Source organism: Alishewanella sp. SMS8, from assembly GCF_030737935.1.
GTDB classification, from domain to species: Bacteria; Pseudomonadota; Gammaproteobacteria; order Enterobacterales; family Alteromonadaceae; genus Alishewanella; species Alishewanella maricola.
In genome coordinates this window covers 288,358-346,028 of record NZ_JAPJEA010000001.1, presented here as the reverse complement: position 1 = coordinate 346,028, position 57,671 = coordinate 288,358, and the positions used below count along the sequence as shown (strand labels likewise).

Here is a 57,671-nt window from a genome sequence, read left to right as displayed (position 1 = left end):
AAGGCAGAGTAATGCAACCTGCCGTTTCGGTCAGTTGCCCGGCAACTATGGCAAGATAGCGTTTTTTTACCAAACGTTCGGCAAATTGCCGTTTTAATTCTCGCTCGGCTTTGCGCCTTAAAGCAAAAGCCACCACACCGGATGTACTGAGATCTAATCGATGAACTAATTGCGCTAGTGGGTAGAGCGCACAAACTCGGCTAAGCAAACAATCTGCTAAGTCAGGTCCTTTGCCGGGGTTGGTTAGTAGGCCACTGGGTTTATTAACCACTAACAAATCTTTATCTTCGTATATGATTTCTAGTGCAGTTTGCGGAGGGTTATACCGCAGCGGAGCAATCATCATGCTGTTCCTGTGTCAGTGTTTTTGCGCAGCTTAACGGATTTATGGCTGCTGGCTAGGTTTTTTTACGGCATAATGCCTGAGTTTTTTAGTATTTGAGCGCAAGTATGTCTGTTGAACCGCAATCGTTAGCCATATTACCGGCAACCCAAGACACTTACCGCATTATTTATCAAGATGATGTGCTGCTGGTAGTGGATAAACCGAGCCATCTCCTCACTGTGCCTGGTCGACATCCGGCGAATCATGACTGTTTAATTAGTCGGGTACAGCAGGATTTTCCAACTGCGCAGGTGGTGCATCGTTTGGATTATGATACCTCAGGCTTGGTCATTTTACCTTTGAACAAAGCGACACTGTCGGCCATTAGTAAGCAATTTCAGGCTCGAACCATAGAAAAGGATTATTTGGCTGTGGTTGCAGGGGACTTACAAGAGAGTGGCGAGATTAACTTGCCGATAGCAGCGGATGCTGACAATCGTCCGCTATATAAAATTTGTGCGCAAAGCGGTAAACCAGCTTTGACACATTTCACGCGCTTGGCTGATCCTGCTTTAATCGACAGCTCCCGGGTTTTGTTAAAGCCGGTGACCGGTCGCTCGCACCAATTGCGTTTGCATTTGCTCAGTATTGGCCATGCCATCTTAGGAGATACCTTATATGGCACAAAAGCGATTGCAAAAAGAGCGCCGCGTTTGCTGTTACATGCTTACCAAATTCGTTTTCAACATCCGATTAATGGTGAGTCGGTGCAACTGACAGCGGCCCCGCCTTTTTAGCAAGAGTTGATCGTAACTGGATAAGCACGCTAACCCCATGGCTGGCAGGATAAATACTGATTAAACTTGGCTCGGTGTGTGAGAGCAGGGTGAACCACAGCTGACTATTTTGTTTTTCAGCAAAGGCACGTTGGATCGCGCTGATCAGCGGGCTGAAATCGACTTCTGATTGATAGAATACTTCAGTCATGTGTTTACCCGGTGATAAGGCTCTATTACCGGCTATCCATTCCAGGGCTTGCTGGTTGATATAGCTAAAGTGAAAATGGGCATCTAGCATAAATAAACCATCGGTCACACTTTCTAAAATTTGATAAAGCGAGCGTTTAAGCTCTTCAGTTTGTAGCCACAGGTTTTTTTGTTTACTGATATCCATGGCTGAACCAAACCAGTAACTTAACTGCCCCGGGGCCTGATAAATGGGCACGGCATGCATTAAGTGCCAGCTATAGTTCCCATCCGCACCTAATAACCGAAATTCAATTTTGTATGATGTTTCATGCTGTAAAGCCTGTTGCCAGGCTGACATGGTTGCCAGTTGGTCTTCAGGATGGATGATGTTAAGCCAGTCGGCGACAATACGTTCGGCGCTCCAACCACAAAACACTGCAAAACTTTGTGAAACAAAGTTGATTAAGCCATCCGCATCGGCTATCCATACCTTAACGGGCAAGGTATCGGCTAGATATTTAAACTGCTGAATTTGCTCACCGAGCGTATCGTTTGGCGATAATAATGGCTGAAGGTTTTGTAATAATCCTCGCACAATGTCACGATTATCTGGATCCGGATAAGCAACCAGTTTGATCCGTTGCAGTGGTAAGCTTTGGCTGGCTAATTGCAATTCAAGCTTAATCATTTTACCTTCAAATAAACAGGCTTGAACTCGATTTGTTAATTCAGTTTGTGAGGCATCATCAAAACAGGCATAAAACTGCTCAATGGTTAGCTCAAGCTTGTTAAGTTTGAATAACTGGCTACTGGCTTTATCTAACATCACCATTTTACGGTAGTCATTTAAGTGCCAATGACTTAAACCGGCCACTTCTTGAGCTAAATTTAACTCTAGTCGGGCTCGTTTTTCTTGTTGCAGTTGAGTTTGCTGTAATTTTAGCTGGGTGATGATTTTAAAACTTAGCCACCAGAGGATGACAATAACCAAGCAGGCTAAACCGCGATTGGCCAAAACATAGGCTTCAGAGAAATTATCTGGCGCTGGCGGAGCAATGAAATAACCTATCCAGATAGCCATGATACTTAAACTGGCGGTCAGGTTCAGTAAGCGATAACGGTAGGTGAAACCCGCCAGTAAGATTAACGGCGAATATAGCATGCCGTGAGCAAAACCAAGTTGGGTTACACTATCGGCTAATAAAATGACAAAAATAGTTAAAATGAAGCAGGGGAGCACAAAGCGAGAAGACTGAAAAAAAGCCAAGTTTTTGTGCATGAGGTTCCTTTTCTATGCTCAATGGTGTTCTCGCAGCTTTGCCAGACCACAAGGTGTGACCTATTAAATCACTGTATTAATAAGGCTACCGCTTTTTTCGCCAGAGGAGCCATTGACTAAATTATTGATCTCGATTGTTAAGGCATTAGCTTTGTTATCAGGCTCTGCCGTAGAGTTTTGGGTAAATTGTCGGTTGATGCTTTGCTGAAAACGCACACTGTTTTGCTGGCTGCTTTGACTCAGTTGTTCTGCCGCATTTAAATTTTGCTGTAAGGTGTTCGCTTCATTTTTGGCAACGTTAGCCTCGGTATCTAAACGTTTTGCGGCTGCCTCGGCTTGTCGGGCTTCACGCCTTTTCGCCGCAGCCTGGGTTTCTAAAGCACGCGCCTGCTGCTCAGCGAGTTCGGCCTGTCGAACCGTCTGTTGGCGTAATAGCGTGTTAACTGGAAAATTACCCGTGCTTAAGGAACTCATTGTAGCTGCTCCATCTGTTTGGCCCAGCTTTAACTATGCCTAGCTAAACTATAGTGCATTTTCTGTAAGATGCAAATAGCATTAAAACAGTGAATGTTAAAAAAAATCAAATAAAACAAATCATTGCGGTGCTTTTCTATTTTTTCTTTTTCTCGTTTTTCTCTATTGGTTTAGTCTATCTGCCCATTTAGCTTTAATGGCCAACAGCTTCGGTAAATTGTCGATCAATAAAGGCACCAGTTGGGGATCAAAATGCTTTCCTGATTGGCTGGTTATAAACGCTAAAGCCGCGTCTACTGTCCATGCTTGCTTGTAAGGACGTTCACTGGTAAGCGCATCAAAAACGTCAGCAAGCGCAACGATCCTTGCGGCGATAGGGATCTCAGCGCCTGCTAAGCCATCGGGATAACCACTACCATCCCATTTTTCATGGTGCCAACGTGCCACCTGAGACGCTGTTGCCATCAGGCTTGAATCACACTCGCCGAGAATATCAGCACCAATACAGGTATGTTGGCGCATAATGACCATTTCGTCTTCAGTCAGCTTACCCGGTTTCAATAAAATATGATCGGGCGTACCAATCTTACCGATGTCATGCATTGGCGCGGCATGTAACAGCTCTTCTGCCCATTCAGTCGAGTAACCGGCCGCTAATGCCAAAATTTGCGCATAATGACTCATGCGTTTTACATGCAGGCCGGTTTCATTATCTTTATATTCAGCGGCGCGGCCTAGTCGCTCAACAACTTGTAAGCGAGTACGTTTTAATTCGTCTACTTTAACCAATGACAAGTGGGTTTTAACCCTCGCGCGCACAATAGCCGGGCTAACAGGTTTAGTTATGTAATCAACGGCACCTAATTCAAGGCCATTGCTCTCGTCTATTTCATCCTTTAATGCGGTAACAAAGATCACCGGAATGTCGGCGAGATCCGATCTTGCTTTTAAGTTAGCACACAACTCAAAACCGGTAATATCAGGCATCATCACATCTAACAAAATAAGATCGGGTTTATCGTGTTGTAATAACTCAAAGGCTTGCTGAGCACTGGTGGCAAACATCAGTTTATAGCTATCTTGCAAAATCTGCTTTAACACGCGTAAGTTCAGCGGTTCATCATCGACAATCAAAATACGGCTGAAGGCTGGGGCTGAATGTTCGTTAAGCATGTTGCTGTTCCAAAGCACTTAGCAGTGCAGTCAAGGTTGTTTTAGCCTGATCAAATTTAAAATTTTCTACCAGCAAAAGCAGTTCATTTATTTCATCGCTATAGGATGTGTTTTGATAGGCTTTAATTTTGGATAATAAACGGTCGTTATAATCGTGTTGCTGTAACTGTTCCGCCAGTTCCTTCAACAAAAGGGGTAACTCGCTAAGATCAAGCTTTGTTCCTGGGGTATTAGCTTTGTTACTATACTGCTCGATCGCCAGCATAGTTTGCTTGGCCACTTCAAAAATGTGCTGCATAACGTCGGTTAATTCACTAAGCTGCTGCTGTCTTAGCGTTTGTTCCAGAGTTGAAAATACGTTAGCTAAAGGTTTTAATGACAAATTCCCAGCTAATCCTTTGCCATTGTGGGCTTGCTGCTGCAATAGCGGATAATTGCCCGTTTGCATCGCTTGTTGTAACTGATCCAGTAAAACCGTCAGTGGCTTTGTTGCAAAACGTTTAAGCTCACTACAATAACGTTCTTTACTTCCCCATAAGGCAATGCCGTGATGCGGATCGAATAGCTGATCTTCATCTGTGGCTGGCAAAGGTGGGATAACGGAATCTTGGGGCTCAAGCTTTAACACACGGGCTATTTCAGCAAATAGTTGATCTGGTTCAATCGGTTTTGAACTGAAACCATCCATGCCGGCTTGCTGTGCAGCGAGTTTATCTTCGGTTAAGGCGCTGGCCGTTAGGGCAATAATGGGTACCCGTGGTAACTGTTGCTTTTGTTCGCGTTGTCGTTGCTGTTGTGCCGCGGTAAGTCCATCCATCACGGGCATTTGTATATCCATCAACACAACATCAGGCCTTTGTTCGGCTAATAGCGTTAACGCTTCAGCACCATTGCATGCGGTAAATACCTTATGATGCTGGCGTGCTAACAGTGTGCTGAGTAAATCTAAATTTTGCGTAATGTCATCGACAACTAAAATAGACAATGGCGGTAATACCAACGCGTTGCTTGTTTGCGCTATAGGTTTGCCTGGTTGCAACGGAATACTGATGTTAAACGTTGAGCCTTGGCCAACTTGGCTTTGAACGTGGATCTGCCCCCCCATTAATTCGACCAGTTGTTTACTGATGGTGGTTCCAAGGCCTGTTCCCCCAAAACGACGACTCATGCTGGCATCGGCTTGAGTAAAGGGTTCGAAAATAGCCTGTAGCCGTGTCGAGTCCATGCCAATCCCCGTATCGATAACCTGAAATAGCAGGCCATTTGTCGAGGTGTGGATTTTTAAATGTACAGAGCCTTGCTCGGTAAATTTAATCGCGTTGCCCACAATATTAAGTAAAACCTGACGGATGCGATCGGCAGCACCATAGTAAAATGTGGCCACATTGGGATCGATTTGCAGCAGTAATTGCACGTTTTTTTGTTTAGCACTCATCCAAAGCGTAGAGATAACCTGATCAGCTAACTGGGTTAAGTTAAAATCCAGCTGCTCTAACTCCATTTTTCCACGCTCTAGTTTCGCACTGTCCAATATATCGTTTAGTAAACTGAGTAATGCTTTAGCCGATTGGTGTGTGGTTGTCAGATAACGCTGCGCATCGGGGGTATCTGGTGTTTCCAATAGTAAACCGCTAAAGCCAATAATGGCATTTAAGGGTGTCCGAATTTCATGGCTCATATTAGCTAAAAAGGTACTTTTTACTTCTGCGGCCTGCTCGGCTTGTAATTTAGCAAAGCGAAGCTGCTCTTCCATTTGCCGCCGCTCGGTAATATCCATGATAAAACCGTCACGGATTAAGCCTTGATGTTGCGGTAAGCTATCTGCATGCTCTAGCATCCAGCGTATGCTGCCATCGGCGTGCACAATGCGATATTCTAAAACAAAATCCTGACTAAAATCGGTGGCCTTAACCCTAGCTTTATCCTCTGCTGCGATGATCGAAAACCAAGAACGTTTGGCTTGTGGTGGCATAAAGTCTTCAGCAGGATAGCCGCTAATCAGCTCGACCCGTTCGCTGATATACTCTATTTGCCAGCTCTGCTGCCGAGTTGCCCGATAGGCTGCGCCCGGGATATTTTGAATTAACGAGCGTAATTTTTGTTCGCTTTGTTGCAGTGATTCCTCAAATGCTAATTTTGCAGAAATATCACTTAAACAAGCCACATACAGCAACTGATTTTCAAGTTGGGTTATGCTTAAGGCGAGTCTAGCGGTAATTTTGCTGCCATCTGCTTTAATGATGGGGATAGCTCGCTCTGTTCCCTGCAAGTTAAACGCTTGTGTTAATTCATTTGTGTTTAACTTTTGCTGGTACATCTCAGCATCTTTTGGCGTAAGAAACATCTTAAAATGTTTGCCTAATAAGGCTGTGGTGCCAAACAAGACGGGCGCTGCTTGATTGTACTCGACAATGACGCCGCGACTGTCCAGGGTGACGATGGCATCTAATACGGTATTCATAATGGCGCCAAGCCGTTTTGCATAATTATCGCTCGAGCTTTTAGCTGCGTAAAAGTTGAGTAGTACTTGTAGCAATAACACCAATAAGGTAACAACCAAGGTGACTGAGGTCACGATCAACGCCATAGAACCACTATTGGCGGTATTCTCAGCGGCAGTAAAGCCTGGCGGTGCCACAAAACGGGCTGCTAACATGCCCATGTAATGCATTGCGCTAATCGCTAAGCCCATCACTGTGCCGCTTAACAAATTCAGCTGCCAACGTGGTAACTTTAGTTGTAATCGGTTGATACCAAAGCGGATCCACAAGGCTAAAAAAGCCATAAATACGGCAATTAAAATAGAAAGGCTAAATAGCAGAGGATCGTAACGTAATTGCGGCGCCATACTCATCGCAGCCATGCCGGTATAATGCATGGCGCCAATACCGGCGCCCACCAGCACACCACCGATTAACAGTTTTGGTAAGGTCAACCGTTCTTGGATCAATAAATTCAGGGCAGTATACGAGGCTAACAAACTGGGCAATAAAGAGAAGAGGGTGAGATTGGTGGTGTAGTCGACTGGGGTACATAAGCTAAAAGCCAACATGCCAATAAAATGCATGGACCAAATGCCAATGCCAAGACTGATGGTGCCGGCTAATATGGCCAATTGGCGTTGCCATGGTAAGAAATGTTGTCGACTAATATCTACCGAAAATAATGCCGCCCAAGAGGACAATATAGCCACCAGAATAGACAGCAAAACGAACTCAAGCTGATAAGCACCCTCTAACAACACTGGCTGTGCAGGCAACTGGAACAACTCAAACAACATCGCAGTATTTCCTTCACGATAGACGTCAATATGTCTGTCATAATATACCAAGGCGCGAATTGCAACTAGCTTTTACTTTAGGTTGCTTGATGAGCAGTATGCATGTTGCTTGCTCAAGAAGAAGGTAAACGAGTTGGCAATAGCGTTTTTTCTAAGCCAAAATCTTGGTAAAACCTAGCCACATTACTGCAAAAGCAAACCATTCGATTTAGTTGATTACAGTGGTTAGCGCTACTCATGAGACAATTTTAGTTTAAAGAAATTGCCTGGTACGTGGCTATACGAAGCGATAGCAATGCGTTCAGCGTCGCAAGCGGCCGCTAAAATATTATCGACATGAACAAAGCTATTTTGACTGTACTAAGCCTTTGCAACTTCTGGAAAGCGATTCACTGACCACTTTGGCGATAATATTCATTATGAGATCGCCAGGCTTAGCGGCGCGGATCCCTGAACTTACTTTGCTTAGTTTCATGACTACCCTTGGATTTTGTTTTTTATATGGCGCTATGTATCGCACAACTCATATTGCTAGCTATTATACGTGAATGGAATCCAACCAATGAGTGAAAATTTGTCAATTACTTGGCATTACCAATCTCGACTTTTATGGCTTTATGTTATTACCAGTTTTAGCGTAACCTGCTATGCTTAAAATATAGCTTGGCCCGTAATAGTAAAACCGCGATTTTGTTTTTGCTTAGGGCTTTTGAAGTCGCTAATATGCACGTTAATTAGTGCACAGAATATTGGTTAGAAAAATATGAGAGAGCCTTTATGAAAAGCAGACGAATGTTTTGGGGCATCGTAGATAAAATTGAAGCGTTAATTGATAGCGGTGAATTTGCGCCGGGTAGTCGTTTACCTGCTGAACGCGAACTGGCAGAAAAATTTAATGTCAGTCGGCCGACTATTCGCGAAGCGATCATTGCTTTAGAAGTGCGAGAGAAGGTTGAAGTGAAAACCGGCTCGGGGGTTTATGTACTTGAAGGTGCGGTTAAAAATAATAAAGAAGCGGTAGTGAATGCTTTTGAATTAACCCAAGCTCGGGCACTGGTTGAAGGCGAGGTGGCGGCATTAGCGGCGGTGAGCATTACTGATGAAGAGCTGGCCCGTTTACATGATACGCTTGTTATGATGAAAGAACGTGGTGAAACAGAAGAGGCCGATCGCTTATTTCACAGTATTATTGCTGGCGCGACTCGAAATGGCGCGATGATTTTATTGGTCAATAAGTTATGGTCTTTGCGTGAATCTACCGCCGCCATCATTGATGATTATGCTAGCGTTTGTAGTAAGGATAGCCATTTAACGTTGCAGGAGCACACGGCCATTTATAATGCGCTTAAAGCGAAAGATCCGTCAAAAGCACGGGTGGCCATGCATAATCACTTCAACCGTTTGATCAATACCTTGTTTGATGCCACGGAAGCCAGTGCCTTAGAAGAAGTACGCCGTAAGAACAACGAGAAACGCGGTTTATATTCCATTTCGAATTTGGTTAAACATAAAGTGGTTTAGCTCTTATTGCTTTGCACCACGGTGTGTTTCGGCTGCTACACACGGCTTAACGAAAAATAGCTGTCGCCAATATCAAAAAACCTATTAAGAAAATGCAGCGATCATCGCTGCATTTTTATTTCTGCAAAATAGAAGAGGCGCTTGATAAGAAGGGACTCTTGCTGTGTGTAGGGTAAAGCGTTCTTAAAACGTTGAGCCTTTAGAGCATTGTTTATTTATGTTTATTATGTCAGCTTGACAGGGTGTCGCCCGTTGAGGTTTCAGGTTTATGTCTGTTGTAGCTAACCGCTTTTCAAACTTTTAGGCTTGTGTAGCTAAAGCAGGTTATTGGCAAACTTAAAAAAGGACTAAACAGCAAGGCATCATAGGGTGAGATATAGGGTAGCCGCTAGTTGCCCCCTATTAACCAATTCATTTTAATTGGCATGACACTTTTAGTGGTTCGGTAACGGTTTTATCTATAAAAAGCGAAGCGATGATCCAACTTATCGATGTGATGTTATAAGATGAAGGTGTTGCTGAAGGCTAGGCAGGCTTTTGGTTACATCAGTTAGTTAAGCGAGTTTTTTTATCGTTATACTCTGGTTTCGTCTTGGTATTTCTGCCTTTTGCTGCGTTTGTTTTGTCGTTAGATGTATTTTGGTTCAATCATCTGCTAAACCTTACTAGGCATTTGTTTTTTCAAATACAATCGTCAATACTAATTAAGTTACCTTGCGGCTATAAGCTTGAGTATTGCTTAATAAAAGCATTAGGCTTTAAGTACCTCTAGCGATATCGCAAATCCATAAAATCAGGTAATGTGCTACACAACCTAAGACAACGCTATGCGTTGTTATCCGCAGTACCCACGTCTTGATTGCTTTTGAGGCTATAAAATATGTCTATTCAACGAAAGTTTGTATTATCGGTGAGCGTATTAATCGTCTGTTTAATGCTGATCGCGGTCGGATTAACCTATGTTCGTACTAACTCAGCTGTAAATAAGCAAGTGACACAAAGCGCGCAGCAGCTCAATTCTAGTGTGGTTAAACTTCTTTCTGTAACCGATAAGCTGATGCAAGACCGCGTCGCTAGCACCATGAAGTTGTTATTGCAACGGATTGAACAGGCGGGGCCAGTTGCTTTAAGTCAACCGGTACAAGTAAAAGATGTTATGGTGCCTGATCTACTGATTAACGATGTACCACAAGCTAATAATTTTAAACTCGTTGATGAGCTAACCGATATCGCCGGTGGTACGGCTACACTTTTCAGCCGAGATGGTGATAATTTTGTGCGGGTGGCTACCAATGTGTTGGTGAATGGACAGCGAGCCATTGGTACACAGTTAAATCCTACCGGCACTGTGATTCAATTAATAAAACAAGGTAAGGCTTTTTTTGGGCAAGTTGATATTTTAGGCACGCCTTACCTCACTGGCTATACCCCGTTATTCAACTCGGCACAGCAAGTCGTAGGCATTGCCTATGTCGGTTACAAAGCCGACTTAACTGAACTTGAAGCGAGTATTAAAGACAGTAAATTGTTATCTCAAGGCTTTGTGGCCGTGGTTGATGACAAAAACCGTGTGCGGATGCATTCAGATAACCAAACCACTGCTGCAATTGAGAGTGTCTTAGCCGGTTCAGACAGCGATTGGACCGTTATTAGTAATGATTACCCTGCATGGAAATATCGAGTCATTGTGGCAATTAATCATGATGACGTCGCTGCGCTGGTAAGAGCAGAGGCCATTAAAATGGGTTTTGCTGTGATTTTTATTGGTTTGCTGATTATCGTGTTGATAGCAGTGTTAGTGAATCGCTTTATTGCAGCACCATTAACACAAACTATTAGTCGATTAACACAAATTACTCAAGGCGGCGGCGATTTAACACAGCGCCTATCTATTACCACAAAAGATGAAATTGGCACTATGGCGCAAGAGTTTAATCAGTTACTGGAGCATGTTCGCCAGACGATTGCTAAGTTTGCCCATACCAGTGAAGCATTACAGCACTCTGCTAAGGATCTCAGCAGTTTGGCAGATCGCGCAACATCAGCGAGTACTTCACAAAGACAACAAACCGATCATGCAGCGGCATCAATCCACGAAATGGCAGTAACCGCACAAACGGTGGCGCAAAGTACGGTGGATGCAGAGCATGTGGCGGGTTCCGTATTTGAGTTAACTGATAAAGCTAACCTACAAACACAACAATTACTGAAAAGTATCGAGCAGCAACAGGAAAAAGCCTCGGCGTCTTCAAAAGTGGTGAAAGAGTTAAACTCGGCAAGTGAAGATATTGCTACTGTATTGAATGTGATTAAATCGATTGCTGAACAAACCAATTTACTGGCGCTGAATGCCGCTATTGAAGCGGCTAGAGCGGGTGAGCAAGGTAGAGGTTTTGCGGTGGTCGCCTCAGAAGTACGAAACTTAGCCGGCAAAACGCAATCTTCAACTGATGAAATTCAAACCATGATTGTGCGTTTGCAAGGTAATGTGAATGATGTGTCGAGTTTTTCAGCCGCGCAGCAACAGATGTCTGAAAATAACACCCAGTCGGCGCAGCTAGCCGTTGATGCATTACAACAGGTGTTAGAAGCCTCAAAACATATTAATGCGATCAATGCCGATATTGCCAGCGCCGCTGAACAGCAAAGTGTCGTCGCTGAGGACGTCAGTCGAAATGTTGAGACAATTAAGCAAGGCGCTGAACAAAATTCAGCCTATGCTCAAGAAACGCAAAATGCGGCTAACGCATTGCAACAAGCCGCCAACGAAGCTAAGCAATTGCTGGCGCGTTATCAAGTGTAAATTCAGCTGGGCAATAGATACCTATGCCAAGGTATCTATTGCCCAGTCCCCTGCAAATTTGGGTTGATAATAAACCTTCCTGCCATTTTGAGCCCATATAATCAGTTAAACACGGTCTGAGTGATGCGATAGTAGTCGGTTATTTGTGATAGTGTTAAGCTAAGTTAAAGATAGTGCATTGAAAGCAGGAGACTTCATGGAAGCTAGCCATATAGAAATTCGCCATTTAACCAAAGAAGACATGACTGAGCTACGCCATGCTTCTGAGCAGGTATATAAATCAGGCCCATTGCTCAGTTGGAGTGAAGAGGTCATTGATACCTTGTTAGCCAAGTTTCCCGAGGGGCAAATTTGTGCCTGTGTGGACGGTAAAGTTGTTGGCTGTGCCTTTTCTCTAATTATTGATTACAGCAAATTCAGCGACGAACACACTTACGAGCAAATAGTTACTGGTTTTTCGTTTAATAATCATGACCCACACGGTGATATTTTATACGGTATCGAAGTATTTATTCACCCAGATTACCGTGGTTTACGTTTAGCTCGTCGTTTATATGATGTTCGCAAAGAGCTTTGCGAAAACCTTAATCTGCGCGCCATAATGGCGGGCGGTCGTATGCCTAACTTTAATGAACATGCAGATAAACTGAGCGCCAAACAATATATTGAAAAGGTAAAAAGCAAACAGATCTATGATCCGGTACTAAGTTTTCAGTTAGCTAATGGCTTTCATGTACGCAAATTACTCAAAGGGTATCTGCGTGGTGATACCGAGTCGCAAGAATATGCCACCTTATTAGAATGGGCCAATATTTATTACACCAAATCGGTGAAGCTAATCAATGCTCCTAAAGCCGAAGTACGTTTAGGTTTAGTGCAGTGGCAAATGCGCAATATGAAAGATATCAATCAGCTTTTTGAGCAGATGGAATTTTTTGTCGATGCCGTATCAGATTATAAAAGCGATTTTATTTTATTCCCTGAATTGTTCGCAGCACCGCTGATGGAGCATTACAACCATTTAAGTGTTACACAAAGTATTCGCGAGTTGTCAAAGTACACGGAAACGATCCGTGATAAATTTATTGAATTCGCCATTTCTTACAACATCAATATCATTACCGGCAGCATGCCTTATATGTATGATGGCAAACTGCACAACAGTGGCTTTTTATGCCGCCGTGATGGCAGTTGGGAGCAATATGACAAGGTGCATGTTACGCCAGCTGAAAAACGTAACTGGGCGATGCATGGCGGCAATAAAATCAAGGTGTTCGATACCGACTGTGGCAAAATTGGCATTATGATTTGTTACGATGTCGAGTTTCCTGAATACGCGCGCTTATTATCCGATCAAGGTATGAATATTCTATTTGTGCCATTTTTAACCGATACGCAAAATGGTTACACCCGTGTGCGGCACTGTGCCATGGCCCGAGCTATTGAAAACGAATGTTATGTGGCGATTGCCGGTGCAGTGGGTAATTTGGCCCGTGTTAATAACATGGATATTCAATATGCGCAGTCAGCCCTTTTCACGCCATCAGACTTTTCGTTTCCAACCACTGGTATCAAAGCTGAAGCAACACCTAATTCTGAGATGCTATTGATTGTTGATGTTAATTTGGATCTGTTAAAAGAGTTACATACCCACGGCAGTGTGCATACCATGAAAGATCGACGGCACGATGTGTATCAATTATCTTTGGTACAGCAGCCAGAAAAGTAAACTGCGTTAAGCTCATTATAAAAACCGCCACCTTTATCGTGGCGGTTTTTTTATGTCTAAAACCGCTTTTTTTGGATCCACTGTCCAAATAATACGCATGCAAATAAAAATAGTTATCATTTAGGTTTACAGGTTGGGCGAAACCTTTTATGCTTGCTGCCCTGATTGGTTTACCTCTTTAAGGGAATGATAATGACAAAATTAACCTCTAAACACCCATTGAACCATTTTGGTTCCAAAGCGCTTTTCACCACTTTAGCCCTAACACTCGGGCAAGTTTCTGCCGAAGAAATTGTGATTGAATGCGATAGTGCCGAACCCAATTGCCAAGAGCAGGCAATTGAATTAATTAAGATCCACGGCGTTCGTTTTTCGAAATATCAGGTAGAGCAATCAGGTGATTTACGTCGCACAGCACCGCTAGTCGATACACCTCAGACCATTACGGTGTTAACCAAAGATCAAATTGAAGAGTCGGGTAAGTCGGATCTCAAAGAAATTTTAGCGGCCCAAGCGGGCGTTACCTTGGGCACGGGCGAAAACGGTAATGCCTTTGGTGATCGTTATATTATTCGCGGGCATGAAGCGCGCTCAGATGTATTTGTCGACGGCTTACGCGATCCGGGCATGACCACCCGCGAAAGTTTTGCCACAGAACAAATTGAAATTACCAAGGGCCCTAGCTCGACTTTTGCCGGGCGCGGTTCATCGGGTGGGGCCGTAAATAGTATTAGTAAAAAAGCCTCTACCTCATATGATTTTGGTCGTGTCGATGCCAGTGTAGGCAGTGATGAACATCATCGTCTGGTGTTGGATTACAATACGCCGATCGCCAACGACTTTGCTACCCGTATCAATTTACTGAGCACGGCAGAGGATGCCCCAGGCCGAGACGGGATCAGCCGTAGCCGTGAAGGCGCTTTGCTATCGGGGGTGTATGATAATGCCCGTTCGGTAAAAACCTTTGCTGATCTGTATTATTTAAAAGCCGAAGATACACCGGATCTAGGCAGTTATTATCAACAAGATAGCCGCAAGCCATTAAATGATATTCCGGTATACGCGCAGCAAGAAGACTTTTTACATTCCGAAGTGGCCGCGGCGACCTTTCGGGTGGAATGGCAGTTAGCGGATAATCTGCGTTTTCATAATGCCACCCGCTATGGGGAAACCCGCAACGGTTATTTAGCGACCGGTGCCCGTGGCACTGAACGCGATGCCTCTGATTTGATGGCGCCGAATGCTAAGACCATAGTGCTAAGTACGCATCAAGGTTGGCAAGATGTTGAGTATTTTGCCAGCCAATTTAATTTATTTTGGGATACCCATACCGGCTCGGTTGCGCATCAATTCTTGGTGGGGCTGGAGATCAGTGACGAGCAAGTAAACAACGGTGTCTATGATATTAGTTACCAAAACAACACTAATTGCCGTGTTGCTGGGCGCTCGTCAGTTAGTAACAGTTATTGCTTACTCGATGGTACAGGTGATGTTTACGCCAATGCCGATAACATTATTGGTCGCAATATCGCAAAGGGCAGTTCAGATGCCTTGTTTAAAGCCAAAACGTTAGCCGCTTATGTTATGGATACCGCCACACTGAATGATAAATGGCAAGTGTTCGCGGGCCTAAGAGTTGATCAAATCGATTACAGTAATGATGTACTTTCCTCTGATCAGGCAGTGCAATATGCGTATAAAGACAGTTTTTACAATGGTCATTTGGGGCTGGTATACAGCTTGAGTGAGCATGGCAACTTGTATCTGAGTTACGCCACCGCGACCAACATTAATGGTGGTGAGTCTGATCTGGGCGCAAACTGCGGTTATGGCGGGCTTTGTGGTGATCCAGAACAAGCCGCATTAGCTGATCCGGAAACCGTGCAAAATATTGAATTAGGCACTAAATGGTCGCTGTTAGACGAACGCTTATTTTTAGCGGCAGCATGGTTTACCACAACGAAGTCTGATGTGATGGAAAGTGTGGGCGATGCTTATTCAACCTTAGGGACTTTAAACACCGGTAAAAACCGTATTCAGGGTGTTGAGTTTGCCATCAATGGTAATCTAACCGATAAGCTCAGTGTGCAAGCCAGCGCGGCGATTATGCAGTCAGAGGTAATAGATTCAATTGAACCTAGCAATATCGGCTTGGCGCTGAGTAACTTTGCTGATGAAAGTGTGTATGTGCAGTTACGTTATCAATTAACGCCTGATTTAGTGCTGGGCGGAGATTACAGCTATAAAAGCGAAATCTATGGCGGTCAACCCGATACGGCAGCCAGTTTTAATAGCACCATTAATGATTACAGCATAGTGGTACCGAGTTATGCCGTGCTGGGCTTATTTGCTAACTATAACATCAACGAGGCCACCACCTTGCGTATGAATATTGGTAACGTCACCAATAAAGAATATTGGACTGCGGCTTATCGTTCTGGTGCTTTTATGTACTTAGGTGATGCCCGTTCTGTTCGCGCAACCTTAACCTATGAATTTTAAACCACATTATTAACCTATAGGAGCGAAAACATGCACGTGTTAAAGCAATTACTGACTAAAACTGAAGTGGCAGAATTTCGTCAAGCGCTGCAACACGTGCCTTGGTTAGATGGTAAGGGCAGTGCAATGGGGATGGCGGTGGCGGTTAAACACAATGCGCAAGCAGACCGCGATCATCACCAGGTACAGCAACTGGCTAATCGTTTACTGGCGAAGTTTGGGCATAACCCCAGTTTAATGGCTGCAGCCTTACCACATCGTATTTATCCACCGTGTTTTAACAGTTATGCAGCAGGTGGGCATTATGGCTGGCATGTCGATGCCGCCATTATGCGTTTACCGGATCAACAGATATTGCGTTCAGATCTCTCCATCACGGTATTTTTATCAGAGCCAGAAGACTATCAAGGTGGCGAGTTAGTTATTCAAACCGATTTTGGTGAGCAAAGCGTTAAGCTCGCGGCCGGTGATGCGGTGCTGTATTCCTCGGCAACTTTGCATCAGGTGATGCCAGTGACTGCCGGGCAGCGTGTGGCGGCCATCAGTTGGTTACAAAGCATGATCCCCGGCACGGCTCTGCGCGAAACCTTGTATCAACTAGATCTAAGTATTCAGGCCTTAGCAGGTCACCAGGGGGTAGAGCGCGCTGAATTAGACCGCTTACATCATATTTATCATAACTTGATCCGTCAGCATGCACAGGTATAGCCGCTTTGTGAAAGCGGATGACTGACATATTTGAACAGTTGCTCATAAATAACTTGAACGACTGTTCATGATTGGTTATAGTGACCTCATCAGCACGGCAATTACTGTCGGCAGAGTCTTTTTCGCAATTAATTAAGGATCATGATGATGAATCACTTCACTTTGCACACCGTCGATACTGCGCCAGATGACAGCAAGTCTATGTTGCAAAACTCATTAAGCGCCTTTGGTTTTATTCCTAATTTACATGCGGTGATGGCAGAAGCGCCGGGGTTGTTAGACGGCTATCAAGTACTGCATAAGCTGTTTAGCGAATCGTCGTTTAATGCTGAAGAGTTAACCGTAGTATGGCAAACCATTAATGTTGAACATGAATGTGGTTATTGTGTGCCAGCGCATACGGGTATTGCGCATATGATGAAAGTAGATGCCGAATTAACCGAAGCGTTACGGAATCGTGCGCCTTTACCGACAGAAAAGCTGCAAGTACTACATGACACCACGCTTGCCATGACCCGCAGTCGCGGTAAACCCTCAGCAGAGCAGCTTGAGCGCTTTTTTGCAGCGGGCTACACCCAGCGTCAATTATTAGAAATTGTTTTAGGTTTAGCCCAGAAAGTGATGAGTAATTATACTAATCATTTAGCGGCAACACCGGTTGATGCGCCATTTCAAAAATTTAGCTGGTCTGCAAAATAAGCTTCGTTTGTTAGTTTAACGGTCGACAGCACAGTGACTTTATAAAGTCGCTTTGCTGTTTCAATTCGATGAAAAACTGAGGAATAAACGACTAATGCCTTATATCCAGCGTCGCCAATCGTTAGTGTTGGCTTTTGTGCTACTGTTTTTATTAGGAACCGGAATGATAAGTCATGCTGCTACTAAACCCAAAGTCATTGTTTTTGATGTTAATGAAACGCTGTTAGATCTTGAAACGATGCGCAGTTCTATTGGTCAAGCATTGAATGGCCGAGACGATTTAACCGCGTTATGGTTTTCAACCATGTTGCATCATTCTTTAGTGACCACTGTCACGGGTGATTACCAAGACTTTGGCAAGATTGGTGTGGCTGCGCTGCTGATGGTGGCGCAGAGCAACCAGATCCGTTTAAGCGAAGAACAAGCCCTGACGGCGATCAAGGGGCCTTTATTGTCACTACCGGCACACCCTGATGTAAAAACCGGTTTGGCTGCACTAAAGGCCAAAGGCTACACGCTGGTCAGTTTAACCAACTCATCGAATAATGGAGTTACCACGCAGTTTGCGAATGCGGGCTTAACTGACTATTTCGAGCAGCGTTTAAGTATTGAAGACATTAAAGTGTATAAACCCGATTTGCGCGCTTATGCGTGGGCGTTAGCTAAATTAGGCGTGAAGCCAGAAGAGGCATTAATGGTAGCGGCACATGGTTGGGATATTGCTGGTGCGAAAGCCGCTGGAATGCAAACCGCCTTTGTTGCCAGACCAGGTAAAACCCTGTATCCGCTAGCGCCTGCACCGGATTATGTGGTGAAAGACTTATCAGAGTTAGTGCAAAAGCTTAACTAAGCTTAAATCTAACACGCTAATCTGTTTAATGACGTCATACCTCAATATGACACCTCGCCTGAGCAATTGCCTATTGCTGCTCAGGCGTCTCAATGCTGACTGTCACTATCATTAAATCCACTTGTCCTTAAATTCGAACGTGCGCATTGCGATATGATGTGACGTTTTGGCCGCTACCGATATCGAAATGCAATGTTAGGCCAAACGTCGACGGCATATAACGGGCTTCTTTGTAGCAACCGGGCTGCTCTTTTTTTTGAGAACTGGGCTAACGATAAACTTTTGTAGTATAAACTGCAGACAATTAATTGCTGGTTTGATGAACCGTTGATAAAAGTATATTTAGCCGTAGCTGTAACTTTTTTCAACTAATCCAACAATAGATAGATATTACGCACCGAGTGGTGCGTTTTTTACATTATAGTTAACTCAGTAGGCTTATCGGCATTTAACGTTTCAGCACTGACATCTCATTTATTATTATAAAAAGAAGGTATTTATTTTGCGATTCCATTATCACCCCCTAGCGGCAGCCATTATGTTGACTTTGGCGGTAGCACCTTTACAGACCTTGGCACAAAGTATTTCCTCAACTGAACCCGCTGAGCAGGCTGAGCCGGTTGAAGTGATCAAAGTCACAGGTGTGCAGACTACGGAAGACACTATTTCGCCGAAGTTTGCCCGAGTCAGTGGCAGTTTTGGCGATGATAAGGCACTGGTGAATATTGCCCGTTCCGTTACGGTGATTACTGAAGAGATGATGCAGCAATATGCCATTACCTCATTGCAAGATATTCTAGCCTTAACCCCCAATAGCTATGCAGCATCTGGCTTTGGGGCACCGAGCTTACCCACGTTACGTGGTCAGTTAGGAGAGCTGTTTGAAAACGGCATCCGCCGCCAAGCGGGTAATAATGGTTTTGGTGTACCGTTATCTTTCAATGCTATCGAGCAACTTGATATTGTCAAAGGGCCACCACCGGTAATTCTGGGTAGTACGCAGCGTAATGGCGGCTATGTCAATCTCGTCAGTAAAAAAGCGTCAGTAGAGCAAGCCAGTCAGCAATTGACGGTCAGTACGGGTACTTGGCAGCAACATCGGGCTCAGTTAGACATCAATCAGCCACTGCTTGAAAATGAAGCCGGTGTGCGTTTGAGCTTAGAGCATATCGATGAAGACAGTTTTTATGATTTTAGCCATCATCGCAGCACCAGCGCCTATGCCAGTGGCCGTTGGCAGTTAGACGCCGATACGCGCTGGGATCTTAGCGCCGAATATTACAAAGCCAATTACACCGACATCGCCGGCATTAACCGGCCCACGCAAGCGCTGATCGATGCGGGTTTGTATATCACCGGCCAAGGTATTCAACCCAATGGCAGCAGTGTAGCGGGTGCTTTTGCGCTAGTGTCGCCAACAGGGCAGGTGGTTATACCGCGCAATCAAGTACTGACCGATCCAGACGATACCAACCAAGCACAAACCTTTTTACTGCACAGTGAGTACCGGCAGCAGCTGAGTGGCCAGTGGTTATTGCGAAATATCAGCTATTTTCAGCATTTAAGCCGCGAAGAAATTGCGGGTAACAGCTTTGTCGAAATTATTGATGGCGCGGATACGTTCGAAAACCGCACTGAATTGCAATATCAGTGGCAGGCGCAGCAGCAAACCACCTTTGGGCTAAATGTCCGTTATAACGATGTGCTGGGCTACAGCCAATTTACTACTGAAGCAGACTTACCCATTGATTTAACGGGGCCGTTGTCTAATCGACGCATTCCGTTAACCTCGGCCCAGCAAGCACGCTTAGTCGAGCTACGTCCTGGTATTTATGTGTCACCCGGTGCGCAATACGATGTGAATAACGATGGCGCAGGCGATTTCTCGTTGTCTGACACTACGGATTCAACCAGCTGGCAAACTGGTGTTTTTGTGCAACATGACAGCCAGTGGAGTGATAAATGGAGCAGCATTATTGGCCTGCGTGCCGATCAGTATGACGTGACGGCGCGTGATGCCTTACCGCCGGCTGGACAAATTGCGGCGCAAGACAGCCATTCGGACTTACTCGGCAGTGGTATGCTCAGTGTCAGTTTCAAATTGCAACCTGATATGGTGGTATATGTCAGCGCTAACTACAACGAAGCAACCTCTAACAGTATGGCTGGCGGCACAGTACTCGGCGCCAATAATCAAATCAACCCACTGAATTTCGCCACCGAAAACACCTTAGTCGAAACCGGCATTAAGTATGATCCGGCTAACAGCAGCTGGTACGCCGATGCCGCGGTGTTTCAACAGCGGCGAAGCTTACGAAATCGTGACGGCAGCAACAGCGGTATTCGGACTTCTGGCGTTGAAGCGCAGGTGTTTTACCGCGCCGAGCAGTATTGGTTTAATCTCGCCTATAGCTATTTAGATGCGCGTTATGATGATTCAGCAAGCTTTCAAGATAGCCAGCAAGTTGCCGATGCTTTTGATAATTCACGCCCCGATATTATTGTTGGTACTGGCATTGGCGCGCCCAACTTTGCCGGTTTTGCACCGTCATCTGCGCGAGTGCAGGGGATCCCCTCAACAATCTTATCTTTGAATGCCGGTTATCAATTAACGGAGCTGTGGCAAGTGGGCCTAGCCACGGTGTATACCAAAAGCTATCCGTTAGACTTCTTAGCCACGGTGCATATTCGCGATCAATATCATATTAACCTCAACAGCAGTTATCAGCTGAGCCCACAATTGTTAATGCGTTTGGATGTGCTTAATGTAACGCAGCAGCAAAATTGGCGGCCAGTATTTGAAGGCGGTTACTTTGGCTCAACCTTGGTGTTTCCTGAATTACCCCGTAATGTTAAAGCCTCGGTAACCTACCGTTTTTAATGCTGCGCTCTTAAATTAATAAGTGGATTTTATGTTTAAAAAAATCGTGGTTTTACTGTTATTGCTGTTGCTTGCAGGCAGCTTTTTTTACTTCGACCTGCATCAACTGTTAACCTTTGCCGGTTTAAAGCAAGGGCTAACAGAATTTAGCCAGTGGTATCAAGCATCACCTTGGCTGGTCGCGGGTGGTTTTTTTCTATTTTATGTGCTGGTAACGGCGTTATCCTTACCGGGCGCCTTGATCTTGACTGTGGCATCTGGCGCCTTATTTGGCTTATGGCAAGGCTTGTTATTGGTGTCATTTGCCTCAAGTATCGGTGCCACCTTCGCCTTTTTGGTGGCGCGCTACATGCTACGCAGCACGCTGCAACAGAAATTCTCTAGCCGCTTAAAAGCCATTGATCAAGGCATTGAACGCGATGGCGCTTTTTATTTGTTTACTTTGCGATTAGTGCCTATTTTCCCGTTTTTTCTGATTAACATTTTAATGGGCTTAACGGCACTCAAAGCTGGCACTTTTTATTGGGTGAGCCAAGTGGGTATGCTAGCTGGGACCTTTGTTTATGTGAATGCGGGCACACAGTTGGCACAGCTGGATAGCTTAGCCGGTATTTTATCCATCAATATGCTGTTGTCGTTTGCCTTGTTAGGTTTGTTCCCTTGGTTTGCCAAAGGCTTGATTAAATTGATAAATCAGCGTCGCTTGTATGCGAAATGGCAAAAACCGAAGCAGTTTGATCGTAATCTGATCGTGATTGGTGCGGGTGCAGCGGGTTTAGTGAGCAGTTATATCGCCGCGGCCGTAAAAGCCAAAGTGACGTTAATTGAAGCGCATAAGATGGGGGGCGACTGCTTAAATTTTGGTTGTGTTCCGAGTAAAGCGTTAATTAAAAGCGCCAAGGTCGCACACACGCTGCGCCATGCTGAGCACTATGGCTTGGCCGCGACCGAGCCGTTGGCGGATGGTCAGGGTATGCTCGCGCCGTTTTCGTTTAAAAAAGTGATGGCACGCATTGAACAAGTTATTGCTGATATTGCACCGCATGATAGCGTAGAACGCTATACCAAGTTAGGGGTTGAGGTGCTGCAAGGTTATGGCAAGTTACTCGATCCTTGGACCGTGCAAATCACCCTTGCTGATGGCCGTGTACAGCAACTTACCGCGCGAAGCATTATCATTGCCGCCGGTGCTCAGCCGTTTGTACCGCCTTTGCCCGGTTTAAAAGAGCTGGGGTATTTAACCAGCGATACCATATGGCAGGCTTTAGCTGAACGTGATCAACCACCGGCAAAATTGGTCATTTTAGGCGGCGGCCCTATTGGTTGTGAGCTAGCACAAAGTTTTGCCAGGCTTGGCAGTAACGTGACGCAAGTCGAAATGGCCGAGCGAGTGATGATCAAAGAAGATCTCGAGATCAGTGATTTTGCCCACAACGCCCTGACCAGTAGTGGCGTTAAACTATTAACGTCGCACAAAGCATTACGCTGTGAAATACAAGGCGAGCAAAAATGCTTAATCGTTGAACATCAAGGCCAAGAAATCGCATTGCCATTTGACGAGTTAATTTGTGCTGTAGGCCGAACTGCGCGCTTAGACGGTTATGGTTTGCAAGAACTCGGTATTGAGACAACACGTACAGTACAAACCAACGACTATTTAGAAACCTTATTACCGAATATTTTTGCCGCAGGCGATATTGTTGGGCCTTATCAATTTACCCATGTTGCGGCCCATCAAGCATGGTATGCGGCAGTCAATGCGCTGTTTGGTCAGTTTAAAAAATTCAAAGTTGATTATCGTGTGATCCCTTGGACGACCTTTATCGATCCGGAAGTGGCGAGAGTAGGCATTAACGAGCAAGAAGCCAAAGAGCAGGGCATCGCTTATGAAGTGACACGCTTTGATATTGGTGAGTTAGATCGCGCCATTACCGATGGGGCAGCACATGGCTTAGTGAAAGTGCTGACCAAGCCGGGTAAAGATCAGATCTTAGGCGTCACCATTATTGCCGAGCATGCCGGTGATTTAATGGCCGAATTTGTTCTGGCCATGAAACACGGCTTAGGTTTAAACAAAATTCTGGGGACTATTCACAGTTATCCCACGTGGGCCGAAGCGAATAAATACGCCGCTGGCGAGTGGAAACGTGCCCATGCGCCTGCAACGATTTTAGCGCTGCTGCAAAAATACCATCACTGGCGCTTAAAAGGATAAGCGTATGCGTTTTGTAATACTTTTTTGGCTTCTGTGTTTTAGTTTACAAGTGCAAGCGCGCACCTTTGAGCATCAACCGCTGACTGAGTTGTTGCAGCAAACCGTTTCTACCTTGCCCGGCGGCCATGCCACCGCGGTAAATTACCGCTTGTTGCAACAACAGCAAGGGCAACTCGAGGCTTATTTAGCCTCGTTAAGCGCCGTAGATGCGGACATATTTAAACAATGGCCTGCAGCGGAGCGGTTAGCGTTTTTGCTCAATGCTTACAATGCGTGGACGCTGCAGCTGATTTTAACGGCGTATCCTAATGTCGACTCCATAAAAGACTTGGGCACGTTGTTTCAGTCGCCGTGGAAGAAACGGTTCATTCCGTTGTTAGGAAAAGATCGCTCCTTAGATGAGATTGAGCATGAATTGATCCGCGGCAGCGGTGATTTTAACGAGCCGCGTATTCATTTTGCCGTCAATTGTGCCAGTATCGGTTGTCCGGCGTTGCTTGAAGAAGCCTATAATGCGGCCACTTTAGAACAACAATTAGAGCAGCAAACGGTGCGTTTTCTGTCTGATCGCTCGCGCAATTTAGCCACTGACGGGCGCTTGCAGCTGTCGGCAATTTTTAAATGGTATAAAGAAGATTTTCAACAACCTTGGCGCGATAGCCGCAGCTTGGCGAGTTTTTTGTTGCGCTATGCTGATGCGTTACAACTGGATGAGCGCCAACAGCAGCAGTTAGCGGCAGACAGGCTACCGATTTCTTTTATGGATTATGATTGGCGGTTGAATGCAGTGGTGCAGTAACTTGGCTTGGCTTTGCCAAAGCTTGTGGCAAAGTAGTGTGTTGTTATGCGCCAGTCTGTCTTTGGCCCACGCTAGCGTAACAGTAACGGTAAATATAGACGTGGCTATTAAAAATAGCACCTCAGCGCACGCTAGCATGTCAGCGACTGCTGTTGCAGACAGTGCCGCCTGGCAGCAGGTCATCGCACAAGGTCAAAATCAACCTGTGTATTGGCATGCTTGGGGCGGCGATCCTCAGGTCAATCAGTATATTCAGTGGGTCGGCAAAGAAGTAGCAGCGCGTTATGGTATTCGTCTTACTCACGTCAAGCTTGCAGATACGGGTGAAGCGGTTAGCCGCATCTTAGCCGAAAAAGCCGCGAACAATTATCGCAATGGCAATGTTGATCTGATTTGGATCAACGGTGAAAACTTTGCCAGTTTACAACAGCGACAGCTACTGGAAGCCGATTGGGCTGAGCAGTTACCGAACTTTTACTATGTCAATGCCGACGAAAACCCGCAAATGCGCTTAGACTTTGGTTTGCCAACCTTAGGCATGGAAGCGCCTTGGGGCCAGGCGCAGTTAATTTTTTACTATAATAATCAGCTTCTTGCCTCAGCGCCACGTACGATGGCAGCATTGCTTGAATTCAGTCAGCAACAGCCAGGCCGTTTTACTTACCCTAGACCGCCTGATTTTTTAGGTGTGAGCTTTTTAAAGCAATTATTATTGGTGCTGAATCAGCAAGACCCATTATTGTATAAGCCAGTCACCGCCGCCAGCTTTGAACAAATGACCGCAGTCCTGTGGCCATATTTAGCCAAATTACATCCCAACTTATGGCGCCAAGGTCGGCATTTTCCGAGCAGCGGCAATGAATTAATGCGTTTGATCAGTGATGAAGAATTACAACTGGCGTTTAGCTTTGCGCCCTCCAGCATTCCTGCTGCGGTGCGCCGTTACGATCTGCCAAGTAGCACCCGTAGCTATGCTATGCAGGATGGCAGTTTAGCCAATGTGCATTTTGTGGCGATCCCGTTTAATGCCGCGCACAGCGCCGCGGCTAAGCTGGTGGCGAACTTTTTATTGTCGCCAGAAGCACAGTGGCATAAGCAGCAATTAGCAGTATGGGGGGATCGCACCGTCTTAGACAGCCGGTTGTTAAATTGGCATAGTACAACACAAACCGAGCCGGCTGCTTTGCCCTTAGAAAGCACGACTACAGCCTTAGCAGAGCCGCATCCGAGTTGGAGTAGGGCGCTTACCGCCGCTTGGTTAGCACGTTATGGGGTGCAACCATGAAACTGGGCCAGTCACTTTATGACTGGGGTATCAGGGTGGCGCCTTGGCTGCTATTCGCTCTGCTGGTCTTGCCGGTGTTAGGCGGTTTAATGGGTGTGTTGTTACCGGCCTTTGGTTGGTTGCCCACGCTGGGCTCTCAGCAGGTTAATTTACTGGCGTGGCAGCAATTGTGGCAACAGCCGGGTTTATCACAGATGGTCAGCCTAAGTGTAATAAGCGGGGTGTTAAGTAGCCTGTTGGCGTTGCTGGTGTGCCTGTTATTACTGGGCTGCTTTTATGGTAGCCGGGGGATGATGCTGCTACAGCGGATCTTTAGTCCGTTGTTAGCAATACCGCATGCCACGGCCGCGATTGCCATCGCATTTTTGCTCACCCCATCGGGGTTTTTTAGCCGGTTATTTGCTTTGCTCACCGGCTGGCAAACACCGCCAGATTGGTTACTTCCCAATGATGCTGCCGGCGTCAGTATTATGTTGGCGCTCTTTTTAAAAGAATTACCGTTTTTAATGATTATGTCACTGGCTGCTTTAGCAAATAGCACAGTGTTAACGCAGTTTCAGCTGGCGCAAAGCATGGGCTATCAGCGATTAACGGCCTTTTGCAAAGTGGTGTTACCGCAGCTTTATCCTAAATTACGCTTACCTATTTATGCCGTGTTAGCCTATGGGTGTGCCAATGTCGAAATCGCACAAATTGTGGGGCCATCAGGGCCATCAACACTCGCCGTGGCCATTGTACAGTGGTTTAATGATGTCGATTTACATCGCCGTTTTATGGCTTCGGCCGGTGCCGTATTACAATTAGCTGTGGTGTTAAGTGTACTGCTCGCTTGGTGGTGTGCCGAGCGTTTATTGGCTTGGGGCTTAGGCAGCCTGTTAAGTAATGGCCGCAGAAGTTATGCCGATGCTTTTTGGCAACGTTTAAGCCGGCTAATTTTAGGCCTCGTTGGCCTGACGTTAGTATTGGCGATGGGGGGCTTAATACTCTGGTCGCTGGCGGGTTATTGGTCTTATCCCGATTTAGTCCCGGACACCTTGCAACTCAGCCATTGGCTCACGGCACTGCCATTTATTCGTTTACCGTTGTTCAATGCCGTAGTCGTCGCATTTGCGGCCAGTGGTTTGGCCTTGCTGTTAACACTGGCCACCTTAGAAGCTGAGCAAGTGCGGCAAAAACCGCTCTCTTGGTTGAGCCAAAGTATTATTTATTTACCGTTGTTAGTGCCGGCAATCGCCTTTTTATTTGGGGTTGTTTGGTTACAAGAGCAACTGGGCATTGCCCCAGGTATGGGCACAGTGATCGCCAGTCACAGCTTATTTGTATTACCTTATGTATTTCTGGCGTTAGCGGGCAATTATCGTTTGCTGGATCCGCGCTGGGCAAGTGTCGCAGCAAGTTTGGGTTTATCGCCTGGCGCCGTGTTTATTCGCGTTAAATTGCCCTTATTGTTTAAACCGATTTTATTGGCCTTGGCTTTGGGCTTAGCAGTCAGTTTTGGTCAATATTTGCCCACACTGTTAACCGGTGCGGGCAGGGTTGCAACGCTAACCACCGAAGCCGTTGCTTTGGCCAATGGCGGTAGTCGCCGTTTGGTTGCGGTATATGCCTTATTACAAATGCTGTTACCTGCTTTGGCCTTCTTGCTAGCCTATTGGTGTAGCAAACTATTTTTTCAGCCTGGCACCAACACGCAAAGCAACGCCTCTGTTGCAGTAAAATGAGATAGGATTTATGAATAGCGGCACGCTTCAGATCAACGCTTTACAGTTAAGTCGTCAGCAGCAGCCTTTGCTGTCGCTTAGTACCGAGATCCATGCTGGAGAAGTACTGACGGTTATGGGCCCGTCGGGCAGTGGTAAATCGAGTTTACTGAATTGGCTGAGCGGTTTATTGGCGCCGCAGTTTAGCGCGTCTGGTCAAATAGTGTTAGATGGTAAAGACATCACTCACTTGCCGCCGCATCAACGGCATATGGGGTTGTTATTACAAGATCCGTTATTGTTTCCTCATCTGAATGTGGCGGAGAATATCGCTTTTGCCATGCCTAAAGCCATTAAAGGTGCACAGCGCCAAGCGCAGATCTTAGCGGCGTTAGACTCGGTGGGGTTAGCTGACATGGCATTGCGCAATCCGGCGAGTCTTTCGGGTGGGCAACAAGCGCGGGTGGCTTTGCTGCGCGTGATGCTAGCGCAGCCTAAAGCGTTATTATTAGATGAGCCTTTTAGCAAACTCGACAGCCGTTTGCGCCAAGAAGTACGCGAGTTAGTGTTTAACTTTATTCAGCTAGCGAAGATCCCTGCGCTGTTAGTCACCCATGATCAAGCTGATGTGCCTGCCGCTGGGCGGTTGATAAACCTAGCTGAAATGGAGGCCGCTACATGTTAGATGCTAAGATCACACCCTTGTTAAAACCGTTAATGCAGCCGCTGGTAAAACAGTTAGATCAGTGGAAAATAAGCCCTAATCAGTTAACCGTGCTGGGTTTTTTGTTCGGTATGTTGGCTTTACCCTTGCTAGCCTATCAAAACTATACTGCCGCCTTGCTCGTGATCTTGCTCAATCGCGTGGTGGATGGCTTAGATGGTGCCTTGGCGCGCTGGCAAAACAGCAGTACCGCTTCCGGTGGCTTTTTAGATATTAGTTTAGACTTTTTGTTTTATGCCGCCATACCTTTGGGTTTTGCTTTGGCTGATCCAACCGCCAATGCTTTAGCGGCTGCGGTGTTGTTGGCCAGCTTTATTGGTACAGGTTCTAGTTTTTTAGCCTTTGCTATCCCAGCAGAGCGTTATCAATTAGCCCGGCCACAATTTGCGAATAAAAGTTTTTACTATCTGCACGGTCTAACCGAAGGTACCGAAACCATTTTATTGTTTGTCGCTTTTTGTGTATGGCCGCAGCATTTTAGCTTACTGGCTTATTGCTTTGCTTTTGCCGCCGGTATCACCATCGTCACAAGAGTCATAGGCGGTTTTAAGACGCTAAGGCATTACGAGAAAGCGGAGTAAACAGCATGGCGCATGAAAATTATTATCGGCTAGGGGTATTTTTAGGCATGTTGTTGCTGATGATGCTGTGGGAAGCATTAGCGCCGGCCAGGCGCGATCCGGTAGGTCGTTCTTGGCGTTGGCGTACTAATTTGCTGCTAATGGTCTCTGGCACGCTGTTAATGCGTTTATTAGCGCCAATTAGCTTAGTGGCACTGGCGCAGGTCAATCAGCAGCAAAGTTTTGGCCTGTTGTATCTGTTCGCCATGCCGTATTGGCTAATGGTGTTGGTGAGCGTGCTTTTTTTAGATATGGCTATTTACTGGCAACACCGTTTATTTCACCGTATACCCCTGCTTTGGCGTTTACACCAAGTGCATCATGCCGATCCGCACATTGATAGCACCAGTGGCTTGCGCTTTCATCCACTAGAAATTCTGCTCAGTTACTTTATTAAGTTGCTCTTGGTATTTTTACTGGGCGTACCGGCGCTTGCGGTGCTGCTATTTGAAATTATTTTAAATGCCAGCGCGATTTTTAATCACAGCAATATTCGTTTACCGGCGATGATTGAGCGGCCACTGCGTTGGTTCATCGTGACGCAGCAAATGCATCGTATTCATCACAGTCAGCGTGTTGTTGAAACCAACAGTAATTACGGCTTTAATTTATCCGTTTGGGATCGTTTGTTTGGCAGTTATTGTGAAAAAGCACGGAAAAGCGATGCGCAATTAGATATTGGTTTGGTGCAATATCTGAAACCTGAGCAAAATACCGGTTTAGCTTTCCTACTCAGCTTACCGTTTCGCCTTGTTAAAGACACAACTCGAAACGATAAACCGGTTAAGAGATAATTTATTTACCCAGGGTAAATTTAGTGTCGGCATCTCGAAGCAGATACAAGGCTAAACAAGCGGCTAACATGGGCCACGCTGCAAAGAATAGCAGGTTATTAAAGCCGTCTAAGTATTGTGCATAACTTGAGAAAGTTGAACCACTGTGCATCAGTAAAATAATGCCGTAGGTAATACGCTTCTTAAAACCGACCACAAATGCTAATACTAAGATCAGCTGCAATACGCCAAGAACGGTAAAAATATCGGCAGTTAAACCGGGCAAAGCATAAAATTTGCCAAACACGGCAGCGCTGTGTGCCGGGTTGACAAATTTGTCTAGCGTCCACATGAACATGACAATAAATACGCCTAAGCGCAGTGACAATAAAGACCATTGTAATCTTGGCTGCAAGGATCTGAGGTTTTGTTCTGACATCTTGGCTCCTAGTTTGATATCGTAAGTTGGCGAGAGAGTAAATGTTAATTTACTTGGTAACGCAGGCGAGGTACTATAAAGCAAGTTGAGCAAGTGTTCAAAATTATTTTTTACCTGTTTAAGACGAGGGCAAGATGGCCAATTCGATAAAATTTGACCGCGCCGAGGTGATCAGCAAAGCGCAACAATTGTTTTGGCAGCGCGGTTTTAATGGAACCTCGATGCGAGATCTGTTGGATGCGGTAAATTTACGACCAGGCAGCTTGTACGCCAGTTTTGGTGATAAAGAAAGCGTGTATCACGAAGCATTATTACATTATGCAGAAAAAGGGCAGCAGGCCTTTGCATCAGCACAGGCGCAACATCAGTCGGCGCTGGAAACGTTAAAACAGTTTGTCCGTTCGCAAGTGCTCGGTTCGCAGCATGAACCAAGCCAAGTGTGTATGTTAGTAAAAACAGTAGCCGAATTAAGCGCAGAAGGCTCGGCCTTAGCTGAATTGGCTAAAACGCTATTGCAAAATATTGAATTCGCTTTTAAAACATTACTTGAGCAGGCGGTTGCAGAGGGCGCTGCGCTTTCTGCGCCACCTGAACGTTTAAGCCGCACTTTACAGGCGCAAATTATTGGTCTTAAAACCTATGCTCAGCTCAAACCCGAGCCTGCTGTGTTAGAGGCTATGGTAGACGACATCTTAGCGGGTATTGAAAAACCACCAGCTGTAAAGTAAACCGCTGCGTGTTGCTGTTTGCCCGAGTCTGCCGCCACAATTTGTTCGCCTGAAGATTATTTAGGCTATAGTTACGTTTGGCATGGTGCCAGTTAGGGGCACAATTTTTTAGCTCGCTGACGGGATTTAGCACCTAAAACGAGTTATCCATTTGCCTATTATTAGTAACTCAGCCAAAAAACTGGCTGCAACGCCTTTGTCGATATGGTGTGCTGATGTAAATACTTACGCTGCAAAGCAGCCACTTTTGACAACATCAATAACTATGACAGTGCAACGATGTTTTTCACAGATCATTAATTGATTCAGTGTATTACCTGTTGCTAGTGACATAGCCGCTGAATAAGGGGTTTATCAATCACTACCGTGAAGTATTAGGGCGGCATAGGCAAATTTATACTATAAAAAAGTTTGCATGAACTTGGGCAGTGGCGGTTAACTTTTTAGCATTTTATTTATAAAGGACAAGCATAAGCTTAATCACATGGATAAAAAACGCGCGATGACATCTCCTGATACAACTTCGGATAATGCCGTGGCTGCAGTAACAGCATCGACGGCATTGGCAACAGACTCCTTACGTTTTGTTTTAGTAGATGATGAAGTGCAATTCATTGAAACCTTCGCCAAGTTACTGCATCATCAAGGTCACGTAGTTAATATTTTTCACAGTGGTTCTGCTGCTTTGCAGTTTCTAGCTAAACAGTCGTATGAGATTGATGTATTAGTTACCGACTATGAAATGCCTTACATGGATGGGTTCAGTTTAACTCAGCGCATCCGTTCGCTTGGAGTAAAGGCGTTGATAGCCGTTATGACGGCTTTTGCGCAAGAGGATGATGAAGCCAAGTTCTTGCAAGCAGGCGCTGATGTTGTTCTGATTAAACCCATTAAAGTCGCGCAATTTTTAGCTAAGGTCGCAGAGCGCAGGCAATTGGGTAATTAAAGCCTCAATTTGCTGATGCAGCGTTTCTTCTTGTTTTAACTGAATAGGCTGTATATGGACAAGCTTGAAACAGTAACCTTATCAAATTGCGAACAAGAACCCATTCATATTCCAGGGGCTATTCAACCCTTCGCTTGGTTATTTATTGTCGATGAGGATCAAATAATCCAAGGCGTATCTGATAATTTTTTGCAACAGATGCAGCTGAACACAGAGCAGGTGCTAGCACAAAAATTTACCGACGTAGCGTGTTTTCAGCAGGTCAACTTAGACACGCTAAAGTCGTTAAATCAAATATTACATGTTAATCAACAGTCATATCATTTTCGCAGTCAGGCTCTAATTGATAAACCCCACTGGCAAGCGGTAGAAATAGAAGCGGTTGTTGCAACCTCGGGCAGTAGCCAAGATGCCCAAAGCCAAGCACAACATATTATTGCTCAGCTATTACCTTGTAAAAGCAGTTCTGATTTATTTAATACTTTGTTGGTGATGCTGCGTGATTATATTGGTTTTGATCGCTGCATGGTTTATCAGTTTGATGAACAATGGAATGGCTCGGTAGTGGCCGAAGCAAAAAGCCCGGAGCTGGACTCTTTTTTAGGCTTACATTTCCCCGCATCAGATATTCCAATTCAAGCGCGAGTCCTTTATCAAAAAAAGTTAACGCGGTTAATTGCCGATGTAAACTATACCCCAGTACCCCTGTTGCTGGTGCCAACTGTTGATTTTGCCATTGATATGACAGACATTGATGCTCGGGCGATCTCAGCGAGGCATATCCAATATTTACAAAATATGGGTGTACAAGCCACTTTAGTGATCTCACTCATTGTAAATGGCAAGCTGTGGGGCTTAGTGGCGTGTCATCATTATAGTGGTGCGCATTATTTGAACCATGAGACACGGTTGTCCTGCGAAACCATTGCCTTAATGAGTGCGTTGTTTATTGAACGCATAGAAGCCAAAGTGCTGTTTAATAAAAACCGCACCTTGCGCCGAGCGTTAACCATCGGGGATATTCAAAAATTTATCGATAACCCTAAGGCCCATCAGCACATTTCTAGCAAGATTTTAGCGTTAACACGGGCGGATGGGGGAGCTTGGTTTGATGGTACTCAGCTAAGAGGTTTTGGCAGCAGTTTAACCACAGAAGCGTTTTTAGCATTACAAGCCACATTACAATCTAACCCTGATACTGTGATCTTTATTGATTCACTGAATGCTTTACTGCCGCCAGAGCAGCGACAAACCGATGTCGCTGGGGTGTGTGTCATCCGATTAATCGCTGAAGATCCCTGTGTTGAACAAGCACCTTGTTTGCTGTTATGTCGTAAAGAAGCCATCACACAGATTAATTGGGCGGGTAATCCCTACGAGAAAACCCTCGCTGATGCGCAGCAACAGCCCCATTTATCGCCAAGACGCTCTTTCTCCGTGTGGACAGAGGAGATGAAAGATCGCTGTGAAAATTGGACCTGGCTGGATAAATCGCTGATTGAAGAGTTGCAAGTTTTACTGCTAGAAGCGCACTTATTACAAATTAAATTGCAACGTCATCATGAGTTAAAAGTGATTGCCGATGGCAGTGATATTGGCGTTTGGAGCTTAGATATCGAGTCTGGTACCTTGTATTGGAGCGATCGGATGTTCGAGATTTATGGTGTCGATGCCGAGCATTTTGATGGTCAGTACCAGAGTTGGAGTGCCTGTATTGTTGAAAGCGACATAGAAAATACGCGACTCGCGTTTGAGCGTGCGATACACCAGCAACAAACCTTTCAACATTCCTTTCGGATTAATCATCCGAAAAAAGGCATTCGTACTATTCGGGCGCATGCTGATATGTTGTTAGCAGAGAATGGTTTAGTAAGAAAAGTGATTGGTACCAATGTGGATATCACTGAAGAAATTGCTAAAAATAAGGCTATTCAGCTGTCATTAGATGTTTCAACCAAGCAAGCCCGCTTGGTGTCGTTAGGGGAACTTGCCGCAACCATCGGCCATGAAATTAATAACCCATTAGCGATTATTTTATCCAGTTTAGAATTACAACAAATTGCATTTGAAGAGACCCCCCCTGCCATAGCGGATGCTATGGAAACCAATAAGCGAGCCATGACCGCTGCCGAACGTATCATGAAAATCGTCTCAGGATTAAATAGCTTATCGCGAAACTCGCCGCCAGAAAATAAACAGGTGCAATGCGATTTACCTGCGGTGGTGCAAGAGGTGGCAGAAATGATGGATCAATTACTACATAAAAACGGCGTGGTGATCCAAGCCACGATTACGGCGACGGAGCACTGCGCCGCCATCGATACCACAGCCATCCAACAAGTGCTGATTAACCTGATTAACAATGCCAAAGATGCGATGGCGGGATATGCCGAAAAACTCATCCGTTTAACGCATTGGCATGATGAGCATTATGCCTACGTTGCGGTGCAGGATCATGGTACCGGTATTACTGATGAAACGAAGGCCCGTTTGTTCACGCCATTTTTCACTACGAAAAAACGCGGTGAAGGCACCGGTTTAGGGCTTTCAATTGTACGCTCATTATTAGTTGAAGTGAAAGGCGACATTTTGCTTGAGACAAGCTTAGGGCAGGGTACCACCTTTACGGTAAAAATTCCGCTGTGTGGTCAATAACGGCTGCGGTTATCGGGTACCGCTCGTTATATCGCATGTATTAGGGTTAAATGTATCCAGCGCTTTGACCGATCAAGCGAGTTTTCATGTCTGTTTAATGTGTTAAGCTTTGAGCATTAATCAGGGGTTAATAAGCGATTAGCTTTACTCTCAGAGTTAATATGCATCATAACATCGGCTTTGTGATACAGCTGCTGTAAAGTCATGGGTTTTGCAGCATTTGAGATAGCCGAGCCATAAGAAAATGCAATGGCAGGTAATTTAGCCGAGTTATGTTTTTTAAAACCAATGGTATCGCGTAGCCTTTGAATAAGCTGTTCTACATCGATGTCATGATTACTGATCATGACCACGATAAACTCGTCCAAGCCTAAACGGGCAATTAAATCTGACTCACGAAAAGTCGATTTTAAATCGTTAGCGAACTCTTGCAGTACTTCTTCACCCGTGAGGCGACCGTATTGCTGATTAATGTCGTTAAAGCCATTTAAATCAAAATACAGCATTAAATAAGTTAAGCCTTCTTTACGGCACAACTCGTTTAGCAGCATCGCCCGTTTCTCAAAAGATTTGCGATCCATCAACCCAGTGATCGGATCCGCATGCGAATTTGCTGATTCTTGCAACTCAATAGTGACTAATTCAGCTAAGCTTTTTAGCAGTGCGCTGTCTTTTGCGGAGAATTCTCTCGGTTTATTGTCGATAATGCAAAGTGTGCCTAAGGATTCTCCTTCAGATACCGTAACCGGGTAACCGGCGTAGAAACGAATATGGGGAGAGCCTGTGACTAAGCTATTGCCCTTAAAGCGTTCGTCTTGTTGCGCATCTGGCACAATAAAAGTATGTTGCTCACGGATGGTATGATCACAAAAGGCCACTGAGCGAGGCGTTTCTTTTAAATCAGTACCTTTGCGAGATTTAAACCATTGTCTGTTTGTATCGATCAACGAAAATACACTGACCGGCACGTTAAATAAACGGGCTGCGAGACGGGTGATCCGATCGAAGCGCTCTTCTTCGGGCGAATCCAGTAATTCATAGGCTTTTAAAATGGCGATCCGCTTCTCTTCCGAGGCCTGAGTATTGTGTTCAATCCATGCTGTCACTTGGTCTGCCGCCATGGGCCTGGCAATAAAGTAGCCTTGGGCATTATCGGCATTCATTCTTTTTAGCAATGCCAGTGTAGCCTCATCTTCAATGCCTTCGGCGGTAACTTTTAAACCTAAGCGGTGCGCTAGTTCAATGGTGGCATTGATGACTATTTTTGATTCTTCCGCATCTAAAGCCGTCATGGTAAAAGATCGGTCAATTTTTAATTCGGAAAAGGGCAAGCGCACTAATTGCAGCATTGACGAAAACCCGGTACCAAAGTCATCAATAGATAACCTGAACCCTTTTAAACGTAGCCGAGTGAGAAGATCCATCGATAATATAGGATCTTCCATTGCCGCTGTTTCAGTCAGTTCTAAGATCACATGGCTCGGGCTAATATTGAGTTCCGCGCACAGGTTGGCTAATTCCGACACCATGTGGTTTTGTTGTAATGAGCAAGCAGAGATATTTAGAGACAGCGTGAGTTTGTTTTTGTGTTCTTTGCTCAGCAACGTGCAATGCTGCATCAGTTCGCTGAACCAGGTAAGCGCTTGTTTAAAGATGAGTAAGGTTAAAGCGTCAATTAGGTTGTGGTTTTCTGCTATCTTGATAAATACATCAGGGCTAATAAACCCCAGCTCATCATCTTGCCAACGCGCCAATACCTCAAAGCCTTTAATTTGATGGGTTCGGCATTTGATAATGGGCTGCACAGCAAAGGTGATAATGTTGTGCTCAATGGCATGCATTAATTTATTTTTTATAGCGTTAACATCGTAGGCCTGTTGCTGCTGCAATACGTTTTTTAACGCATGTTTATTATCGTTGTGCAGCGGCTCGTGCAGCACATCGCGTATTTGTTTAACATAAAAAGGCTTGGGTAAAATACCGATAATATTTAACCCTCGCGCCTTGGCTGAACGAGCTGCCGCTTCGATTATGCGTTCACTGACACCACTACAGATAACAATTTTACTTTGATTGCCCTTATCGGCTAACGCATTCAGAATTTGTACGCCATCCATCGTCGGCATATTCAAATCTATTATAATGTTATTAGGAGGCCAGTTATCTAACAGGTTTTGGAAAGTCAGGTAATCCGTGGTATATCGAACAGTAAAACCGTCTTTTTTAGCCACATCGGCTATGGTTTTGCAGATTAATTCGTCATCGTCGAGAATCAATAATCTTTTTTCAATCCGCATAACGGCCTTTTATTTTAATCAGATTTAAAGAATGCAATGAGAGTATGTATTCAGAAGTGATTGAAAACCATCCAATATTTAGCATAATGCCGAAAATAGCCAGTAATTCTTTGACAGTATAGCCTGTATTCGCGCTAAATGTCGGTATTAGTTTTGCTGTTAAAGTTATTGTTAAAAACAACGATCGCGAATGTGCGTGCCTAAGTAAATCGTGACATCAATCAATTTTTTATGAGCTTTTGCAGCACGAAGCAGTGAAAAAGTAAGCGGCCACCGAAGCTCAGCGACAGGTGGCCATAAAGTGGCTATTTCTAAGCTAAACTATGCACTACAATCGTGCTGTGGGTTAAATTGTCATGCAATGGGCAACGTTGACAGATTTCATCTAAAAACTGTTGTTTTTGTTCATCGGTTAAATCGGCATCGATCACGGCACTGATGCGGATCTCCGTAAAACCCACTCGATCATCAGTGGTTTTGCCAAGCAAGCCGGCAGGATTGTAATCACCATCCACTTTTACTTGCATGCTGCGTAAGGTGATTTTTTGTTGAAAGGCCGCGATCCGACCAATGGTGCCGATACAGGCGCCCACGGTAAATAACAACATTTGCAACGGCGTAGGGCCCAAGCCAGTACCTTTAGCGGCAACCGGTTGGTCGATAACAACCGTGTGTCCATCCATGACACCGCTAATGGCAAAGCCCGCATCCATGTTGGCATTAACAGAAACCGTTCTAAGTTCACTCATTGGTATTGCCCTTAAATTAGTATTTTATTAGATTAAGCTAATCTTAGCGGCAAACTGGCTAGGCCACCTGTTCTAGATCAACTTTTATGCGGGTTTAAGCTAAGTATCACCGCGTCTATTCGTTCTGTTGCCAAGCTTGGCGTACAACATCTGATACGGGGCGAACACAGCCTTGTTTAAGCCATTGCGCTACAGCGGGCAGGGGATCAGGGAAAGCATAAGGTTGAGCAGCTTCTTGTTGTAACCAAGTATCTAAGACGTTGGCCGTAAAGTCAGAGAACACACTTGCTTTGGCCATATTTGCTAAGGTATAGGCATTATAGGCTTGTTCGATTTGCCCCTTTAATGGCTTGATCAGCAGTTTTTTACCAGCTCGCAGAGCTTCGCTGCATAGGCCAAAACCACTGTTACAAATAACACCGCTAGCGTGGTGTAAATCAAGCGGAAAAGCTTGTCGGGAGAATGGCAGTAGTTTGACATTTTCATCTTGGTAAGGCGCCTTAATTTCGGTGTAGAGCTTAAATTGCCAAACTGGGTGTTGCTTTAACCAAGCTAAAATTTGTGCAAGTTGTTCAAAAGGTAAATACACCAGGATAAAGGGTTCAAAGCTAGCAAAGTTAGCAGGCTGATTAAAAACGGCCGGTGCAGACAATAATGGCGGCAGCAGATCCGGATAATCAGGTTGCCAATGCACACCTAAATAGTGTTGAGCAGGTGCAAAAACACTGACGGCAGCTTTTAACCAGGTCACCGACTGCTTTCCCGCCAGCGGATGACGCAAAGCATACTGCCTGGCTAAACCTACTGATAAAATACCTTGGCGCTTGGCGGCCCAGGCGCTCACCGGCTCAAAGTCCGTTAGCACCAGATCGTAAGCGCTAACATCGAGCTGACGTACATCTTTTATAAACTGCAGAGGCTTTAATTGGCGTAACGTGCTTAACGGCTGTACCTTGCCATTACGGCTACTAAAGGTAAAGCCGTTAGCCCAGGCATAGTCTTTAAACATCGCCATATCAAACAGTTGTGCTTCAGAGCGGCCACTGAATAAAAAGTCTACCTCGATGCCTTGTTGCTGTAATGCCGGTAACAAGGCACGCGCACGGGTGATATGTCCATTTCCGGTTGCCTGCACTCCATAGAGTATTTTCATCGGGTTTAGTGTCTTTATATTACAACAAGCTGGCTGCCCAGCAGCAGTAGGGCAATAGCCGAGCCTAACGCTGCACCGGCAAGTATGTCTGTTAGGTAATGCACACCTAAAAGCACTCTGGATAGGCCAATGCCACTTGCCAGCAATAAATAATAGGGTGTAAACGCTGGATAAAAGGCGGCCAGCATCCAAGCAAACAGAAAGGCTGCAGCCGTGTGGCCAGAGGGAAAGCTAAAACGGTCAGAGGGACGAATGGCCGGTGTCCAACCATGCTGGGCGGCACCGCGAGGGCGTTCGCGCTGAATGACATTTTTTAGTAACAAGTACAGGGGTAACTCGATGGCAAAAGCCAGTAAGCAGCTTTGAAAAAACAGCTGACCTTGTTGTTGCTCAAACTGCCAAATTAATAACGCACAAAGTAAATACAAGGGGCCATCGCCACAGCGAGATAAAGCCAAGCTGAGCTTTTTTATCGACGGCATTTGGCCAACCAAGTTAACGCGAAAGAACAGTTGATTGTCTAATAAACTTAATTTTTGTCGTGTATTCATCTGTTTTATCTCTGGCGAAATCTGCAGCTATTACAGGTGCTGCAGATGACACTAAGGTGAAAACCAAATGAAGCCTTTATGACAGCTTGAACGCAAAGGCGTGCTGGTGACTGTTTTGCCCGACATATTTTAACGGCGAAGCTGCATTTACAGTGTGATTGCTTTATAGTTTGATGGTATTAGGATCTTCGACAAGCCCTTAATTTTAAGGATAAATAATGCTTTCTTTGCAGTGGACACCTGAGTTGGTTGTTGTTTTGAGCACAAGTGCGTTTGTGTTAGTGTTAATCAGTTTTTTAGTAGCAAAAACTCTTTTTGCTCGAAAAAATGCGGAATTAGCCACGCAATTAATGAATGAGCGCACTGCACTGGGGCAACTTCATGCCCAGCATCAGCAGCTGCAAACCACGCTTAAACAACAAGAGTTAGCTGCCCACCAACAGGAATTAACGCAAAGCCGGTTACACGCGCAATTACAGCATGCGGAACAGAACGAAAAACGGATAACTAGCGAGGCGAGCGAGCAAAAGCAACAGCTTAGCTTATTGCGTGCAGATCTTGATAAGCTAAGACAAGTTTTACATAACAGCGAAAAACAGCTTGAAGCGGCACAAGCAGAGGGCCGGGCACAGCGTGAAATGGCCACAGAGTTACGTCAGCGGTTAATGCACACTCAGCAAGAATTACAAGAGGAGCGAGAGCGAGTCAGTGTGTTAAAAGCCGAGTTATCACAAGAAGGCAAAAAAGCTAAAGCGGCAGAAGTGGCCGAGCAAGAAACGCGTTTGCAGTTACAAGACATGAAAGCCAGCTTGAGCCAAGCCGCCGACAAGTATGACGTACTGCAACAGCAATTAAGCCAATTAAATCGGGCTTATACGCAACTGCAAACCGAGCAAGCTGAACGCGAAGCCAGCCATGCGCGCGAGGTTGCCAATTTTACGGCACAAAAACATAGCCTTGCAGAGCAATTTAAAGTGTTGTCGAACGATATTTTAGAAGCGAAAACCAAATCTTTGCAGGAGAGCAGTAAGCTGTCATTAAGTGCGGTGATGAGTCCGTTTCAACAATCGATTGATAGCTTTAAAAAAGAAGTGCAAGAAATTCATCATCGTGAAACCACACAGCAAGGTGAATTACGCAAAGAGCTCGCCTCATTAAAAGAGCTAAATCAAAAAATCACCACCGAAGCCCATGAGCTTTCTACCGCGTTACGTGGCCAGAAAAAACTGCAAGGTAATTGGGGGGAGTTGGTGCTAGAGAATGTGTTGGATCGCTCTGGCTTGCAGCTAGGTACCGATTACAAACGCGAAGTGAGTTTCAGCACCAGTGAAGGGCGACAGCGACCTGATGCGGTGGTCTATTTACCGCAGGGTAAACACCTTATTATTGATGCCAAAGTATCGCTGAATGCTTATACCCGCTATGTGAATAGTGTGGATGATATTGAGCGGGCACAAGCTTTAAAAGAGCACGTTAGCGCAGTAGCTAGCCGCATTAAAGAACTGGCTGATCGCGATTACTACAAGTTACCGGGTCTGAATTCACCCGAAATGGTGTTTATGTTTATTCCGATAGAGTCAGCTTTTGTTGAAGCGTTAAAAGCAGACGAAAGCTTATTTCAGCAGGCTATCGAAAACAATGTGCTGGTCGCGACACCGACCACCTTATTAACCAGCTTGAACATTGTGCGTCAGCTGTGGCGCTATGAAGATCAAAACAAACATACGGCGGCACTGGCGAGTAAAGCTGAGGCCGTTTTTAAAAAGCTGAATACTTTTTTAAGCAGTTTTGAAAAGATTAAAAAAGGCTTAGATACCGCAACTGAGGCCTACAGCACCGCTGAAAATCAACTGGTCAGTGGCAAAGGTAACTTGGTGAAACAGGTGGGTGAGTTTAAAAATCTTGCTCCGGCGATAAAAGCTGAACTGCCCAGTTATTTTGTTGAAAAAGCCGCGTTAGAAATTGATTTTATCACCCCCGACACCGCGGGCGAGGCACCTCAATCCACGCTATTATGTGATGATACGGTAGTTGAGTTTTCAAACTCATAAACCGGCGCTATTGCCGGCGATAATCGGGTTTAGCGCTATAAGGCTAAACCCGTCCCAACGTGGTAACAGGCATGCAGAGTAAAGCCGCTGCGGCATGATGATTATTTTGTCTAGACGCCCGCCATCTGGGCTAAGCGAACCAAGCGAAACCCACTACGCTAAGCCAACTGGGCTTGTAAAGCCGGCTGACTCAGGCTATAACCAGCCAATAATGTTATGAGCTGTGTGGAGTATCAACATGAGCAAATTTTTAAGCCTGATTTTTATCTGTTTAACGTTTCAAAGCATCGCTTCTGAGGCGCAACCCTCAAAACAGCAGAATGATGAACGCATCCAAATGATGATCGTCGCCAAAGCGACGGGGATGTGTGATGCCCTTAGCCAAATTATTACGTTTCAACAAACCCATAAAATGCCAGGTTCTGATCAATTCGTGATCCGCTTTCTGAATGACGAAGCCGCACGGTTAAACAAAAGCTTAGATGATTATATGGCGCAATGTGCTGCGGTATCTGAGCAATACCATCGCTACATGAATGAACTGGGATTTCGTTAGTCGATAACCAGGCCCTTAGCACGGTTGGCTGAGGGCTTAATTAATCTGATTGCAGCAGATAAACCGTTTTCGCTGCTAAGCGTTGTTGGTTAGCTTCTACTAGGGCTATTAAGCCTTGGTAGATCCCTCTTTAAGAGGGAACGTTAAAGTCACGTTAAAGTTATCCGCCGCAAGCTGATAGCTAATATTGGCGTGATGTAACTCGACAATCCGCATCACAATAGATAAACCTAGCCCACTGCCGTTGATAGATTGATGTTTCGGATCGCGATAAAATCGCTCACCCATGCGGTTAACATCGGGTTTAATTTGCGATGGGTTGATGATAGAAATAACCAATGCATTGTCGTCATTTTTAGCGGCGTTTACGCTAACTTGCTGCTCCGGCTCTGCATACTTAGCTGCATTTTCGAGTAGATTTTTAAATACAATACTCAGTAACAACGGCTCGCCGTAAATATTCAATGCGGGGTCCACAGTAAGCTGCCATTCTGTGCTTTCTAAAAGCGTTAGCGGTAATGCGGATAAGCTGTTGTTCAACAGTTGCGTCAGCGGCATGTTACTACACGCGGTATCGGCAATCCGCTCTACGCGGCTAAGCTGTAATAATTGATTCACCAGATGAGTCATTTTCTTACTGCCAAGTAAGATCGACTCTGCCGCTTCTTTGATTTCTTCGGGTGTTTTCGCATCTAATAAGTTGGTACAGTGCAACTGCAAAATGCTGAGTGGGGTTCTCAATTCGTGCGCGGCGTCAGCAGTAAAACGCTTTTCTTGATGTAAAAAATGGGCAACGCGATGGATCAACTGATTAATTGCCAGCTTAATCGGTTGTAACTCGGCCGGTTGTGCCAAGGTAATTTCGGTTAATTGTTCAGGCGATTTGGCCGCCACTAGCCGTGCTAGTTGTTTTAATGGTAATAGCACCCATTTAATGACAATGTAAATTAGTATACTTAAAGGCAGTAGCAACACTAAAATGGGTCTAATTTGCGCTAAGGCAAGATGACCACTGATTTCTTCGCGCACATCTTCTCGCTGCGCCGTCACTACCCAGGTATCTTGCTCCGGTAAATACAACACAAAGCTGATCCATAATTCATCTTGATAAAACAATTCATGGAAACCTTCGTTTTTAACCAAAGGCGGAAAGCTTAAGGTATTTTCCGATTCCATCAGCAATTTGTCATGTTGCCATACCTGAAAGGCTAGCTTGCGTTCATATTTATGGGCCGAATATTGCCGTTGTTGCGCAGCAGTTTGGTTTTCGCCGCTGTCAATAATGTTCGGTACGGCGATGATGATAGGTAACTCGGTGTCGTCAAACGAAATGTTATGCAACAAGGCACTTACCAAGCGAGCATTTCGCGCTAATTGGGCATCGTAAATCTCATCTAACTCATGCAGCGCATTATTGTAAGAAATATAAGCGGTGATACTTAAACTGACAAAAATAATGCTGTTGATCACCAACAACAACCAAAATTTGATACTGTTAAACTGCATAACGACGCTTCAACATAGAGCCTACACCATTGATAGTGATAAATAAGAAGGCAGGTTTTTACTGCACAAAAGTAGTTACTGTTATTGCATAGTTTAGATGCGTTTTAAGCTAATTAAGCATGGCTGTTTCAGCATGATAACGCAATGTTTTCGTTCAATCTTTCCAAGTTTTGTTAAGGCCAACCGCAGCATGTCAACCTCAGGGGGCTAAGTTAGCTGCTATGAGCAACCCATGAGGTTTCGGTTTTAAAAAAGAGCATAAAGCAAAATCGAGCACAGCCCAGACAAAGTAGTAGAGTGGTTAAATCATGCGACAAAAAGTGAGCCCCACGTAATTGCTGCGCCATACCCAAAACACTGCCCGCCACTAGCCCTAGGGCTAAGCCAGAATAACGCCACGTTGGTGCGGTTTTTTCAAAGAAAAAATACAATGCCACCCAGGCAAAACCGACACTGGCATGGCCCGCAGGAAAACAACGGTGGTAGGGTAAAAAAGACGGTTTTATTTGCAAGTAATGTATATAAGGCTCGCTGCCACCAAAGGCCAATAAATCCCAAGGACAGGCTACGTTGGTGATGGTTTTAAGGTAGGCGACAATAAAAAAAGAGGTAGCCAAGGATAGGCTCAACGCAGCGTAAGCCCGCGCTTTGGTTGGATAACGTGTTGCTTGTAAACCGTAATATAAGGTGGTGAGTAGCACAGCCAAAACCAGAATATAATTCAGGCTTCTGGCACCCTCATGCAAAACGGTTTGGGTGAGCCAATGATCACGCAATAGCCACTGTTGGCCTTCTAACGAATATAAAAAGTGAGCAAACCACACATCGCCACCGGCATAATCCAACATCCACATCAGGGTGGCATAGGCTACCAGTAGCCCGAGCAGAGCGCGATTTGAGAAAAACTGACGAACCAACATACTATCTCAACCTATATAGTCGAACAAAGGCTATTTACGTAGCGCTTAGCCGAAGTGACATGCTTTGGCAATTAAACCCATCGCTGCGTTAAACCAAATTAGCATGCCACTGCGTTAATAAGCGCAAATACAAACTGAGCATTAACGGCAAAAGTGCTACTTAGCAGACATTATCGTGATGTTTTCTTAAGTAAGGCTTAATTTAAGCCCAGCGCTGATGACTTGAATGCGACTGTTTAAAGGGCGTTAAGGGACATTTTTTTAATAACTGAATTGGCAAATGGCAAAACATGCAACAAGCTGGCTGAGATTGCCAAAGGCGAGGTCACACCCGTGCCACTGGCCACTCGAGCAAAGCTTCTATTGAAATTGTTGGCGGCGGCAAAGCAGGTTAACACCTATGTAATGTGGCAAGCAGGAGACTAAACTTGTTCTAGCCTTACTTGTTCTGGCCTTGGTTCTAGCCCTGTATAGTGAGCTTTAATTTTTATTTACAACTGATTTAAAATTTATTTTCATTTTTTATAGAATAAGCTTTGACAGCCCAGTTTTAACCTATACACTACGCAGGCTTTATCAGCTTGTTCATTTTTTATGCAAACCTTGAATGTTACTACCGTTAGTATCCCTTCCTGTATTCATAAGCTTAAACATCTCTTGCAGCATTATCGCCTTAACTAAGGCACATTTAATTTAATTAATACAGGTAACTCTTATGTCTACTCCAACTACCGGCATCGTAAAATGGTTTAACGAAGCGAAAGGCTTTGGTTTTATTGAACAGGCTTCAGGCCCAGATGTGTTTGCACACTTCAGCGAAATCTTAAACACAGGCTTTAAAACCTTGCAAGAAGGTCAGCGCGTGCAGTTCACTGTAACAGCCGGCCAAAAAGGCCCACAAGCTTCAAAAATCGCTGTAATGTAATGGCTTAAAGCCGTACCTGAGCCAGCAAGCATTGCTTGTAGCGAAGGTTACAGTACTAAAAAGGTCACTGCCATGCAGCGGCCTTTTTGCTTTTGGGGCTTTAGCTATCGGTCGGTAGATTGTACAGGGCCGCAGGCTTTGCTTCGATGAGCAACACTAAAGTGTTATGGTGAATATTTCAGCAACTGTTTAGCTTGATGGTGAAAACAACCAGGAGTTAAACATGTATAACAAAAAAACACTGATGGCTTTGTTACTGTTGATGTTCAGCCAAGCGGTAAATGCGGCTTGTGTTGATGCCGTTGTGCTTGTGCACGGCAACACGGCTACCCCCGCCAGTTGGGATAACACTTATACCTACTTACTCAGTAAAGGCTACACCAGCAGTGATATTTACCGACCTAATTGGGGATCGAAAACCTGTGCGGCCTGTAATGACCATAATGGCACCGAGGAAACACCGGTTAGAAATGCTTTGGTAACGGCGTTAAATCAGTCTTGCACCGGTAAAATTGATGTGATTGGCCATTCTATGGGCGCGACCTTGGCTGCTCAGCAGATTGATAAATTGGCCATCGCCTCGCAAGTAAACAGCTTTGTGGGTATAGCGGGGGCTTTTCGGGGCCTATTAAGCTGTGGTGTGTATCCTTACAATGTATGGAATAGCACCTGCGGCAGCAAGGGGTTATCGGTTTCCAGCCCATTTTTAGATAGCATTTATGGTACGCACTTTGGTAATAAGGTGTATTCCATTAAAAGCTATATAGATCAAGTGGTTTGCTCTACAGGTAGCTGCTTAGTGTATGGCATACATAGCAGCAGTATCTGGGGTGAAAACGCCACTTACAACTATAATTTGGGGCATTTTGGCTTACAAACGGACACTGCCGCTCAGCAATATATATTGATTAAATAACAACCATTCTAACTTTAATCAAAGCGCCTATTACGGTGCCGCCCATCGGCGTTGCTTAAAAACGCGTTACCATAGAGAAAGCCGGCCTGTTTGCAGCCATAGCCGGCAAGCTTAAGTGTCCCGTAGCAAGTAATTGAAACGATGCCAGTTGCCATAACTAAAATACTTTGATGACAATAAAACGTGCTGGTGCGGTAACTAAGTAGTCATTCTTTTAATCCAATACAGCAATCAAATATCAATTTGCATTTTGCTAATCAATGATTTGCAAAATGCGAAAAAATCCAGTCACCCTATATTTCTTAAAAATAAAAATATAAAAATCAATAGCATGCTGTTTTTTTGTGTTGGCGCAATACCTGCATAATAACATCTTAGAATAACGTAACTGATTTACAAAACGATGAGGTGGCTTATGAAAACGAACAAATTAGTTTTAATTTCTAGTGCTATTGTTGCAGTTATGACTTCTGCAGCCTCTGCAAGTGAACTACGTGGCGATGTAGATGTGTTACTGGAAATCGGTCAAGGTTGTGCAATAAACGGTATTGCAGCTGCAGGTGTGAATAAATTCGGTACTGTTGATTTTGGTGAGCAAAGCAATTTGGCGCTGTTTATTGATGCTGAATCGACAAGATCTGGCAGCGCAGGTGGTCTGGAGCTTACTTGCAATACTAGTTTGGCTTATGCCGTTTCATTAGATGATGGCGTGAATGCCCTAGCTGGTCAGCGTCGTGTTTCTCGAGGTGGTTTAGACTATGTCCAATACGAGCTTTACCAGGACGCGGCCCGGTCTGTGCGCTGGGGGCAAGGCCCAGAGGCTAGAGCATTAACGGGCACCGGCGCTGCGCAAGCGTTAACCATATATGGTCGTGTGTTAGCCGGGCAGGCCACGCCAGCAGCTGGCAATTATGTCGATACTGTTCGAATGACCATCGCATGGTGATCTCACATATTCTGTGCTAAGGCACTGACTAGGTACCTCTCTTCATTGCTCTGAGGAGAAATATCATGAACGGGAAAAGATTTGTCGTTTTGTTAAGCATGTTTACCGGCTTTCTTTATGGAGAGCAGGCCCAAGATGTAAGCGAGATCAGTATTCAAATAGCACAGGGCTGTGTGTTGGATAACGGTAGTGGAGGTCATGCTTTTGGTACGATTAACTTTGGCGAGCATAGCAACCTGTTAAACGGAGTTAACGCCATATCTTCTATTGGTAATGGTTCTATAGGGTTTCGATGCTCTCCCAATCTTAGTTTTAGAGTGGAGCTGGGTAATGGCCAAAATGCTACGGGCAGTAATCGACAACTCTTAAACTCAACAACCAACCAATTAATACCTTACCAGCTGTTTCAGGATGCAGCCAGAAGCCTAGTATGGGATAGCAATAATGCCGTTACGGGTACCGCCAACGGAAAGCAAAAATGGCTGACTATTTATGGCGCAATATCTCCTCAGGCATCGACCCCATCTGCGGGTCAATACCGAGATAGCGTTGAAGTACTCTTAGTTTTTTGAGGAGAAGCATCATGAAAATTATGCCTGTTGTAATCATCTGCCTGATGACGTTAATGACCAGCGTTGGCCATGCTGCAGAGCTTTTGATCTCTCCTGTTAATATTGATATTCCACCTGGTGAAAAATCAGCACTACTGACGCTACAAAACAACAGTAATAAAACCATAAAAATTCAAGTGAGAGTTAGGCCCTGGGATTGGGATAATGAAATCAATCAACCCAGAAATGTAGTGGTAAGTCCGTCATCGTTAAATATTCAGCCTGGAAAGCAGCAGGTAGTGAGAGTTGTCAACGTTGGGCCGGTAAGTACTCTTGACAGAGAGCAGCTTTATCGGGTGATTTTAGACGAGATCCCAGATTTAGAGCAGCCCGCTGAAAAGGGTTTGGTGTTAAGGGTAAGATACGCACTGCCACTGTTTATTGGCGGGCCTGATTTATCGACCAGTCGCATTAACGATTTTGAAAAATTGAAAAGCATTTGGCAACAGTTCATAAGTTACAGATACGACGCAGAAACGAGACAATTAGTGTTTAACAATCGTGCAACCGGGCATGCAAGAATATCAAAAGTAAAACTGATCGATGCCGAAGGCAGAGAGAGTGCAATATTCGCTGGTCTACTTGGTTACGTATTAGCAAACAGTGAATCTGCTTTTGCAGTGGCTGCTTTACCGCTAACTGAAGAAATGAAATTGTATGCTGAAGTTAATGGTATCACGCTAGAGATCCCTGCTGACGGGAGATAAAAATGCGAAAGCTGATATCTGTAACATCGCTTCTAGGCTTGATATTTTGTTCGACACTTCGTGCTGAAACCTTATTCTTAGACGTCTTTTTAAATGGCGTTAAAGTTAAAGAACTAGTGCAATTCGAGCATGATCAAACGCATTTTTGGAGCGATGACAATATCCTGCAAACGACAAGTTTGGCTGAATATGCTACGGGGCTGAGTGGTCGAATCGATTATTGTGCGCTTAATGCAATTCAGTGCGAATATGACGTTTATACCCAGCGGTTATACTTAACCGCTGAATTAGGGTTGTTTCCAGCACAGCGTATTTCCTCCATTACTAAGAACAATCTATTACCCACTAAATCATCCGGTGCATTGCTGAACTATGACGCCTATCTTCGCGATTTTAGTGGTGGCGTACAAACGTTAGACTTGCTTCAGCAATGGCGTGGTTTTGGCAATTATGGCATTGTTGAGACGACAGCGAACTATCGGCATTACTTCGGTAATGACGCCCAGAGTGGCACTAATCAGGGGTTGGTTCGTTACGATAGCTTTTGGCAATACAATGATGAAACCAATATGCGTTTTTGGCGTGTGGGTGACATGGTAAGTGGTTCAAGTGGCTGGGCCCGTCAAGTTAGAATGGGGGGAGTGAAGTTTTCACGTCGTTTCGAGTTAGACCCCCAATTTGTGCGCTATCCCTATCCTGAATTTGCAGGCAGTGCCGTATTGCCCTCTGATGTAGAGATTTTTATTAACAGCTCAAAGCTCTATGCCGGACAGGTTGCACCCGGGCCTTTCATCCTAGATAGTGAACCCACCATAACGGGTTTGGCAACGGCCACGATTGTGACTACCGATATAACAGGACAAGCTGTAAGCCGTGAAGTGGAGTTTTACATAGCACCCGATTTACTGCGAAAAGGCGTGCTTGACTATGACCTTAACCTTGGTGTTTTACGACAAAACTTTGGTATCCGTTCTTTCGACTATGGCAGCAGTACCATTGGAATAGCAGATTTAAGATACGGTTTGTCGGATACCATAACCCTAGGAGGGCATGCAGAGGTTGGTGCTGGTATTTACAATCTAGGTGGTGGCACAGACTTTAACCTAGCAAATCTTGGCGTAATTTCACTTGCGACAGCTTATGGTAAAAATGAGCAACATGGCGGTTGGTTAGGCTTATTCGGTTATCGTTTTCAAGCGCGAAACTGGGGTGTTGCCTTTAAATATAAACAGCAGCAACAAACCTATCAAGATATTGGTACCACGCAACTGGTGCTGCAGAATAAACGAGAAATCCAGCTGAACGCGGCTTACTCGTTCAATAATGGCGTTTCGATGGGCGTGGGATACTTTGCCTTAAAGCCTTTTGACGGGCAGAGCCGTCGTCTGCTCTCAATATTTTATAACCAGTCGTTTGAAACGGCTTCGCTGTCTGCCTCATTAAACTGGGATGCTGAGCTATCATCAAAAAGTTTCGGTATAAATGTATCATTTCCATTAGGGAATCGATACCGAGCTAACACTAATGTGCAAAAAGATACCAAGGGTAAGATGAACGCGCTCGTTTCTGTTAATCAAGCACGAGTGGGTAATCAAGGATTGCGCTGGGCCGCAAGCGCGGTGGTTGGATCGGGTGACTACTCCGTTAGTGGTGGCTGGAAAGGCAGAGCAGCAGAGTATTCAGGTGGTATCTACGATCGAGGCGATAGCAAAGGTTATTTTGCTCAAGCCTCTGGTGCGATTGTCTGGGCTGAAAATACCTTACTTTTAGGCAATCGAATTGCAGATGCGTTTGCAATCGTTTCAACCGGCGGTTTAGCGAATGTGCCAGTGGTAGTAGAAAACCAGTTGGTCGGTGAATCAGATAGTAACGGGTTATTACTGGTAACAGGCCTGGCCTCATACAATCCCGTCAATATAGGTATTCATACTAAACCGCTCCCTATTGATATAAATGTTGTCAATGATCGGATCACGATTATGACCGCCGCAGGTCATGGTGCTAAGGTGAATTTTGAGCTTTATCAAACGTATGCCGCGATAGTAATCGTGCAGGATGAAGATGGTAAACCTATACCGGTAGGTAGTATTGCGACAATTAATAACGAAGATTCACCCTATTTTGTGGGCTGGGATGGCGAGTTGTATTTAGAGAGATTGCAAAGTACCAATACAGTAACCCTAAAAAACGGAAAATATAGTTGTGTTATTTCGTTCAACTATGAGGTTATCCAAAATGATATTCCGGTGTTAGGGCCTTATGTCTGCGATGCAAAGGAGAATTAAAATGTCTACCAAATACGCGTTAATAGGATTGGTTTTCTTCATGTTGGCCAGCTTTAAACTTCACGCCGGTTGTACAGTGGGTGGTAATTCATCCCAAGACTTGGGGAGCTTCTCATCATCACAAATAGCAACAGCCACACTATCAACACGTTTTAGCTCGAACTTTAGTTGTAGTGGTTTTGTTAACTTACTCGACTTCAGCCGTATTGATGCCACATTAGTGGCAGCCAGCTTTGAGTTAACAAGTGCCAATGTTGATGCTATTCCTTATGTATTGTATACGGATGCAGCCAGAACCACGCCTTTTGTACTCAACAGCACGGTGAATTTTGGGTCATTTAATCTCTTAGATTTATTAGGTTTGTTTGGTGACGATGGCACAATCCCAATCTATTTTGATACTGCTGTGGCTAATGTTTCGGTAGGCACTTACACCGATAGCATTGCTATATTGTGGGAATGGGATTATTGCTCTGGTATTGGCTTATTGGGTATTTGTATCGGCCGTGATACCGGCAGTACAACGATAATTATCAATGTGCAACTGACTGTTACGGGTAGCTGCAGTATTCAAACAACCGATGTGTCGCTTGGTAGCCTCTCTTATCTAGGCAATGTGAGCAGTGCCATTTTGCCTTTAGATATTAACTGCACAAAGCAATTAAGTTATCAGTATTACGTCGATGGCGGAGATAACTTCGCAAACGGTCAACGCAATATGGTGTTCAATGCCGAGGCCATTCCTTACGTTATAAAGACTACAGATGGAAATACTGTTGTTGGTCCGGATATTTCGCAGAGTATTGCCGGACTTGGTAGTGGTCAGGTACAAGGTTTTCAGTTGCTAGTGTCAACCATTGCTGATGACAGATTCCCGCTGCCCGGTTTGTATCGTGATCAGGTCAGAGTGATTGTTGAATTCTGATAGTGCCGAGTTACATAGAATATGATGGTGGGTTGATAGAATGAAAAACAACCTATATCGAATGACAAAAGCTTTAAATAGTTGAAAGCACTAATTATCAGTTTGTTCCCAGGATTTTATTTTGCGATAAATTGTCGAAGCACTTACACCAAGATAAGCAGCAGCAAGCGGTATGTTGCCATCACAACACGCTATGGCCGATAGAATAGTATTTTTTTCGACAATCCATAATGGCACAATATCCTGGTGCGAAGACGCGGCATATGACGGGCTTTTTTTGATATTATTTGTCGGCGCATTGTTTAAAGGGGCGTGTTGAACGTGCCCAAAATCGCTTGGTAGCATTGAAGGCGAGACAACAATACCATCATGCATAACCACGATATTTTCAATGGTATTTTGTAACTCGCGGATATTGCCAGGCCAGTCATAATTTAAGAAAAACTGCTCAACCTCTGGTGATAATTGTTGAAACGCTTTACTGTTCTCCGCTGATTTACTCTGTAAAAAATGTTTTGCTAATAACAGAATGTCATTAGTACGCTCACGCAGCGGTGGTAGTTTTATCGGTATCACATTGAGTCGGTAGTATAGATCCTCTCTAAACCTGCCTTCTCCTACCTCAGCTGACGGATTGCGATTGGTGGCACAGACAATTCGTACATCGCTTTGTTGTAATTGATTGCTACCCACTTTACAAAACGTACCGGTTTGCAAAAAACGTAATAATTTAGCTTGTAAAGCAAACTCCATTTCACAGATTTCATCTAAAAAGAGTGTTCCGCCATTTGCCACTTCTACGGCACCCTTTCGTTCGGTAAGGGCACCACTAAAAGCCCCTCTAACATGACCAAAAAATTCTGACTCAAACAGTTCTGCAGGTATTGCTGCGCAGTTTATGGCAATAAAAGGCTCTTGTCTGCGGGCTCCGGCGTTGTGTAACGTTTGTGCGCACACTTCTTTGCCTGTGCCACTTTCACCGGTAATAAATACGCTAGCTTTGCTGCGTGAAGCACTGATTAATAATCTAAACACCGTTTGCATAGCTAATGATTCGCCGATGAAATCTTGTTTAGGCAAAGATGCCATTTCAGTTTTATGGCACGTTGTTACTAGATCTTTTATTGTTTGTTTATTTGCATTGATTACAGCTGCGACCAAGCGCGCGGCGGAAAACGGTTTTTCGATAAAATCAAACCCACCTAAACGCATTGCTTCAACAGCGATATCAATAGAGCTGTTAGACGTAATAATCACGACCTGTGCGGATTTACTTTGTTTTCTTACAAACTGCAGAACCTCCAGCCCGCTAATATCGGGTAGATTTACATCCTGAACAATAACGGCAGGCATGGACTTTTTAATGGCAGCTAAGGCTGAATAACCATCAAAAAAATGTTGAGTCGTAAAACCCGCTTTTTCTAACTGTCTGCAGTAAAGGGCTCCACTAGAATGACTGTCTTCAACCACATAGACAAGAGTGTTGTTGTTAACGTCAGTCATTAAAACCTTTCCTTTTATTTTCATCTTTGAAGTGAGCTTGATAACGGAACAATGTTTGCTGGGCAATGTTGACTAAGTCGCCTGAGCGTTGCAAAAGTTCTGTTGTTGTATACGATGTGTCTTCATGTATTTCACTAGCGATCCATGCCAGCCTAGCGGCACCGTATAACGCAGCTGAATTTTTCAAAATATGTACGGCGTCAATAACGTCTGATACCTGCTGCTGTTCAATGGCTAAGCTGATTTTTTGCAGCAACTGTTCAAGCTCATGGATAAACAGTAAAGAAAGCTGCTGGCAGGTATCCGCTCCAACATCATTCGACATTGTTTGAATAACACTTTTGTCAAGCAGGGGAAGGATTAATAGCTGGTCACTGGTCATAAGCTAGCCTGTAATGTTTATCGTCCGGTCTGAACAGCTAAAAAACAAAAACACTTAAAACAACTGTGAATGGTGAACTATCACTTTAGTTTGCACATTGCATCGCAAATTGCAAATTAGCCACGGTATTAAAGTGCCCACTGCTCCAAGTTGTAACCAAGTGTATTAGGCTTGCCCAGTAAATATCCTTGTACGACATCACAGCCAAGTTGGCTGAGTATTTGCAGCTGGTTTTCTGTCTCGACACCCTCTGCAATAATAAACAAGCCTAGTCGCTGTGCCATAGCAATCACAGCACTGCACAACGTGAAGTCATCATTATTATTGTCGATCCCATCTACAAAGCTGCGGTCGATTTTTAGGCCGTCGATATTAAATTGACGTAATAAGCTTAATGAGGCAAATCCCGTTCCAAAATCGTCTAGCCATATTTGCACGCCTTCACGTTTAAATGCATTAAAAATATTGGCAATTTTTTGTGGGTTATTTATCAGAGCAGTTTCTGTAAGTTCAAGCTTAATGGCAGACGGCGGTATCGAAAATGTGTGCAACAGTGACATAATCTGTTCAAATATATCGCTATTTAATAATTGTACCGGCGAGACATTTAATGACAAACAAATATCACTCAAACCATGATTTAACATGCATTTTAGATCTAACAAGGCTTTTTGAAAAATCCAGTTGCCCAGTTCCAGTATTTGCCCAGATTGCTCGGCACACGGAATGAAATCGGCAGGTGAAATAACACCAAATTTTGGTGATTGACAGCGTACCAATGATTCAAAGCCTATGATTTTACCAGTATTAACTGAGATCAAAGGTTGATACACCATACTAAAATGTTGATTTTTTAATGCGTGGCTTATTATTTTTCTGATGTTATTCCAGTCTGATTTTTCACCGTCTTGAAAAAATACGATTTGCTGAACTGGCATGGTTGTGAGCTCCGGGATAGTTTAAAACGGCTTTTCTTGTAATTAGCATTTAACAGGCCAATATTTATAAACTAGTCTTTAAATATTGATATACCTTCGCGGCTCAGTGTAATGAGCAATCGTTTTCAGTAATTGGCGTTTATCTACCGGATTTGCGAGATATTTATATATGCTAGTTGTAGCAAAGCATTTTGCTACACCTGCAATGGTATAAACTTTTATGGCATACCATTGGTATGCGCTAGTGCATTGTTGTTGACTGCGAATAGCTTTTTAGCGCTAATTTAGTCCACTTTGGGCATGTAAATAACGTCATAAATCACGGTGCTGGCAGCTTGGATAGTCTTATAAGGCTCAAAGTTATTAATATTTATTCACTGCGGCCAGTAATTTATCCTTATGTAAAGAACGAGGCAATTTTAAGCGTATTTTGTTTTACCCGTGGCGCTAAATTTTTATTTAACTGCGATGTAACAGCGTTATTCATGATGCTCTAAACTATAGTTCAGCTTAAGTTTGCCAAGAAAATAGCCGTTTCAGCATGCTTTATTGGTGCAGTAATGGCTTAATTGGTGGTTTCTGTACTGTGCCCTCAATATCTATGTTTTGCCTTGGTAATGAAAAGCAGGAAATTTGATGACAACAATAATTGGATTAATGAGCCTGTTTTCCGTTTTGATGATTTTTTTAGGGTTTGCTATTGGGCGGCAAAGGCACACATCAGCTCTAGACGTAGGGGGTAACTGTTCTGAATCTAAAACAGCCATTCAGAATGCGTTACTGCACTCGAATCTGTCCGCCATTGTGGTAATTGACAAAGGTGACAAAATTCTTGAGTTTAACCCTTGCGCTGAAATGTTGTTTAAGCGACAACGACAACATGTATTGGGGTTGACTATGGCTGAACTTATTATGCCAGAGCGTTACCGGCAGAAGCAGTGTGCCGGTATGAAACATTACCTTGAAACTGGCATGGGGTCGGTTCTTAAAAAACGAATTGAAGTGCGAGCGTTAAATGCACAGGGTGATGAATTTCCAATAGAGATGGAAATCACGCCGATTGACAGTGCCAACGGTACTATTTTTGTTGCGGTAATAAATGACATTACCGAGCGTGAGCATAGCAGAAAAAAAATTGTTGATGCCTTAGCACAAGCAGAGGAAGCAAATAAGGCGAAATCTCTTTTTTTAACCTCTGTTAGTCATGAAATTCGCACACCGCTTCATGCCGTACTTAGCCTTATTGAGTGCTTGCAGCACACCGCGCTTAGTGATCTGCAGTTGGAATATGTCTCTGCTGCGCAGCAGGCTGGAGACAGATTACTGAATATGGTGAATGACATTCTTGAACTTGGCCAAATTGAATCAGGCAAACGCGAAGTTCATTTTTCATGGTGTCGTCCCAAAGCATTACTTGAGCAGCATCTCGAAGTTTACCGACAAAGCCTAGCTGAAAAAGGCTTAGAGCTTTATTTAATTGAAGCGGGAAACGGCCCGAAGCTGATTAGTACAGACGTTTCTATGCTGCAGCAAATTTTGAGTAACTTACTAAGTAACGCTTGCAAATACACGGAGTCCGGTGGTGTAACCGTGCACAGTTGGTGTCAGGAAGAAACTCTTTACGGCAAGCCGGAACGATGGTGGTGTTGTGACGTGATTGATACCGGCATAAGTTTAACCGAAGAGCAAATGAAATCTCTATTTCAAGAATTTACTCGGCTTCATCAGGATGGTTCGTCATCAGGCTCTGGCGTCGGGTTAATGATAAGTCGTTTGCTGGCAGAGCAGTTGGGTGGATCCTTAAGCGTGCATAGCAACAAAGAGGCTGGCACAACGTTTAGATTATCATTACCGATAGCGCATGTTCGACCAAAACGGCAGTTTAAACAGTTACAGCAATTGATCGTTTTTCTATACTCAGATAACCCACGGTGGTTAAATTGTATGATGCAGCAATTAGTCAATTTGGGGGTGACGCAACAAGAAATTGTTACTGCGGATACATTTTGCCTACTGCCAGATGACGCAATTGTTATTGTTGATACCCAAAAAGGGGCTGTGCCACTGCCATTTAATCCGTTAGTTTTAAGCGAAGAGCAGCAGCATCTTAGAATTATCAGTGCCGGAGATGACTACTCAGCGGCCTTGGCTGCATGCCCAAGACATTTTGCATTTATAAACCAACCTTACCGGCGTCAGGATATCATTGCGGCGCTCAGAGCAGCGCAACGGCAGCGCAGCTTGACATTTAATTCAGTACGAATGAATCCACCTCAAATTATGTTGTCACCGCCACAAACTCGTCAGGCGTTTCATATTCTGTTGGTTGACGATAGTGAAGTAAATCGTCTAACTATCAAGACTTTTCTTGGATTAGAGGGGATGCGGGTAACTGAAGCGTCAAATGGTCAGGAGGCAATAAATGCAGTTCGGGACACAACATTCGACCTGATCCTGATGGATATGCGGATGCCAGTTATGGATGGTATTGAAGCGGCGCAGCTTATCCGTAGTCAGCAACTTGCAAAGGGGACCCCGATAATAGCATTAACTGCTCATGTGCAAGAAACAGAAAAACAACGTTGTCTGGAAGCGGGGATGCAAGATTTTCTGACCAAGCCTATTGGAAAATCTATGTTGATTAAGCGGTTACTGAATTGGTTGCCCAAGCATCGTACCGCCAGCGACCGTGAAGTGTTTACAGGCAGTGTGGATGATACGTCCACAAAATTGTTTGACGAAAAGCTGCTTATGAGATTAAAGCAAGATATACCGCCGGCAAAGTTTAAGCATTTACTAGAAGTGTTTTTGTCAGAGATGGAGAAAAGCGTTTCTCAGATAAACAGCCTCCTCAATCAGCAAAATTTTACCCAGATTGAGATCTTGGTTCATGCAATTAAAAGCAGTGCGAATATGTTTGGCGCTATACAAATGTCAAACTTGGCGCTAAACATTGAAACGGCTTGTCAGGAACAACAGCTAGCAAGGGTAGCGGAATACTGTGCTCTAATGGACGATATGCGTCAACAAACAGAAATAGAGTTTAAACGTTTTGGTTTTGTTCGCTGAGCATAACACTTTTCAGCCTCGTCAAAACTTGGTTTGTCGCGTTTAGATCGTTAGATGGCGTCTCAGGTATTTCAAGCGTGCACTGACGCGAGCGCTGTAGCGGGTGAAAAGTCATGCTGCAACTACTCATGTTTGCATTATGTTTGCGGGCACTTGATTTTTAAAAGCTGAAAACAAAAACGCCACCCGTAAGGTGGCGTTTTCATTAGAATTTTTGGTGCGTCCTAGTGGACTCGAACCACCGACCCCTACCATGTCAAGACAAGTAAACTAGTTATAGCTAAGCTCCTCTAACTGCCTTGAATGTAGTTTATTCTAATAAAAACATAAGTTTAAACTTTAATGGTGGGAAAGTTAAACACGTTTTACAAGTATTTTTTAGTTTTTAGCGATGATGTTGGTCACTAAAACTTTAAAAACTTATCGTGTCCAAAATGAGGCTGTTTTGCGGTTAGGTTTCTAACTGTGCCTTTTGATGAGTTAACAATTGCCGTTTAAGGTCGGTGAAGTGGTTATGATGATCTGTACCTGAGGCCATTAATAAAAAAACAATATCGCAAAAGTGCCTTTTAAGGCGTTTAAGCTTTTAATATTGCCAGCACTGA

44 protein-coding genes (1 of these 44 running past the window's edge) are annotated in these 57,671 nt (G+C 44.5%); 29 read left to right on the top strand and 15 right to left on the bottom strand.

The genetic code is table 11. The annotated features are described in order from the left end of the window. A protein-coding gene (locus ORJ01_RS01560; protein WP_371930715.1) for an RluA family pseudouridine synthase crosses the window boundary here: on the bottom strand, nucleotides 1-340 show its 5' portion. 338 nt of this gene lie to the left of the window's left edge; only the first 340 of its 678 coding nucleotides appear in the window; its start codon is at nucleotides 338-340; its stop codon lies beyond the left edge, outside the window. A 110-nt stretch (nucleotides 341-450) separates the two neighbouring features. Between ORJ01_RS01560 and ORJ01_RS01555 the strand changes: the two genes are divergently transcribed. Then, nucleotides 451-1,122: an RluA family pseudouridine synthase gene (locus ORJ01_RS01555; protein ID WP_306176733.1), complete on the top strand. Its 672-nt coding sequence runs from the start codon at nucleotides 451-453 to the stop codon at nucleotides 1,120-1,122. Here ORJ01_RS01555 and ORJ01_RS01550 read toward each other — a convergent pair. From ORJ01_RS01550 to ORJ01_RS01535, 4 genes are all read right to left on the bottom strand, one after another. Continuing rightward, on the bottom strand, nucleotides 1,079-2,572 hold the full coding sequence (locus ORJ01_RS01550) for a PAS domain-containing protein (RefSeq protein WP_306176732.1): 1,494 nt from the start codon (nucleotides 2,570-2,572) through the stop codon (nucleotides 1,079-1,081). The two genes, ORJ01_RS01555 and ORJ01_RS01550, sit on opposite strands and share 44 nt — an antisense overlap. Nucleotides 2,573-2,635: 63 nt before the next feature. After that, entirely contained in the window at nucleotides 2,636-3,046 is a 411-nt protein-coding gene (locus tag ORJ01_RS01545) for a hypothetical protein (protein ID WP_306176731.1), read from the bottom strand. Nucleotides 3,047-3,208: 162 nt separating this feature from the next. Further along, nucleotides 3,209-4,219 carry a two-component system response regulator gene (locus ORJ01_RS01540; RefSeq protein WP_306176730.1) on the bottom strand — a complete coding sequence of 337 codons (1,011 nt, stop codon included), beginning with the start codon at nucleotides 4,217-4,219 and terminating at the stop codon, nucleotides 3,209-3,211. Beyond that, entirely contained in the window at nucleotides 4,212-7,499 is a 3,288-nt protein-coding gene (locus ORJ01_RS01535; RefSeq protein ID WP_306176729.1) for an MHYT domain-containing protein, read from the bottom strand. The genes ORJ01_RS01540 and ORJ01_RS01535 overlap by 8 nt, the downstream gene beginning before the upstream one ends. A gap of 777 nt (nucleotides 7,500-8,276) precedes the next feature. Between ORJ01_RS01535 and ORJ01_RS01530 the strand changes: the two genes are divergently transcribed. The 15 genes from ORJ01_RS01530 (at nucleotide 8,277) to ORJ01_RS01460 (ending at nucleotide 29,329) form a co-directional block, all read left to right on the top strand. Continuing rightward, nucleotides 8,277-9,020 (top strand): FadR/GntR family transcriptional regulator, encoded by a 744-nt coding sequence (locus tag ORJ01_RS01530; RefSeq protein WP_226750879.1) that lies wholly within the window; start codon nucleotides 8,277-8,279, stop codon nucleotides 9,018-9,020. Between the two features lie 880 nt (nucleotides 9,021-9,900). Continuing rightward, a complete protein-coding gene (locus tag ORJ01_RS01525; RefSeq protein ID WP_306176728.1) occupies nucleotides 9,901-11,823 on the top strand; it encodes a methyl-accepting chemotaxis protein in 1,923 nt (640 codons plus the stop codon). 196 nt (nucleotides 11,824-12,019) lie between these two features. Continuing rightward, nucleotides 12,020-13,552: a bifunctional GNAT family N-acetyltransferase/carbon-nitrogen hydrolase family protein gene (locus ORJ01_RS01520; RefSeq protein WP_306176727.1), complete on the top strand. Its 1,533-nt coding sequence runs from the start codon at nucleotides 12,020-12,022 to the stop codon at nucleotides 13,550-13,552. A 192-nt stretch (nucleotides 13,553-13,744) separates the two neighbouring features. Continuing rightward, nucleotides 13,745-16,054 (top strand): TonB-dependent siderophore receptor, encoded by a 2,310-nt coding sequence (locus ORJ01_RS01515; RefSeq protein WP_306176726.1) that lies wholly within the window; start codon nucleotides 13,745-13,747, stop codon nucleotides 16,052-16,054. Between the two features lie 30 nt (nucleotides 16,055-16,084). Continuing rightward, nucleotides 16,085-16,762 carry a Fe2+-dependent dioxygenase gene (locus ORJ01_RS01510; protein WP_306176725.1) on the top strand — a complete coding sequence of 226 codons (678 nt, stop codon included), beginning with the start codon at nucleotides 16,085-16,087 and terminating at the stop codon, nucleotides 16,760-16,762. 147 nt (nucleotides 16,763-16,909) lie between these two features. Then, nucleotides 16,910-17,461, top strand: coding sequence for a carboxymuconolactone decarboxylase family protein (locus tag ORJ01_RS01505; protein WP_306176724.1), 552 nt, complete (start codon nucleotides 16,910-16,912; stop codon nucleotides 17,459-17,461). Nucleotides 17,462-17,555: 94 nt separating this feature from the next. Beyond that, nucleotides 17,556-18,311 carry a haloacid dehalogenase type II gene (locus ORJ01_RS01500; RefSeq protein WP_371930705.1) on the top strand — a complete coding sequence of 252 codons (756 nt, stop codon included), beginning with the start codon at nucleotides 17,556-17,558 and terminating at the stop codon, nucleotides 18,309-18,311. A gap of 538 nt (nucleotides 18,312-18,849) precedes the next feature. Then, complete coding sequence (locus ORJ01_RS01495; protein ID WP_306177510.1) at nucleotides 18,850-21,192, top strand: TonB-dependent siderophore receptor; 2,343 nt, start codon at nucleotides 18,850-18,852, stop codon at nucleotides 21,190-21,192. Between the two features lie 31 nt (nucleotides 21,193-21,223). Continuing rightward, nucleotides 21,224-23,407 carry an FAD-dependent oxidoreductase gene (locus ORJ01_RS01490; protein ID WP_306176723.1) on the top strand — a complete coding sequence of 728 codons (2,184 nt, stop codon included), beginning with the start codon at nucleotides 21,224-21,226 and terminating at the stop codon, nucleotides 23,405-23,407. Nucleotides 23,408-23,411: 4 nt separating this feature from the next. Beyond that, nucleotides 23,412-24,206 carry a DUF547 domain-containing protein gene (locus ORJ01_RS01485; protein WP_306176722.1) on the top strand — a complete coding sequence of 265 codons (795 nt, stop codon included), beginning with the start codon at nucleotides 23,412-23,414 and terminating at the stop codon, nucleotides 24,204-24,206. Next, nucleotides 24,190-25,491: an ABC transporter substrate-binding protein gene (locus ORJ01_RS01480; protein WP_306176721.1), complete on the top strand. Its 1,302-nt coding sequence runs from the start codon at nucleotides 24,190-24,192 to the stop codon at nucleotides 25,489-25,491. The genes ORJ01_RS01485 and ORJ01_RS01480 overlap by 17 nt, the downstream gene beginning before the upstream one ends. After that, nucleotides 25,488-27,212: an ABC transporter permease gene (locus ORJ01_RS01475; protein ID WP_306176720.1), complete on the top strand. Its 1,725-nt coding sequence runs from the start codon at nucleotides 25,488-25,490 to the stop codon at nucleotides 27,210-27,212. Before ORJ01_RS01480 ends, ORJ01_RS01475 begins: the two co-directional genes overlap by 4 nt. A 10-nt stretch (nucleotides 27,213-27,222) precedes the next feature. Continuing rightward, entirely contained in the window at nucleotides 27,223-27,876 is a 654-nt protein-coding gene (locus ORJ01_RS01470) for an ATP-binding cassette domain-containing protein (RefSeq protein WP_306176719.1), read from the top strand. After that, nucleotides 27,870-28,496 (top strand): CDP-alcohol phosphatidyltransferase family protein, encoded by a 627-nt coding sequence (locus tag ORJ01_RS01465; protein WP_306176718.1) that lies wholly within the window; start codon nucleotides 27,870-27,872, stop codon nucleotides 28,494-28,496. The genes ORJ01_RS01470 and ORJ01_RS01465 overlap by 7 nt, the downstream gene beginning before the upstream one ends. Before the next feature lie 5 nt (nucleotides 28,497-28,501). Then, entirely contained in the window at nucleotides 28,502-29,329 is an 828-nt protein-coding gene (locus ORJ01_RS01460; RefSeq protein ID WP_306176717.1) for a sterol desaturase family protein, read from the top strand. A gap of 1 nt (nucleotide 29,330) precedes the next feature. On the opposite strand, the gene ORJ01_RS01455 is transcribed toward ORJ01_RS01460, so the two are convergent. Beyond that, nucleotides 29,331-29,747: a hypothetical protein gene (locus ORJ01_RS01455; protein WP_306176716.1), complete on the bottom strand. Its 417-nt coding sequence runs from the start codon at nucleotides 29,745-29,747 to the stop codon at nucleotides 29,331-29,333. Between the two features lie 134 nt (nucleotides 29,748-29,881). Between ORJ01_RS01455 and ORJ01_RS01450 the strand changes: the two genes are divergently transcribed. The 3 genes from ORJ01_RS01450 (at nucleotide 29,882) to ORJ01_RS01440 (ending at nucleotide 34,076) form a co-directional block, all read left to right on the top strand. Further along, nucleotides 29,882-30,475: a TetR/AcrR family transcriptional regulator gene (locus ORJ01_RS01450; protein WP_306176715.1), complete on the top strand. Its 594-nt coding sequence runs from the start codon at nucleotides 29,882-29,884 to the stop codon at nucleotides 30,473-30,475. Between the two features lie 484 nt (nucleotides 30,476-30,959). Next, a complete protein-coding gene (locus ORJ01_RS01445; protein ID WP_306176714.1) occupies nucleotides 30,960-31,421 on the top strand; it encodes a response regulator in 462 nt (153 codons plus the stop codon). Between the two features lie 54 nt (nucleotides 31,422-31,475). After that, nucleotides 31,476-34,076: an ATP-binding protein gene (locus ORJ01_RS01440; RefSeq protein ID WP_306176713.1), complete on the top strand. Its 2,601-nt coding sequence runs from the start codon at nucleotides 31,476-31,478 to the stop codon at nucleotides 34,074-34,076. Between the two features lie 116 nt (nucleotides 34,077-34,192). On the opposite strand, the gene ORJ01_RS01435 is transcribed toward ORJ01_RS01440, so the two are convergent. The 4 genes from ORJ01_RS01435 to ORJ01_RS01420 all read right to left on the bottom strand — a co-directional run bounded on the left by ORJ01_RS01435 (nucleotide 34,193) and on the right by ORJ01_RS01420 (nucleotide 38,826). Next, the gene (locus ORJ01_RS01435) at nucleotides 34,193-36,373 is read right to left on the bottom strand and encodes an EAL domain-containing protein (RefSeq protein WP_306176712.1); all 2,181 of its coding nucleotides are present in this window, start codon (nucleotides 36,371-36,373) and stop codon (nucleotides 34,193-34,195) included. Nucleotides 36,374-36,684: 311 nt separating this feature from the next. Next, the gene (locus tag ORJ01_RS01430) at nucleotides 36,685-37,122 is read right to left on the bottom strand and encodes an OsmC family protein (protein WP_226750897.1); all 438 of its coding nucleotides are present in this window, start codon (nucleotides 37,120-37,122) and stop codon (nucleotides 36,685-36,687) included. A 115-nt stretch (nucleotides 37,123-37,237) separates the two neighbouring features. After that, a complete protein-coding gene (locus ORJ01_RS01425) occupies nucleotides 37,238-38,275 on the bottom strand; it encodes a glycosyltransferase family protein (RefSeq protein ID WP_306176711.1) in 1,038 nt (345 codons plus the stop codon). Nucleotides 38,276-38,289: 14 nt separating this feature from the next. Further along, nucleotides 38,290-38,826 (bottom strand): phosphatase PAP2 family protein, encoded by a 537-nt coding sequence (locus ORJ01_RS01420; protein WP_306176710.1) that lies wholly within the window; start codon nucleotides 38,824-38,826, stop codon nucleotides 38,290-38,292. A gap of 218 nt (nucleotides 38,827-39,044) precedes the next feature. Between ORJ01_RS01420 and rmuC the strand changes: the two genes are divergently transcribed. Together rmuC and ORJ01_RS01410 are read left to right on the top strand one after the other, a co-directional pair. Then, nucleotides 39,045-40,877, top strand: coding sequence for a DNA recombination protein RmuC (gene rmuC, locus ORJ01_RS01415; protein ID WP_306176709.1), 1,833 nt, complete (start codon nucleotides 39,045-39,047; stop codon nucleotides 40,875-40,877). A 238-nt stretch (nucleotides 40,878-41,115) separates the two neighbouring features. Then, nucleotides 41,116-41,433, top strand: a complete 318-nt coding sequence (locus ORJ01_RS01410; protein ID WP_306176708.1) for a hypothetical protein — start codon at nucleotides 41,116-41,118, stop codon at nucleotides 41,431-41,433. A gap of 108 nt (nucleotides 41,434-41,541) precedes the next feature. Here the strand turns inward: ORJ01_RS01410 and ORJ01_RS01405 are convergent, their stop codons facing one another. Together ORJ01_RS01405 and ORJ01_RS01400 are read right to left on the bottom strand one after the other, a co-directional pair. Further along, nucleotides 41,542-42,939, bottom strand: a complete 1,398-nt coding sequence (locus ORJ01_RS01405; protein ID WP_306176707.1) for a histidine kinase dimerization/phospho-acceptor domain-containing protein — start codon at nucleotides 42,937-42,939, stop codon at nucleotides 41,542-41,544. Between the two features lie 212 nt (nucleotides 42,940-43,151). Further along, a complete protein-coding gene (locus tag ORJ01_RS01400; protein WP_306176706.1) occupies nucleotides 43,152-43,859 on the bottom strand; it encodes a phosphatase PAP2 family protein in 708 nt (235 codons plus the stop codon). A gap of 715 nt (nucleotides 43,860-44,574) precedes the next feature. Here ORJ01_RS01400 and ORJ01_RS01395 point away from each other — a divergent pair. From ORJ01_RS01395 to ORJ01_RS01365, 7 genes are all read left to right on the top strand, one after another. Continuing rightward, nucleotides 44,575-44,784 (top strand): cold-shock protein, encoded by a 210-nt coding sequence (locus ORJ01_RS01395; RefSeq protein WP_226750905.1) that lies wholly within the window; start codon nucleotides 44,575-44,577, stop codon nucleotides 44,782-44,784. Between the two features lie 223 nt (nucleotides 44,785-45,007). Beyond that, a complete protein-coding gene (locus ORJ01_RS01390) occupies nucleotides 45,008-45,700 on the top strand; it encodes an alpha/beta fold hydrolase (RefSeq protein ID WP_371930704.1) in 693 nt (230 codons plus the stop codon). A gap of 415 nt (nucleotides 45,701-46,115) precedes the next feature. Beyond that, entirely contained in the window at nucleotides 46,116-46,646 is a 531-nt protein-coding gene (locus ORJ01_RS01385; RefSeq protein WP_306176705.1) for a spore coat U domain-containing protein, read from the top strand. 65 nt (nucleotides 46,647-46,711) lie between these two features. Continuing rightward, nucleotides 46,712-47,218, top strand: a complete 507-nt coding sequence (locus tag ORJ01_RS01380; RefSeq protein WP_306176704.1) for a spore coat U domain-containing protein — start codon at nucleotides 46,712-46,714, stop codon at nucleotides 47,216-47,218. A gap of 11 nt (nucleotides 47,219-47,229) precedes the next feature. Continuing rightward, complete coding sequence (locus ORJ01_RS01375) at nucleotides 47,230-47,964, top strand: molecular chaperone (RefSeq protein WP_306176703.1); 735 nt, start codon at nucleotides 47,230-47,232, stop codon at nucleotides 47,962-47,964. Nucleotides 47,965-47,966: 2 nt separating this feature from the next. After that, nucleotides 47,967-50,249, top strand: coding sequence for a fimbria/pilus outer membrane usher protein (locus ORJ01_RS01370; RefSeq protein ID WP_306176702.1), 2,283 nt, complete (start codon nucleotides 47,967-47,969; stop codon nucleotides 50,247-50,249). Nucleotide 50,250: 1 nt separating this feature from the next. Further along, nucleotides 50,251-51,174, top strand: coding sequence for a spore coat protein U domain-containing protein (locus ORJ01_RS01365; protein WP_306176701.1), 924 nt, complete (start codon nucleotides 50,251-50,253; stop codon nucleotides 51,172-51,174). Between the two features lie 90 nt (nucleotides 51,175-51,264). Here the strand turns inward: ORJ01_RS01365 and ORJ01_RS01360 are convergent, their stop codons facing one another. The 3 genes from ORJ01_RS01360 to ORJ01_RS01350 all read right to left on the bottom strand — a co-directional run bounded on the left by ORJ01_RS01360 (nucleotide 51,265) and on the right by ORJ01_RS01350 (nucleotide 53,997). Next, entirely contained in the window at nucleotides 51,265-52,677 is a 1,413-nt protein-coding gene (locus ORJ01_RS01360) for a sigma-54 dependent transcriptional regulator (protein ID WP_306176700.1), read from the bottom strand. Beyond that, a complete protein-coding gene (locus ORJ01_RS01355) occupies nucleotides 52,670-53,059 on the bottom strand; it encodes an Hpt domain-containing protein (protein WP_306176698.1) in 390 nt (129 codons plus the stop codon). The genes ORJ01_RS01360 and ORJ01_RS01355 overlap by 8 nt, the downstream gene beginning before the upstream one ends. 128 nt (nucleotides 53,060-53,187) lie before the next feature. Further along, nucleotides 53,188-53,997, bottom strand: coding sequence for a bifunctional diguanylate cyclase/phosphodiesterase (locus tag ORJ01_RS01350; RefSeq protein WP_306176697.1), 810 nt, complete (start codon nucleotides 53,995-53,997; stop codon nucleotides 53,188-53,190). A 636-nt stretch (nucleotides 53,998-54,633) separates the two neighbouring features. On the opposite strand from ORJ01_RS01350, the gene ORJ01_RS01345 reads away from it, so the two are divergent. Then, on the top strand, nucleotides 54,634-57,066 hold the full coding sequence (locus tag ORJ01_RS01345) for a response regulator (RefSeq protein WP_306176696.1): 2,433 nt from the start codon (nucleotides 54,634-54,636) through the stop codon (nucleotides 57,064-57,066). Nucleotides 57,067-57,671 lie beyond the last annotated feature (605 nt).

Bases quoted from the DNA above. Each gene is read 5' to 3' on its own strand.
- ORJ01_RS01515 (WP_306176726.1), top strand. From the start codon at position 13,745: ATGACAAAATTAACCTCTAAACACCCATTGAACCATTTTGGTTCCAAA.
- ORJ01_RS01510 (WP_306176725.1), top strand. From the start codon at position 16,085: ATGCACGTGTTAAAGCAATTACTGACTAAAACTGAAGTGGCAGAATTT.
- ORJ01_RS01530 (WP_226750879.1), top strand. From the start codon at position 8,277: ATGAAAAGCAGACGAATGTTTTGGGGCATCGTAGATAAAATTGAAGCG.
- ORJ01_RS01550 (WP_306176732.1), bottom strand. From the start codon at position 2,572: ATGCACAAAAACTTGGCTTTTTTTCAGTCTTCTCGCTTTGTGCTCCCC.
- ORJ01_RS01430 (WP_226750897.1), bottom strand. From the start codon at position 37,122: ATGAGTGAACTTAGAACGGTTTCTGTTAATGCCAACATGGATGCGGGC.
- ORJ01_RS01395 (WP_226750905.1), top strand. From the start codon at position 44,575: ATGTCTACTCCAACTACCGGCATCGTAAAATGGTTTAACGAAGCGAAA.
- ORJ01_RS01485 (WP_306176722.1), top strand. From the start codon at position 23,412: ATGCGTTTTGTAATACTTTTTTGGCTTCTGTGTTTTAGTTTACAAGTG.
- ORJ01_RS01360 (WP_306176700.1), bottom strand. From the start codon at position 52,677: ATGACTGACGTTAACAACAACACTCTTGTCTATGTGGTTGAAGACAGT.
- ORJ01_RS01475 (WP_306176720.1), top strand. From the start codon at position 25,488: ATGAAACTGGGCCAGTCACTTTATGACTGGGGTATCAGGGTGGCGCCT.
- ORJ01_RS01535 (WP_306176729.1), bottom strand. From the start codon at position 7,499: ATGTTGTTTGAGTTGTTCCAGTTGCCTGCACAGCCAGTGTTGTTAGAG.
- ORJ01_RS01345 (WP_306176696.1), top strand. From the start codon at position 54,634: ATGACAACAATAATTGGATTAATGAGCCTGTTTTCCGTTTTGATGATT.
- ORJ01_RS01525 (WP_306176728.1), top strand. From the start codon at position 9,901: ATGTCTATTCAACGAAAGTTTGTATTATCGGTGAGCGTATTAATCGTC.
- ORJ01_RS01470 (WP_306176719.1), top strand. From the start codon at position 27,223: ATGAATAGCGGCACGCTTCAGATCAACGCTTTACAGTTAAGTCGTCAG.
- ORJ01_RS01500 (WP_371930705.1), top strand. From the start codon at position 17,556: ATGCCTTATATCCAGCGTCGCCAATCGTTAGTGTTGGCTTTTGTGCTA.
- ORJ01_RS01365 (WP_306176701.1), top strand. From the start codon at position 50,251: ATGTCTACCAAATACGCGTTAATAGGATTGGTTTTCTTCATGTTGGCC.
- ORJ01_RS01465 (WP_306176718.1), top strand. From the start codon at position 27,870: ATGTTAGATGCTAAGATCACACCCTTGTTAAAACCGTTAATGCAGCCG.
- ORJ01_RS01405 (WP_306176707.1), bottom strand. From the start codon at position 42,939: ATGCAGTTTAACAGTATCAAATTTTGGTTGTTGTTGGTGATCAACAGC.
- ORJ01_RS01440 (WP_306176713.1), top strand. From the start codon at position 31,476: ATGGACAAGCTTGAAACAGTAACCTTATCAAATTGCGAACAAGAACCC.
- ORJ01_RS01540 (WP_306176730.1), bottom strand. From the start codon at position 4,219: ATGCTTAACGAACATTCAGCCCCAGCCTTCAGCCGTATTTTGATTGTC.
- ORJ01_RS01370 (WP_306176702.1), top strand. From the start codon at position 47,967: ATGCGAAAGCTGATATCTGTAACATCGCTTCTAGGCTTGATATTTTGT.
- ORJ01_RS01520 (WP_306176727.1), top strand. From the start codon at position 12,020: ATGGAAGCTAGCCATATAGAAATTCGCCATTTAACCAAAGAAGACATG.
- ORJ01_RS01400 (WP_306176706.1), bottom strand. From the start codon at position 43,859: ATGTTGGTTCGTCAGTTTTTCTCAAATCGCGCTCTGCTCGGGCTACTG.
- ORJ01_RS01425 (WP_306176711.1), bottom strand. From the start codon at position 38,275: ATGAAAATACTCTATGGAGTGCAGGCAACCGGAAATGGACATATCACC.
- ORJ01_RS01410 (WP_306176708.1), top strand. From the start codon at position 41,116: ATGAGCAAATTTTTAAGCCTGATTTTTATCTGTTTAACGTTTCAAAGC.
- ORJ01_RS01480 (WP_306176721.1), top strand. From the start codon at position 24,190: ATGCAGTGGTGCAGTAACTTGGCTTGGCTTTGCCAAAGCTTGTGGCAA.
- ORJ01_RS01435 (WP_306176712.1), bottom strand. From the start codon at position 36,373: ATGCGGATTGAAAAAAGATTATTGATTCTCGACGATGACGAATTAATC.
- ORJ01_RS01450 (WP_306176715.1), top strand. From the start codon at position 29,882: ATGGCCAATTCGATAAAATTTGACCGCGCCGAGGTGATCAGCAAAGCG.
- ORJ01_RS01505 (WP_306176724.1), top strand. From the start codon at position 16,910: ATGAATCACTTCACTTTGCACACCGTCGATACTGCGCCAGATGACAGC.
- ORJ01_RS01490 (WP_306176723.1), top strand. From the start codon at position 21,224: ATGTTTAAAAAAATCGTGGTTTTACTGTTATTGCTGTTGCTTGCAGGC.
- rmuC (WP_306176709.1), top strand. From the start codon at position 39,045: ATGCTTTCTTTGCAGTGGACACCTGAGTTGGTTGTTGTTTTGAGCACA.
- ORJ01_RS01350 (WP_306176697.1), bottom strand. From the start codon at position 53,997: ATGCCAGTTCAGCAAATCGTATTTTTTCAAGACGGTGAAAAATCAGAC.
- ORJ01_RS01445 (WP_306176714.1), top strand. From the start codon at position 30,960: ATGGATAAAAAACGCGCGATGACATCTCCTGATACAACTTCGGATAAT.
- ORJ01_RS01390 (WP_371930704.1), top strand. From the start codon at position 45,008: ATGTATAACAAAAAAACACTGATGGCTTTGTTACTGTTGATGTTCAGC.
- ORJ01_RS01460 (WP_306176717.1), top strand. From the start codon at position 28,502: ATGGCGCATGAAAATTATTATCGGCTAGGGGTATTTTTAGGCATGTTG.
- ORJ01_RS01420 (WP_306176710.1), bottom strand. From the start codon at position 38,826: ATGAATACACGACAAAAATTAAGTTTATTAGACAATCAACTGTTCTTT.
- ORJ01_RS01495 (WP_306177510.1), top strand. From the start codon at position 18,850: ATGTTGACTTTGGCGGTAGCACCTTTACAGACCTTGGCACAAAGTATT.
- ORJ01_RS01545 (WP_306176731.1), bottom strand. From the start codon at position 3,046: ATGAGTTCCTTAAGCACGGGTAATTTTCCAGTTAACACGCTATTACGC.
- ORJ01_RS01375 (WP_306176703.1), top strand. From the start codon at position 47,230: ATGAAAATTATGCCTGTTGTAATCATCTGCCTGATGACGTTAATGACC.
- ORJ01_RS01355 (WP_306176698.1), bottom strand. From the start codon at position 53,059: ATGACCAGTGACCAGCTATTAATCCTTCCCCTGCTTGACAAAAGTGTT.
- ORJ01_RS01380 (WP_306176704.1), top strand. From the start codon at position 46,712: ATGAACGGGAAAAGATTTGTCGTTTTGTTAAGCATGTTTACCGGCTTT.
- ORJ01_RS01385 (WP_306176705.1), top strand. From the start codon at position 46,116: ATGAAAACGAACAAATTAGTTTTAATTTCTAGTGCTATTGTTGCAGTT.
- ORJ01_RS01455 (WP_306176716.1), bottom strand. From the start codon at position 29,747: ATGTCAGAACAAAACCTCAGATCCTTGCAGCCAAGATTACAATGGTCT.
- ORJ01_RS01555 (WP_306176733.1), top strand. From the start codon at position 451: ATGTCTGTTGAACCGCAATCGTTAGCCATATTACCGGCAACCCAAGAC.